At 71.5% G+C, this 57,671-nt stretch carries 51 protein-coding genes, 4 pseudogenes and 1 riboswitch (1 of these 56 running past the window's edge); of the genes and pseudogenes, 39 read left to right on the forward strand and 16 right to left on the reverse strand.

The features are described 5' to 3' along the window. Positions 1-466: 466 nt before the first annotated feature. Positions 467-994: a MarR family transcriptional regulator gene (locus tag H300_RS0118365; protein ID WP_028428594.1), complete on the reverse strand. Its 528-nt coding sequence runs from the start codon at positions 992-994 to the stop codon at positions 467-469. Between the two features lie 166 nt (positions 995-1,160). Here H300_RS0118365 and H300_RS32560 point away from each other — a divergent pair. Beyond that, positions 1,161-1,326, forward strand: a pseudogene (locus H300_RS32560) (MFS transporter); the annotation flags it as partial. Positions 1,327-1,486: 160 nt separating this feature from the next. On the opposite strand, the gene H300_RS0118375 reads toward H300_RS32560, so the two are convergent. Both H300_RS0118375 and H300_RS0118380 read right to left on the reverse strand, forming a co-directional pair. Continuing rightward, positions 1,487-3,292 carry a SpoIIE family protein phosphatase gene (locus tag H300_RS0118375; protein WP_028428596.1) on the reverse strand — a complete coding sequence of 602 codons (1,806 nt, stop codon included), beginning with the start codon at positions 3,290-3,292 and terminating at the stop codon, positions 1,487-1,489. A 222-nt stretch (positions 3,293-3,514) separates the two neighbouring features. Further along, on the reverse strand, positions 3,515-4,912 hold the full coding sequence (locus H300_RS0118380) for an NAD(P)/FAD-dependent oxidoreductase (protein ID WP_078516120.1): 1,398 nt from the start codon (positions 4,910-4,912) through the stop codon (positions 3,515-3,517). 330 nt (positions 4,913-5,242) lie between these two features. Here H300_RS0118380 and H300_RS0118385 point away from each other — a divergent pair, with 330 nt between their 5' ends. Both H300_RS0118385 and H300_RS27695 read left to right on the forward strand, forming a co-directional pair. Continuing rightward, positions 5,243-6,130: a TetR/AcrR family transcriptional regulator gene (locus tag H300_RS0118385; protein ID WP_037980947.1), complete on the forward strand. Its 888-nt coding sequence runs from the start codon at positions 5,243-5,245 to the stop codon at positions 6,128-6,130. Positions 6,131-6,289: 159 nt separating this feature from the next. Further along, positions 6,290-8,491: a sigma-70 family RNA polymerase sigma factor gene (locus H300_RS27695; RefSeq protein ID WP_078516122.1), complete on the forward strand. Its 2,202-nt coding sequence runs from the start codon at positions 6,290-6,292 to the stop codon at positions 8,489-8,491. A 252-nt stretch (positions 8,492-8,743) separates the two neighbouring features. On the opposite strand, the gene H300_RS0118395 is transcribed toward H300_RS27695, so the two are convergent. Beyond that, on the reverse strand, positions 8,744-10,852 hold the full coding sequence (locus H300_RS0118395) for an asparagine synthase-related protein (RefSeq protein WP_028428599.1): 2,109 nt from the start codon (positions 10,850-10,852) through the stop codon (positions 8,744-8,746). 676 nt (positions 10,853-11,528) lie between these two features. On the opposite strand from H300_RS0118395, the gene H300_RS0118400 reads away from it, so the two are divergent. The 6 genes from H300_RS0118400 to H300_RS0118420 all read left to right on the forward strand — a co-directional run bounded on the left by H300_RS0118400 (position 11,529) and on the right by H300_RS0118420 (position 18,256). Then, positions 11,529-12,959: an NsdA family TPR-like regulatory protein gene (locus H300_RS0118400; RefSeq protein WP_028428600.1), complete on the forward strand. Its 1,431-nt coding sequence runs from the start codon at positions 11,529-11,531 to the stop codon at positions 12,957-12,959. Between the two features lie 104 nt (positions 12,960-13,063). Then, the gene (gene lhgO, locus H300_RS0118405; protein WP_486583935.1) at positions 13,064-14,326 is read left to right on the forward strand and encodes an L-2-hydroxyglutarate oxidase; all 1,263 of its coding nucleotides are present in this window, start codon (positions 13,064-13,066) and stop codon (positions 14,324-14,326) included. 103 nt (positions 14,327-14,429) lie between these two features. Beyond that, entirely contained in the window at positions 14,430-15,185 is a 756-nt protein-coding gene (gene trmB, locus H300_RS27700; RefSeq protein ID WP_078516123.1) for a tRNA (guanosine(46)-N7)-methyltransferase TrmB, read from the forward strand. 86 nt (positions 15,186-15,271) lie between these two features. Continuing rightward, complete coding sequence (locus H300_RS27705) at positions 15,272-16,780, forward strand: PrsW family intramembrane metalloprotease (protein WP_051270175.1); 1,509 nt, start codon at positions 15,272-15,274, stop codon at positions 16,778-16,780. A 108-nt stretch (positions 16,781-16,888) separates the two neighbouring features. Continuing rightward, a complete protein-coding gene (locus H300_RS31570; protein ID WP_158678388.1) occupies positions 16,889-17,785 on the forward strand; it encodes an SRA domain-containing endonuclease in 897 nt (298 codons plus the stop codon). 45 nt (positions 17,786-17,830) lie between these two features. Further along, positions 17,831-18,256, forward strand: coding sequence for a PPOX class F420-dependent oxidoreductase (locus H300_RS0118420; RefSeq protein WP_106966876.1), 426 nt, complete (start codon positions 17,831-17,833; stop codon positions 18,254-18,256). A gap of 806 nt (positions 18,257-19,062) precedes the next feature. Here the strand turns inward: H300_RS0118420 and H300_RS0118430 are convergent. Together H300_RS0118430 and H300_RS27710 are read right to left on the reverse strand one after the other, a co-directional pair. Continuing rightward, entirely contained in the window at positions 19,063-20,097 is a 1,035-nt protein-coding gene (locus H300_RS0118430; RefSeq protein ID WP_028428603.1) for a M23 family metallopeptidase, read from the reverse strand. Between the two features lie 11 nt (positions 20,098-20,108). Further along, a riboswitch (cyclic di-AMP (ydaO/yuaA leader) is annotated at positions 20,109-20,251 on the reverse strand. Positions 20,252-20,571: 320 nt separating this feature from the next. After that, on the reverse strand, positions 20,572-21,696 hold the full coding sequence (locus H300_RS27710) for a PP2C family protein-serine/threonine phosphatase (protein ID WP_051270176.1): 1,125 nt from the start codon (positions 21,694-21,696) through the stop codon (positions 20,572-20,574). 516 nt (positions 21,697-22,212) lie between these two features. Here H300_RS27710 and H300_RS0118440 point away from each other — a divergent pair. Then, positions 22,213-22,467 (forward strand): chaplin, encoded by a 255-nt coding sequence (locus H300_RS0118440; RefSeq protein WP_028428604.1) that lies wholly within the window; start codon positions 22,213-22,215, stop codon positions 22,465-22,467. Positions 22,468-22,859: 392 nt separating this feature from the next. Here H300_RS0118440 and H300_RS27715 read toward each other — a convergent pair whose 3' ends face one another. The 7 genes from H300_RS27715 to H300_RS0118475 form a co-directional block, all read right to left on the reverse strand. Beyond that, on the reverse strand, positions 22,860-23,303 hold the full coding sequence (locus tag H300_RS27715; RefSeq protein ID WP_106966874.1) for an ATP-binding protein: 444 nt from the start codon (positions 23,301-23,303) through the stop codon (positions 22,860-22,862). A gap of 235 nt (positions 23,304-23,538) precedes the next feature. Then, entirely contained in the window at positions 23,539-24,078 is a 540-nt protein-coding gene (locus H300_RS29405) for an STAS domain-containing protein (RefSeq protein ID WP_051270177.1), read from the reverse strand. A 132-nt stretch (positions 24,079-24,210) separates the two neighbouring features. Further along, positions 24,211-24,987, reverse strand: a complete 777-nt coding sequence (locus H300_RS27725; protein ID WP_158678389.1) for a GAF and ANTAR domain-containing protein — start codon at positions 24,985-24,987, stop codon at positions 24,211-24,213. 228 nt (positions 24,988-25,215) lie between these two features. Further along, complete coding sequence (locus tag H300_RS29410) at positions 25,216-26,283, reverse strand: ANTAR domain-containing protein (RefSeq protein ID WP_486583936.1); 1,068 nt, start codon at positions 26,281-26,283, stop codon at positions 25,216-25,218. Positions 26,284-26,611: 328 nt separating this feature from the next. Continuing rightward, positions 26,612-26,836, reverse strand: coding sequence for a DUF6158 family protein (locus H300_RS0118465; RefSeq protein ID WP_028428605.1), 225 nt, complete (start codon positions 26,834-26,836; stop codon positions 26,612-26,614). A gap of 460 nt (positions 26,837-27,296) precedes the next feature. Further along, the gene (locus H300_RS0118470) at positions 27,297-27,746 is read right to left on the reverse strand and encodes an excalibur calcium-binding domain-containing protein (RefSeq protein ID WP_028428606.1); all 450 of its coding nucleotides are present in this window, start codon (positions 27,744-27,746) and stop codon (positions 27,297-27,299) included. 372 nt (positions 27,747-28,118) lie between these two features. Then, positions 28,119-28,694: a hypothetical protein gene (locus H300_RS0118475; protein WP_486583937.1), complete on the reverse strand. Its 576-nt coding sequence runs from the start codon at positions 28,692-28,694 to the stop codon at positions 28,119-28,121. A gap of 351 nt (positions 28,695-29,045) precedes the next feature. On the opposite strand from H300_RS0118475, the pseudogene H300_RS27735 reads away from it, so the two are divergent. After that, positions 29,046-29,257 (forward strand): annotated as a pseudogene (locus H300_RS27735) (nitroreductase/quinone reductase family protein); the annotation flags it as partial. A gap of 185 nt (positions 29,258-29,442) precedes the next feature. On the opposite strand, the gene H300_RS0118485 reads toward H300_RS27735, so the two are convergent. Beyond that, positions 29,443-29,856, reverse strand: coding sequence for an arsenate reductase ArsC (locus tag H300_RS0118485; protein WP_028428608.1), 414 nt, complete (start codon positions 29,854-29,856; stop codon positions 29,443-29,445). Between the two features lie 98 nt (positions 29,857-29,954). Between H300_RS0118485 and H300_RS0118490 the strand changes: the two genes are divergently transcribed. The 3 genes from H300_RS0118490 (at position 29,955) to H300_RS0118500 (ending at position 32,552) form a co-directional block, all read left to right on the forward strand. Continuing rightward, positions 29,955-30,287, forward strand: a complete 333-nt coding sequence (locus H300_RS0118490; RefSeq protein ID WP_106966877.1) for a metalloregulator ArsR/SmtB family transcription factor — start codon at positions 29,955-29,957, stop codon at positions 30,285-30,287. Continuing rightward, the gene (gene arsB, locus H300_RS0118495; RefSeq protein ID WP_028428610.1) at positions 30,284-31,393 is read left to right on the forward strand and encodes an ACR3 family arsenite efflux transporter; all 1,110 of its coding nucleotides are present in this window, start codon (positions 30,284-30,286) and stop codon (positions 31,391-31,393) included. Before H300_RS0118490 ends, arsB begins: the two co-directional genes overlap by 4 nt. 97 nt (positions 31,394-31,490) lie before the next feature. Then, positions 31,491-32,552 (forward strand): ArsO family NAD(P)H-dependent flavin-containing monooxygenase, encoded by a 1,062-nt coding sequence (locus H300_RS0118500; RefSeq protein ID WP_028428611.1) that lies wholly within the window; start codon positions 31,491-31,493, stop codon positions 32,550-32,552. Between the two features lie 517 nt (positions 32,553-33,069). Here H300_RS0118500 and H300_RS0118505 read toward each other — a convergent pair. Continuing rightward, complete coding sequence (locus H300_RS0118505) at positions 33,070-33,855, reverse strand: hypothetical protein (protein WP_028428612.1); 786 nt, start codon at positions 33,853-33,855, stop codon at positions 33,070-33,072. A gap of 499 nt (positions 33,856-34,354) precedes the next feature. Here H300_RS0118505 and H300_RS30475 point away from each other — a divergent pair, with 499 nt between their 5' ends. Both H300_RS30475 and H300_RS0118510 read left to right on the forward strand, forming a co-directional pair. Further along, the gene (locus H300_RS30475) at positions 34,355-34,474 is read left to right on the forward strand and encodes a LexA family protein (protein ID WP_078516125.1); all 120 of its coding nucleotides are present in this window, start codon (positions 34,355-34,357) and stop codon (positions 34,472-34,474) included. 124 nt (positions 34,475-34,598) lie between these two features. After that, a complete protein-coding gene (locus H300_RS0118510; RefSeq protein WP_028428613.1) occupies positions 34,599-35,522 on the forward strand; it encodes a transporter in 924 nt (307 codons plus the stop codon). Between the two features lie 94 nt (positions 35,523-35,616). Here H300_RS0118510 and H300_RS0118515 read toward each other — a convergent pair whose 3' ends face one another. Next, positions 35,617-36,366, reverse strand: a complete 750-nt coding sequence (locus H300_RS0118515; RefSeq protein ID WP_028428614.1) for a DNA-methyltransferase — start codon at positions 36,364-36,366, stop codon at positions 35,617-35,619. Between the two features lie 667 nt (positions 36,367-37,033). Between H300_RS0118515 and H300_RS27740 the strand changes: the two are divergent. From H300_RS27740 to H300_RS31185, 23 genes and pseudogenes are all read left to right on the forward strand, one after another. Beyond that, a pseudogene (locus tag H300_RS27740) lies at positions 37,034-38,120 on the forward strand (C40 family peptidase). A gap of 77 nt (positions 38,121-38,197) precedes the next feature. Beyond that, positions 38,198-38,506 (forward strand): DUF6112 family protein, encoded by a 309-nt coding sequence (locus H300_RS0118525; protein ID WP_028428615.1) that lies wholly within the window; start codon positions 38,198-38,200, stop codon positions 38,504-38,506. Continuing rightward, a complete protein-coding gene (locus H300_RS0118530) occupies positions 38,506-39,192 on the forward strand; it encodes a hypothetical protein (protein WP_028428616.1) in 687 nt (228 codons plus the stop codon). The genes H300_RS0118525 and H300_RS0118530 overlap by 1 nt, the downstream gene beginning before the upstream one ends. Positions 39,193-39,222: 30 nt before the next feature. Then, positions 39,223-40,590: an SCO6881 family protein gene (locus H300_RS0118535; protein WP_028428617.1), complete on the forward strand. Its 1,368-nt coding sequence runs from the start codon at positions 39,223-39,225 to the stop codon at positions 40,588-40,590. Between the two features lie 94 nt (positions 40,591-40,684). Continuing rightward, complete coding sequence (locus H300_RS0118540) at positions 40,685-42,157, forward strand: SCO6880 family protein (protein ID WP_028428618.1); 1,473 nt, start codon at positions 40,685-40,687, stop codon at positions 42,155-42,157. 50 nt (positions 42,158-42,207) lie between these two features. Further along, positions 42,208-42,663 carry a DUF6238 family protein gene (locus H300_RS0118545; RefSeq protein WP_028428619.1) on the forward strand — a complete coding sequence of 152 codons (456 nt, stop codon included), beginning with the start codon at positions 42,208-42,210 and terminating at the stop codon, positions 42,661-42,663. A 21-nt stretch (positions 42,664-42,684) separates the two neighbouring features. After that, positions 42,685-44,193, forward strand: coding sequence for an ATP-binding protein (locus tag H300_RS0118550; protein ID WP_028428620.1), 1,509 nt, complete (start codon positions 42,685-42,687; stop codon positions 44,191-44,193). A gap of 606 nt (positions 44,194-44,799) precedes the next feature. Beyond that, on the forward strand, positions 44,800-45,249 hold the full coding sequence (locus H300_RS29415; RefSeq protein WP_051270183.1) for a hypothetical protein: 450 nt from the start codon (positions 44,800-44,802) through the stop codon (positions 45,247-45,249). Between the two features lie 13 nt (positions 45,250-45,262). Then, positions 45,263-46,015 carry a hypothetical protein gene (locus tag H300_RS0118560; RefSeq protein WP_028428621.1) on the forward strand — a complete coding sequence of 251 codons (753 nt, stop codon included), beginning with the start codon at positions 45,263-45,265 and terminating at the stop codon, positions 46,013-46,015. A 34-nt stretch (positions 46,016-46,049) separates the two neighbouring features. Further along, on the forward strand, positions 46,050-46,547 hold the full coding sequence (locus tag H300_RS0118565) for a hypothetical protein (RefSeq protein ID WP_028428622.1): 498 nt from the start codon (positions 46,050-46,052) through the stop codon (positions 46,545-46,547). Between the two features lie 14 nt (positions 46,548-46,561). Continuing rightward, positions 46,562-47,044, forward strand: coding sequence for a hypothetical protein (locus H300_RS27750; RefSeq protein WP_051270184.1), 483 nt, complete (start codon positions 46,562-46,564; stop codon positions 47,042-47,044). Between the two features lie 83 nt (positions 47,045-47,127). After that, entirely contained in the window at positions 47,128-48,924 is a 1,797-nt protein-coding gene (locus H300_RS0118575; RefSeq protein WP_028428623.1) for a TraM recognition domain-containing protein, read from the forward strand. A gap of 90 nt (positions 48,925-49,014) precedes the next feature. Continuing rightward, positions 49,015-49,239: a hypothetical protein gene (locus tag H300_RS0118580; protein ID WP_028428624.1), complete on the forward strand. Its 225-nt coding sequence runs from the start codon at positions 49,015-49,017 to the stop codon at positions 49,237-49,239. Further along, positions 49,236-50,423 (forward strand): DnaB-like helicase N-terminal domain-containing protein, encoded by a 1,188-nt coding sequence (locus H300_RS0118585; RefSeq protein ID WP_028428625.1) that lies wholly within the window; start codon positions 49,236-49,238, stop codon positions 50,421-50,423. The genes H300_RS0118580 and H300_RS0118585 overlap by 4 nt, the downstream gene beginning before the upstream one ends. Continuing rightward, the gene (locus H300_RS31575; RefSeq protein ID WP_158678390.1) at positions 50,420-51,046 is read left to right on the forward strand and encodes a hypothetical protein; all 627 of its coding nucleotides are present in this window, start codon (positions 50,420-50,422) and stop codon (positions 51,044-51,046) included. Before H300_RS0118585 ends, H300_RS31575 begins: the two co-directional genes overlap by 4 nt. 52 nt (positions 51,047-51,098) lie before the next feature. Beyond that, a complete protein-coding gene (locus H300_RS0118590; RefSeq protein WP_028428626.1) occupies positions 51,099-51,716 on the forward strand; it encodes a hypothetical protein in 618 nt (205 codons plus the stop codon). Beyond that, positions 51,688-51,894 (forward strand): annotated as a pseudogene (locus H300_RS32565) (hypothetical protein); the annotation flags it as partial. The gene H300_RS0118590 and the pseudogene H300_RS32565, both read left to right, overlap by 29 nt. Positions 51,895-51,991: 97 nt before the next feature. After that, positions 51,992-52,732: a DNA cytosine methyltransferase gene (locus tag H300_RS32570; RefSeq protein ID WP_486583939.1), complete on the forward strand. Its 741-nt coding sequence runs from the start codon at positions 51,992-51,994 to the stop codon at positions 52,730-52,732. A gap of 222 nt (positions 52,733-52,954) precedes the next feature. Continuing rightward, positions 52,955-53,560, forward strand: a complete 606-nt coding sequence (locus tag H300_RS0118610) for a DUF4913 domain-containing protein (RefSeq protein WP_037980953.1) — start codon at positions 52,955-52,957, stop codon at positions 53,558-53,560. Further along, the gene (locus tag H300_RS0118615) at positions 53,557-54,336 is read left to right on the forward strand and encodes a hypothetical protein (protein ID WP_028428629.1); all 780 of its coding nucleotides are present in this window, start codon (positions 53,557-53,559) and stop codon (positions 54,334-54,336) included. The genes H300_RS0118610 and H300_RS0118615 overlap by 4 nt, the downstream gene beginning before the upstream one ends. Next, the gene (locus H300_RS0118620; RefSeq protein ID WP_028428630.1) at positions 54,333-54,797 is read left to right on the forward strand and encodes a hypothetical protein; all 465 of its coding nucleotides are present in this window, start codon (positions 54,333-54,335) and stop codon (positions 54,795-54,797) included. Before H300_RS0118615 ends, H300_RS0118620 begins: the two co-directional genes overlap by 4 nt. Positions 54,798-54,825: 28 nt before the next feature. Then, positions 54,826-55,749: an SPDY domain-containing protein gene (locus H300_RS0118625; protein ID WP_028428631.1), complete on the forward strand. Its 924-nt coding sequence runs from the start codon at positions 54,826-54,828 to the stop codon at positions 55,747-55,749. A 720-nt stretch (positions 55,750-56,469) separates the two neighbouring features. After that, on the forward strand, positions 56,470-57,671 hold the 5' portion of the coding sequence (locus H300_RS31185; protein WP_158678391.1) for a DUF317 domain-containing protein. Its footprint extends 877 nt past the window's final position; the window shows 1,202 of its 2,079 coding nt (coding positions 1-1,202); it begins with the start codon at positions 56,470-56,472; the stop codon falls past the right edge of the window.

Genomic DNA, 57,671 nt, shown 5'->3' on the forward strand with positions numbered 1-57,671 from the left:
CACCCACCCCCGGACGGGGTATCAACATATCTGGCGTTGACTTTTGGCACGCTGTTGAGTTCTCAAAGAACGGACGCTTCCTTCGAAACCCTCCCAGGCTCCTCCGGGCGCTTCCCTTCGGTGTGTCCCCGACTCTATCAGAGTGTTTCCCCCGACCGTTCCCGGCCGAATTTTCCACATCCAACCCTCTGTCGGAGCAGAGGCCGCCCTCGTCACACCACACATTCACCGGCGATTTCGAACCTGTGACCGTGTGGCGCGCCTTCCGGCGTGTCCACCACTTTACCGCCGATTCCCGCCGACTCAAAATCGAGCCATTCGCATATCTTCCGGGCACGCCGAAAAGACCCCGAACGGGAGACAAGCTTCAGAAATGGACGCCACCGCAAGTGGCAGAAGTGGCCGCCGACGCAGCCTCACGGCCACGCGACAACCCGAAGAACACTACGGAGCCGTAGCTCCTGTGTCAACTCCGATCCCCGGACACGGGGTCGAGGTGGGCCGCGACGCGGTCGAGCAACCTGGTGAGCAGGTCCCCCAGCAGCGCGCGGTCGTCCCCGGACAGGTCCTGGAGGAGGTACTCCTCGAAGGAGGAGGCCTGGCGCATCGCCTGCAACCACTTCTCCCGACCCTCGTCGGTGAGGCCGATGACGACGCGTACCCGGTTCTCCTCGTCGCGCTCCCGGGTGACGAGTCCGTCGGTCACCATGCGGTCGACGCGGTGGGTCATGGCGGCCGGCGTCAGGCCGAGGCGCTTGGCGATCGTCCCCGGCCAGAGCTGGTAGGGCTTGCCGGCCATGACGAGCTCCTTGAGCACCTCCCACTCGGAGCTGCTCAGGCCCAGCGTCGCCAGTTGTCGCCCGTAGGCGACGCCCATGCGCCGGTCGAGCCGGCTCAGTGCGTTGACCACCCGCTCCACCTGCGGGTCCAGGTCCCGGTACTCGCGCTGGTAGATGGCGATCTGCTCGTCCAGGGACGGCTGCCGGTTAGACATGCACGGAGTATGCCACGCCTACTCGCCGACATCGAAGACTTTCACTGCATACTCTTTAGATTCGAAGTCCTCATGTCTCAGGAGTAGCTCCGCCGGCTCCGAGCGGGGAGGGCTCGGACCGTCCCCTCCACCTCGGTCCGACTACCTCGATCCTAGGAAGGTGAGCGTGACCACCGCGACGGGCACGACGTTGCGCCGGATCCAGCTCGGCAACGCGCTGAGTGCGTTCGGCAGCGGCTTCACCGTGCCGTACCTCTTCTTCTACGTCTTCCGAGTGCGGGAACTCGGCCCGGGCACGGCGGGCGTCGTGCTCGCCGTCTTCGCCGTCGAGTCGGCGATGTTCCTGGTGCTGGGCGCCGTCCTGACCACCGTGCGGCTGCCGCGGTCGCCCGGGGTGGTCGAGCCGATACCGGCGGACTCCCGGCAGCCGACCGCCGGATGGCGCGCTCTCGTCTCCGACCGTGCCATGGTCCTGCAGGCCGCCCCGGCCCCTCAGGCCGGCTTCTTGGGGAGCGCGAACTCGCACCACACCGCTTTCCCTCCCCCCGGGGTTCGCCGGGAACCCCAGCAAGAGGCGATGGTGGCCACGATCGAGATGCCGCGCCCCGACTCGTCCACCGGCTCGGCACGGCGGCGCCGAGGCAGGTGCTCGTCGCCGTCCGTCACCTCGATGATCAGACGACGGTCGGTGCGTCGCAGTCGGAGCCGCATGGGCGGAATACCGTGCTGGAGCGAGTTGGCGACGAGTTCACTCGCCGCCAGTACACCGAGGTCGTGGAGTTCGCGAGGGAAGCGCCAGGAGGTGAGGACGCCGGAGGCGAAGGCCCGGGCGCGGGGGGCTGCTTCGACGCCGCCGAGCAGGTCCAGAGCGGCGTTGTGGAAAAGCTCGGCGTCGTGGCCGGTCCGCGCGGGATACTGCGTGACGAGGACCGCGACGTCGTCGTCGTGGGCGGCGGTGATGCCCAGCGCTCGCTGCAGCCGGTCGCAGATGATGTCCGGCGGGCCGACGGCCCCCGCGAACGCGTTCTCCAGGGTTGCCACGCCCTCGTCGATGTCGGCGTCGCGACGCTCGACGAGGCCGTCGGTGTAGAGGACGGCGGTGGCGCCCTCCCCGAACGGGATCGTCCCGGAGGTGTGCGTCCAACCGCCGGTGCCGAGCGGCGGCCCGGTGGGCTCGTCGGCGCGGTGGACCGTGCCCTCCGCGTCCCGGACCAGGATCGGGAGGTGCCCGGCGGAGGAGTAGATCAGCCTGCCCTCGTTCGGGTCGTGCACCGCGTAGACGCAGGTGGCGATCTGACTGGCGTCGATCTCCGCAGCGAGGCCGTCGAGGAGTTGCAGCACTTCGTGCGGGGGCAGATCGAGCCGAGCGTAGGCCCGAACCGCCGTGCGCAGCTGGCCCATGACGGCCGCAGCACGGAGCCCGCGGCCCATCACGTCGCCGATCACCAGCGCGGTACGGCCGGCGCCCAGGGTGATCACGTCGTACCAGTCGCCGCCCACGGCGGCCTCGGTACCGCCGGGTTGGTAGGTTGCGGCCACCCGGAGGTCATCGGGCTGCTCCAGCTCCTGCGGAAGCAGACTGCGTTGCAGGGTGACGGCGGCCTCGCGCTGGCGGGCCTCGCTGACCCGCAGCCGCTCCGCGGACTCGACCTGGTCGGTCACCTCGGCGGCGAACACGAGCACGCCCCGGCCGCCGGGGTGGGTGCCCGCTTTCGCGCGCGTCCGGCCGAAGGGCGTCCGGCCGCCGGGTTCGCCCCGGCTCTCGGCGGGGACGGCGGCGTGCGCCGCGGAAGCGCCGTCCCGCCCCGCGGCTTCCCCGCTGGGTCCCTGGACGGAGAGGTCGATGGGAGTGCAGGTGAAAGTGTAGTAGCTGTGCTTGTGGTTGCCCGGGACGCGGCGTGCCTTGACGGTGCGGGGGGTGCCGCTGCGCAGGACCTGGTCCATCAAAGGCATGAGCCCCAGCTCGACGAGTTCCGGGAGCGCGTCCCTGGCCGGGGTTCCGCCGGTGCGAGGCCCGAAGGTCCGGGCGTAGGCGTCGTTGACGTAGGCGATGCGGTGCTCGGCTCCCTGGACCACGGCGACGAGCGCGGGCACCTGGTCCAGCAGTCCGTGGACGGAGAGGCCTTCGATGCCGGGCTCCGCCACCTCGCGTTCCCGGTCGGTGCCGCGTTGCTCGGCGCGTGCGGGTGGGACCTCCCGGCCGGTGGTCGCTACGGCTTCGGCGGTCTGCTCCGCTCGCGCGGCGGCGGTACGGCGTTGCGTACCGGGCAGGCGTGCGCTCCAGCGCGTGAAGTTCACTGCGGTTCGGATCCGATTCTGCTGGGAGTCGGCGGGCAGAGCGGGGGGTTGTGCTCGTGCTGTTCCATACGCTCTCGTAGGGGGTTTCGGGTGTGGCGAGGGGTCTGCTCGGCGGGACGCTGCCGGTGGAGCACGGGGGCGGCCTCCCCGCTCCGGTGACGCACGGGTGGGGAGGACGCACCCATCGTCACATGTCCAGTGTGGCTGACGGCACTGACATCCTCAGCGCTGCTCCGGGCGCGGGACGTCGCCGACGGCGATCTCGAACTCTGCTCGGGGGTGTTCCAGGGAGCCCAGGGAGACGATCTCCCGCTTGAAGAACCCGGCGAGGGTCCATTCGGCGAGCACCCGGGCCTTGCGGTTGAAGGTCGGCACCCGGCTGAGGTGGTACAGGCGGTGCATGAGCCAGGCAGGGTAGCCCTTCAGCTTGCGTCCGTACACCCTGGCCACACCTTTGTGCAGTCCGAGCGACGCCACCGAGCCGGCGTAGGCGTGCCGGTAGGGCGTCAGCTCGCCGCCGCGCAGGGAGGTGACGAGGTTGTCGCTCAGGCGCCTGGCCTGGCGTACGGCGTGCTGGGCGTTGGGGGCGCACTCCCGGTCCGGTTCCCCGGCGCTGAGATCGGGCACCGCCGCCGCGTCCCCGCCCGCCCAGGCGCGCTCGGTGCCGGCGATCCGGAGCGTCGGCTCGCAGCGCAGGCGGCCGCGTTCGTTGCGCGGCAGGTCGCTGGCCGCGAGCACCGGGTGGGGTTTCACACCGGCGGTCCACACCAGGGTCCGGCACGGATGGCGCGAGCCGTCCCCGAGTTGCGCCACCCGGCCCTCGCACGACTCGAGCCGGGTCCCCAGCCGCACGTCGATGTTGCGACCGCGCAGTTCCCGCACCGCGTAGCGGCCCATCTCCTCACCCACTTCGGGGAGGATCCGGTCGGTGGCCTCGACAAGGATCCACTTCTGCTCCTCGGGGCGGATGTTGTGGTAGTACCGGCAGGCGTACCGGGCCATGTCCTCCAGCTCGGCGAGTGCCTCGACCCCCGCGTATCCGCCGCCCACGAAAACGAAGGTGAGGGCCGCGTCCCGGATGTCGGGGTCGCGGGTGGAGGAGGCGATGTCGAGCTGTTCGAGGACGTGGTTGCGCAGCCCGATGGCCTCCTCGACCGTCTTGAAGCCGATGCCGAAGTCGGCGAGCCCCGGCACGGGGAGGGTGCGCGACACGGAGCCGGGGGCGAGGACCAGCTCGTCGTAGGCGAGCTGGAGGGGTTCGCCGCCCTCCTGCTCGGTGGCCGGTGTCTCGACGGTGGCCACGCGTCGGGCATGGTCGATCTCCTTGGCCTCGCCGACGAGGACGCGGCACTGCGGGAGCACTCGGCGAAGCGGCACCACGACGTGCCGGGGCGAGATCGAGCCGGCGGCAGCCTCGGGCAGGAAGGGCTGGTAGGTCATGTAGGGCTCGGGCGACACGACGGTGATCTCGACGCCGCCCCGGCCTCCCTCGGCGGCTCTCAGCTCCTGCTTGAGCTTCTTCTGGAGCCGCAGGGCGGTATACATGCCCACATAGCCCCCTCCGATCACCAGCACGCGCGTCGGTTCGTTCTCCACCTTCGACCCCTGTCCGTCCGTCACCCCTCCATGACGCACCCCGCAGTGGACGTTTGTCCACAGGTCCGCAGGATCGTGTGACTGGAGGAGTGAAGCGCTCCGGATATGGCCCGATTCCGACTGGCACGGAGAAAGCCCAGGTCATGGCGGCCGAACGGGTGAACGGGAGGGTTCGAATCGGGACAGAAACCGGATGTACTCCGATCGGGGGCAGTCACGGTGAAGCCCGCCCCTTCTCTCGTGCCCGAGGCTGAACTATGTTCGTAGTCAGTCGGTCGCAGGGGGTTGCCCCAGCGGGTCCGACCCACGACGGGGAGTCTCCGGGGGGAGACGGTCATGACCGGGGGAACACGTATGCGCACTCACAGCATCAATGGCGTCCACGACCTTCAGGACACGTCGAACGGCGTCGGTTCCGTCGCGCTGGACAGCGCGGTCGGCAACGGACGAGGGGCGCCGCTTCGGGTCGACGCCCAGCGCAACCTGGAACACGTCCTGCGCGCCGCTCGCGAGGTGTTCGGGGAGCTGGGCTACGGCGCGCCCATGGAGGACGTCGCCCGGCGGGCCAAGGTCGGCGTCGGAACGGTCTATCGCCGCTTCCCGAGCAAGAACGCCCTGGTGCGTCGGATAGCGCTGGAGGAGACGGCCCGGCTGACCGAGCAGGCCCGAGCTGCTCTCACCCATGAGGACCAGCCGTGGTCGGCGCTCTGCCGGTTCCTGCGGACGTCGGTGTCCTCGGGCGCGGGCCGTCTGTTGCCACCGCGAGTGCTGCGGGCCGAGGCAGGGACCGAGGGAGCAGGGGCGGCCGAGACCGCCGACCCTCGGGTGCCGCAGCAGCGCCAGCCCGGGGAGGCCAAAGGAACCGCAGAGGAAGTTCCGTGGGCCGGGCCCGGCGCGATGGACCCGGTTTCCCACGGGGACGGACCGGTGCCGCCCCCTGCCTCGCAGTCGGGGGCGGGGCCCGAGGAGCGGAGCGCCTCGGCGCGAGAAGCCGAGGGCGGCGCTGCGGACGCCGGTGCGGCGGAGCTGCTCGACATGGTCGGGCAGCTGGTGGAGCGAGCACGGGAGTCGGGCTCCTTGCGACCGGACGTGACGGTCTCCGACGTGCTGCTGGTGATAGCCACCGCGGCTCCCTGCCTGCCGGACGCCGTCCAGCAGGCGGAGGCTTCGTCCCGGTTGCTGGACCTCCTGCTGGACGGGCTGCGGGCCCGGCCCGGCGCCGGGACACCGAGCACTCAGTAGCGCGCCGTTGACCGCTCACCCCAACGAGTGAACAGCAGGGCTCCCCAGTGCGAAACCCCCCGAAGGAGTGATTGCCGGGCAGCGGTGGGATCGGGTCGTCCACTCTGTGTCACTCTTTGGCGGTGGCTGGTTGTGACAGTGCATACAGGGGCTTCCGCTATGAGTGATGAGGGGCCGAACGTGTCGCGCGGAGATGGCGCTGGGCAGAACCGGGACGGAGCGGTGTCCCCCAAGGTCCCCGGTCAGGGGGGCCGCAACCGCGATACCTCCGCTGCCGCACGGGAGCAGGCCGAGCCACCGTCCTCCGAGGTAACGCAGTCGGTGCCGCAGCAGCGTGCCGGGAGGGGCGGTTCGACCGGCACCACCGGCCGCTCGGGGCAGAAGGACTTCGAGCCCGGAGCCTCACCGGCCCCGGATTCGGGTTCCGGGACAGTGGATCCCCGGGGTCCGGGTCCGGACCCGGAAGGCAGCGGCCCCGGGAACACCGCCCTGCCAGCCGCGGAGCCCGCGACGGCGGAGCCCGCGGCGGCCGGGCCGGCAGGTGAGTCCGCGAGAGCCAGAGCGGCAGACGCAGCGCGGGAGGCTTCGCCCGCCGACGGCCCGGGGGCGGGCGACTCCGCTGCCGGGGCGAGCGACGGACCGGGCAGCGACACCGAACTGGTGTCCCGTATCCGTAGCGGGGACACCGAGGCGTACGACGAGCTCTACCGTCGGCACGCGGAGGGTGTCCGCCGGTACGCCCGCGGCTGCTGCCGCGACGCGGACACCGCGGACGACCTCACCAACGAGGTCTTCGCCCGCACCCTCCAAGCGGTGCGCGGCGGCCGGGGTCCGGACACCGCGGTACGTGCCTACCTGCTGACCGCGGTGCGGCACGCGGCGGCGGCCTGGGGAAAGACGGCGAAGCGCGAACACCTGGTCGAGGACTTCGCGCTGTTCGCCACCTCCGCGGCCGGCTCGCAGGCCAGTGACGAGGACACCCTGGAGCTCGGCGCGGACGTCCGCGCCATGTACGAGGCCGAGCAGTCGATGGTGGTGCAGGCATTCCGCACACTGCCGGAACGCTGGCAGGCGGTCCTGTGGCACACCACAGTGGAGGACTCATCGCCGCAGGACGTGGCTCCGCTGCTGGGGCTCACCGCCAACGCCACCTCCGTGCTGGCGCACCGGGCCCGTGAGGGGCTGAAGCAGGCCTACCTGCAGGCCCACGTGAGCCTGTCGCTGACCACCGGCGGCGACTGCGCGCGCTACGCGGACCGGTTGGGTGCCTTCGCCCGCGGCGGGCTGCGCATACGGGCCGAGCGGGGGCTGCGCAAACATCTGGAGGAATGCGCGAACTGCCGCAGCGCCGCCCTGGAGGTCAGCGACGTCAACGAGCGGCTGCGGGTGCTGCTGCCGGTGGCGGTGATCGGCTGGTTCGCCGCGACGTACTCCGTCAAGACGGCCGGCATCGTGGGCGGTGTCGGTGCCGCGTCGGCGGGGGGCTCGGCGGCCGCGGCGGCCGGCGGCAAGGCCGGAGCGGGCGGAGCCGCCTCGGAGGGCTTCGGCGCCCCCGCGAAGGCCGGCATCGCGGCGAGTGCGGTGACCGCTGCGGCCGCCGCGGTGGCCCTGATCCTCGCGCTCACGGGCAGTACGGACCACAGTGAGCCCCCGCCCCCGCAGGCCCAGCCGTCCACCGCGGTCGAGCCCTCGCCCTCCCCACCGGAGGAGCCCGAGCCGCCGGCCGCCCCGGCGCCCGCTCCTCCCTCGCAATCGGCCCCGCCGGTCGAGGAACCGCCCGCCGAGCCGGAGCCGACCCCCACGCCCCCGCCCTCCAGCCCACCGGAACGGCGGGAACCGCCGCCGAGCCCGACGCCCGCTCCTTCCGAACCGTCCTCGCCCCCTCCGAGTCCCCCGTCCTCCCCGCCCGCTCCAGCACCTCCGGTCCCGGAGGTGTACCAGGTCAGCCGACTCGCCTACGACCTGCTCGGAGCGGACGACGAACCGGCGGTGCGGATCGGCGAGAGCTCCTGGATGTGGCAGCGCTCCGGTCTGCGCATCGGCGGCACCCGCTACGGCCACGGTGTGACGGTGCAGGCGTCCTCCTCCCTGGTGATCGACCTCAACCGCGCGTGCGAGTCGTACGAGGCGGTCGCCGGGGTCGACGACCTGACGGCGGGGCTGGGCGCGGTGCGCTTCTCGGTGCTCGGGGACGGCCGGGAGCTGTGGCGTTCGCCCGTCGCCCGCGGCGGAGAACGGGCGCTGCCCGTGAGCGTTCCGCTGGCCGGGGTGCGGACGATGCGTCTGGTGGTCGAGCCGAGCACGCCGTTCGGCGACGTGGCTCTGGGCGACTGGGCCGAGTCAGTCATCCGCTGCCGCTGACCGACCCCCGCGCGATGCGCAGCGACCACCGGTGACGCATCACGCGGACCCGGCCTCCACCTCATCCGTCCCGGACACACCCCGTCCCTCCCACGCACACCCCATCCATCCCGGACACCTCCTCAGCACCACGCGCCTCCTCCCATGCGCCTCCGGACACCACGCACGCCTGCGGTCGGCCCCCGGAACGGCACCGGAACGCACCGGGAGTCCTCAGGGGTCCTCGGCGCGGCAGAGAGGCACCGCAGCCGATCAGAGGGCCTGGCGAGGCGGAACCCCCGCGGCGACCGCCCGCTGACGGGGTGCGGAGGAGCCCGTCCAGCAGGTGCCCCGACGCACCATCAGCCGGCGCAGCCAGAGCTCCATCGAGACCAGTTCCGCGATGCCGTCCAGCGGCAGCGGCTCGCCCTCGGCGGCCGCCCGGAGGGCCTTGCGGACGACGCGGGCCTCGATGAGCCCCGCGTCCGCGAGCAGCGGGGCGTCGAAGAGAGCGAGGAGTTCGTCGAGTGCGTTGCGCAGCCCGGCGCGGACGGCGGCGAGTTGGGCCGCATGGGAGGTGGCGCCCCAGCCCGGTGGCAGCTCGTGGATCCCGGCCCCGTCCAGGACGGTCCTCAGCACCGCGGCCCGGGCCCCCGGCTGGACGCGCAGCGCTTCGGGGAGTTCGAGCGCGGCCCGGACCACCTGGTTGTCCAGGAAGGGTGCGTGCAGGCGCTGGTGGGGGATACCCGCGGCCTGTTCCAGCACCCGGTAGTCGGCGGCCTGCCGGGCCAGAGCGTTCCGGGCCCGGCGGACGCCCGGACGGGTGCTGAGGCCGTTGTCGCCGCGCATGGCCGCGGCCTCCAGCCGAACCGATACTTCAGCGAGGGTCTCGCCGGTCAGCCAGCGGGCGGCGGGGCCCGGTCGGCACCAGGTGAGGGCGGCCAGCGAGGCGGGCAGGGCGCGCTCGGACGCGTCCTCGGGGCCGGCGGCGACCGCGGCGTCCCGCATCCGGCGGGCGGCGAGGCTGACGCCCTCGCGATAGGAGGTCCGGGCGAGGCGGCGGGCCGCACGGTAGACCGTCCAGGGGACGAGCATCGCGCGGCCCCGGGCGCCGTCGGCCAGGGCGAGGGCGGCGGTGGGTCTGACGATCTGGCGCCGGCGGCGGTCCATCAGCAGGTCGGCGAGCCGGGCCGGGTGGGCGTCCAGCACCTGGCGGGCACCGAAACCGATGAGGTGGTCGGCGCTGCCTGCCGACAGGCGGCGACGGTGCCGCTCGGCGAGGACGAGGGAGGGCCCCGGTTCGTCGGTGAGAGTGATGTTCTCCAGGTCCGCGTAGGGCAGCGCCTCCTCTCCGGCCGCGACGACGACATGGTGCAGCCGCGGGTCGGCGGCGACCGCGTGCGCGCGTTCGAGTTCGGCCTGCCGCGCCGCGTCGCCGTTGCCGGTCAGGTCGTTGAAGGTGACGGCGAGCAGTCGCTGTCCGGCGCTCGTCCCGGAGGCTCCGAAGACGGTCCCGGGGACGCCGGGCAGACCGGCTGCGAGGAGGGCGAGGGTGGAGGAGGCGGAGCCGCCGGACAGGTCGGCGCCGATGCCGGGGGAGGGCCTGCCGCGCCGGGCGGCGGGACCCACGCCGGGAATCGGGCCGGGGTCAAGGGTGTCGGTGGCCGGTCCGTCGCCGTTCTCGTCGGGAACGTGCCGGGGGGCGGAAAGCCGGACCCGGACCGCTTCGACGAGGGCGTCCCGCACACCGGCGGCAGCTTTGTCCGCCTCGACCGGGGGTGCGGCGACCACGGTGGGGACGGCGGGCTCGTAGCTGGCGATCTCCCGGGCCCCGCCCTCGCGCAGGATGAGCGCGTGTCCGGGCGGCACCCTTCGGACGCCCGCGTAGGGGGTTCCGTCGCCGGTGGCCTCCGGGGCGTCCGGAGCGGCGAGGAGTGCGGCGAGGTGGGGAACGTCGAGCTGCGCCTCGATCAGGTCGGCGAGCGGCAGCGCCGCGGTGGCGTAGGCGGTGCCGCCGGCCCAGGGGGTGTGGAAGACGGGACGGGCGCCGGCGAGGTCGGTGGTGACGACCACCCGGCGGCCGATCCGGGCGACGGCGGTGTAGGAGCCGGGCCATGCGGTGAGGTGACGGATGGCGCCGCCGCGGGCGGCGAAGAGCCCGACGCGCAGTTGCTCGTCCCGTGCCCCGCAGCAGCCGAAGACCGCGAGTCTGGTGCCCGGTTCGGCCTCGATGACACGGACCTCGTCCGCGCGCCAGTCGCCCACCGCCCACAGGGGGTCGGGGTCGCCCCAGAGTTGCTGGGCGCCGACGGGGTGCAGGTTCCGTCCGGAGACCTGAGCGTTTCCCGCGGCGGTGCTGCTCCAGCCCACCAGCCACCGCATCGATGCCGCCTCCGCCCGTCGCTCCTCGCCCGCACCTGCTGTGCCGCGTGCCGTTCCGGTGCTCTTCGGGCCAATGCTGCCACGAGACGGTGGTGAGGGCGGCGCGAAGGGGGCGCACGAATGCGCGTGTTCGGCAGCAGGGTGGGTGAAGGGGCTCGGAACCAAACAGCGAGATTCGGCCAACCTGGTTGCTTTGCCACGCTGTCGGGGGCAGTGAGTCGGTCAGCCACACGCCGGTTCGGAACCGGTCGGAGCCGGACGGCGTGCGGGGTGACGCAGGGTGCACGACGGTCCGGGAGGCGCTGCCGCCTCCCGGACCGGGCCGCCGTCCGCGGGGAATGCAACGGCGGTATTCCCCCAGCCCACTGGTTCCACCACAGCGGGCCGACCCACGCACTCGGTATGCAACCGCGCGGACGCCTCCTCGCACAGAGCGCACGGACGGGCGCACGACCACACGACGGGGGCACAGTTTCCAGCCGCCGAACGTCGGCTACGCGCCCCGGACGGCGCGTCGGTCCGCTCCGGGGGCGCGCACACGGGCAGAGACGAATCCCGCCATCCGGCAAGCCTCCCCTTAACGGTAGGGATGCGGCGAACTACGCTGGGTTCACGAATGCCCCGAGCATGTTCCACCGTGCTGCCGGGCAGCCGTCGGTGTGTGTCAGGGGTGCGCATGTCCAGGGAGCCACGCGGAGCGAACGAGAAGCTCGGAACTGTTCTCGCACTAGCCGGGATCAGCAACGCCGGCCTTGCCAGGAGGGTCAACGACCTGGGGGCCCAGCGTGGATTGACACTGCGCTACGACAAGACCTCGGTGGCCCGGTGGGTCTCCAAGGGCATGGTCCCGCAGGGTGCGGCACCGCATCTCATCGCCGCGGCCATCGGCAGCAAGCTGGGCCGGCCGGTGCCGCTGTACGAGATCGGGCTCGCGGACGCCGACCCGGCGCCCGAGATCGGCCTGATCTTTCCGCGTGACGTCGGTTCGGCGGTGAAGGCGGCAACGGACCTCTACCGGCTGGATCTCGCCGGTCGCCGCGGGAACGGAAGCATCTGGCAGTCGCTGGCCGGATCCTTCGCCGTGAGCGCATATGCAACTCCGGCGTCCCGCTGGCTGATATCCCCGGCCGACAGCTCGGTGGCGCGGGACGCCGGCGCGGCTGCCGCGGCCGGTGAGGCCGCGCAACCGATGCGGGTGGGCCACAGCGACGTGTCCAAGCTGCGCGAGGCCGCGGCCGAGGCACGCCGCTGGGACTCCAAGTACGGGGGCGGGGACTGGCGTTCGTCGATGGTGCCGGAGTGCCTGCGGGTCGACGCGGCGCCGCTGCTGCTGGGCGCGTACTCCGACGAGGTCGGCCGTGCGCTGTTCGGGGCGACGGCCGAACTGACCAGGCTGGCCGGGTGGATGGCGTTCGACACCGGGCAGCAGGAGGCGGCGCAGCGCTATTACATCCAGGCGCTGCGGCTGGCCAGGGCCGCCGCGGACGTACCGCTCGGCGGATACGTCCTGGCATCGATGTCACTGCAGGCGACCTACCGCGGCTTCTCCGACGAGGGGGTCGACCTCGCGCAGGCGGCACTGGAACGCAACCGGAGCGTGGCCACCGCCCGGGTCATGAGCTTCTTCCACCTCGTGGAAGCCCGCGCCCACGCCAAGGCGAACGACCCGGCGGCCTGCGGTACGGCGCTGGCCGCGGCGGAGGGCTGGCTGGAACGATCCAGGAAGGGCGATCCGGACCCGAGCTGGCTCGACTTCTACTCGTACGAGCGGCTCGCCGCGGACGCCGCAGAGTGCTACCGGGACCTCAAGGCGCCGCGGCAGGTACGGCGGTTCACCCAGCAGGCGCTGTCCCGGCCGACGGAGGAGTTCGTGCGCTCGCACGGTCTGCGTCTGGTGGTCTCGGCCGTGGCGGAGCTGGAGTCCGGCAACCTGGACGCGGCCTGCGCCGCCGGAGTACTGGCCGTCGAGGTGGCCGGCCGGATCTCCTCGGTGCGCACCACCGAGTACGTGCGGGACCTGCTCCACCGGCTGGAGCCGTACGGGGACGAGCCGCAGGTCGCGGAGTTGCGCGAAAAGGCACGTCCACTGCTGGTCACCCCCGCCTGAACCACCGCACGCCCCGGCACACCGCTGCGGACCGACGGCGCGCCCGAGTCCCCGCGGGCAGCCCGGCTGCTCGTCCTGTCGGTGGCGGCACCCATCATGGTTCCGTGGTGTCGGTGAGGGAGAGCGGACAGGGCCGCCGCGGCGGCCGGAGGTACGACTGCGACGTACTGGTGGTCGGCGGCGGGATCGTCGGGCTGTCCACCGCGTACGCACTGACCAGGGTCAGGCCGGGCGCCCGGGTCACGGTGCTGGAGAAGGAGGACGCGCTCTCCCGCCACCAGACGGGCCGGAACAGCGGCGTCGTCCACAGCGGCATCTACTACCGTCCGGGCTCGCTCAAGGCGCGCTTCGCGGTGCAGGGCGCGGCGGAGCTGATGGCCTTCTGCGCCGAGCAGGGGCTTCCGCACCGGCTGACCGGCAAGCTCGTCGTCGCCACCGAGCGCCGCGAGCTCCCCCGGCTGCATGCGCTGGCCCAGCGCGGTCGGCGCAACGGCATCCCGGTCCGGGAGCTGGGGCCGTGCCAGATCAGCGCACACGAGCCGGCCGTCCGCGCTCTGGCCGCCGTCCGGGTCGGCACCACGGGGGTCTGCGACTACCCGGCCGTCGCGGCCCGTATGGCGGAACTCGCCTGCGACGCCGGGGCCCGGATGCGGCTGGGCTCCCGGGTGGAGGTGATCGACCGCCGGGAGGGGGTGGGCGTCGCGGTGCGCACCTCGGACGGCACCGTGCTGCGCGGCCGTGCGCTGGTGAACTGCGCCGGGCTGCACAGCGACCGCATCGCCGACCTGGCCGGGGATCCGCCGCCCGCGCGGATCATCCCGTTCCGCGGCGAGTACTGCACCCTGTCCGCGGAGCGTTCCCCGCTCGTGCGCGGTCTGGTGTACCCGGTCCCCGACCCCGCCTTCCCGTTCCTCGGTGTGCATCTGACCCGCGGCTTGGACGACGAGGTCCACATCGGTCCCAGCGCCGTACCGGCCCTCGCCCGCGAGGGGTACCGCCGCGGGCTTCCCGGCCGGGGCGAACTGGCCGACCTGGCCGGCACACTGCGCTGGCCCGGAGCGTGGCGGACGGCGGCCGGGAACTGGCGGTACGGCGCCGGGGAGCTGCACCGCTCGTTCTCCCGCCGCGCCTTCGCGGCAGCCGTCCGGCGGCTGCTGCCGGAGGTCGAGGAGGAGGACCTCCGGCCGGCTCCGGCGGGCGTCCGGGCGCAGGCGGTGCTGCGGGACGGCACCCTCGTGGACGACTTCCTGATCACCGAGGCCCCGCACACCGTCCACGTGCTCAACGCGCCCTCGCCCGCGGCGACCGCGTCTCTGCCGATCGGACGGGAGGTCGCCCGGCGGGTGGTCGCCGGGCTCGACCTCTGAGCGGGGCGCTCCGGGGCCGCCCCTGCGGATTCGAGCAGCCGACGGGACGGCATAAACTGGCCGCACTGTGTCCGAGAAGAAACCCGCACCCGAGAGAACCCCGATGTTCGCCCCCGGCACCGGGCCGACCGCTGATCCCGCCGGTGCGCACCACCACCGCCGGATCCGGAGCTTCCAGCCCCGACGAAGCCGCGTCACGCACGCCCAGCGCCAGGCGATCCATCGGCACTGGCCGAGCTGGGGGCTCGACGTGGACGGCACGCACGTGCTGGACCCCGACTCCCTCTTCGACCCGCTTCCGGTCGGCGCGCCGATCGTGCTGGAGGTCGGCTTCGGCATGGGCGAGGCGACCGCCACGATGGCCGCAGCCGAGCCCGGCACAGGCATCCTGGCCGTCGACGTGCACACCCCCGGCCAGGGGAACCTGCTGCGGCTGGCCCACCGGGACGGGCTGACCAACGTCCGGGTGGCGAACGGCGACGCGATGATCCTGCTGCGCGAGATGCTGCCCCCGTCCTGCCTCGACGGGGTGCGGGTCTTCTTCCCCGACCCGTGGCCGAAGACCCGGCACCACAAGCGCCGGATCATCCAGCCGGAGTTCCTCGACATCGCCGCACCAAGGCTGAAGCCCGGGGCGTTGCTGCACTGTGCGACCGACTGGGAGCCGTATGCCGAGCACATGCGGGAGGTCCTCACCGCGCACCGCGCGTTCGAGAACACCCAGCCGGACGGCGGCTTCACCCCTCGGCCCGGCTTCCGCCCCCGGACCCGCTTCGAGGGCCAGGGACTCGACAAGGGCCACCGGGTCCGCGACCTGATCTTCCGCCGCCGACCGACCGACCCGCCCGCGGACGGCTGACCTCCGCCGGACGGCTGAGCCCCGCCGGGCCGACGGCTGTGCCACAGGCCCGGCGGGCGCGGCCGGAAAGCCCTTAGGGTCTACAGGTGTCCCCCAACGACCTGCCGGGACCCGCCCGCGAGCAAGCCGGGGGTGCCGGGCAGATATCCGAGCACTCCGACGGGCAGCCCGACCGGTCCCGGCAGCACTTCCCGGCCACGCCGACGGCGCACGGTGAGTGGCGCCACGCGCCGAAGCGCGCGCCGTGGTGGCGCAGCCGCGCACTCCGCGCCTGCGTGCTCGCGCTGCTGTTCGCGGTGTGCGGGCTGACCATTCTGGCGATCGTCCGCAGCGAGACGGGTTCCGAGGGCTTCGTCATCGGGCTGGTCCTGTCCGTCCTGCCCGTTCCGCTCCTCATCGCGGTACTGCGCTGGGTGGACAGCGCGGAGCCCACTCCGTGGCGCGTCCTGGCCTTCGCCTTCGCCTGGGGCGCCTGCACGGCGACCCTGGTCGCCATCGTGGCCAACACCTTCGCCACCGAGTGGCTGGCCGCCTCGGTGATCGCCGACGGCGATGTCGGCCTGGTGGGCGCCACCGTGGTCGCCCCCGTGGTCGAGGAGCTCGCCAAGGCGGCGGCGATGCTGCTGCTGTTCCGCTACCGGCACCGGGCGTTCGAGGGGGTGGTGGCCGGGATCGTCCTCGCCGGGGTGATCGCCACCGGGTTCGCCTTCACCGAGAACATCCTCTACCTGGGCACCGCCTACGACGAGGACCAGACGCTCGACCCGTCCGGCTTCGCCAGCACGACCGTGACGACCTTCGTCATCCGCATCGTGATGTCGCCCTTCGCGCACCCGCTCTTCACCGTGATGACCGGGATCGCCTTCGGGGTGGCGGCCACCCTCCCCCGGCACCGCCGGGTCCTGCGCGCGGGCCTCCCCCTGCTCGGCCTGCTCACCTCGATCGCCCTGCATGCCCTCTGGAACGGCTCCGCCTCCCTGGGCGGTCTGCTCTTCCTGGCCGTCTACGCGCTGTTCATGCTGCCCGTCCTGGCCACACTCGTCTGGCTGGCGGTGTGGTCCCGGCAACGCGACCTGCGCACCGTCCGTGCCGTGCTCCCCGCCTACGCCGCCCAGGGCTGGATGGCCCCCACCGAGCCCCTCGTCCTGGGGTCCATGCGGGCCCGTGCGACGGCCCGCGACCTCGCCCGGCGCGCGCACGGCAGCAGGGGCACACGTCAGGCCTCCGAGTACCACGCGGCCGCGACCTCGCTCGCACTCCTGCGCGCCCGCGCCGAACGCGGCACCCCGGGGTCCGACTTCGCCGCCCGCGAGCAGGAGCTCCTCCGCCACCTCCTGGACCGCCGCCCGATCGCCGGTCCGGCCACCGCCGCCGCCGTCACCTGCCTCCCGCTGCCGGCCCAGTGGATCGCCCAGCACGGCCGCCCGCTCCCACCACCGGCCCCCTTCGCCGCTCCACTCTCCGCACCCCCCGGCCCGGGCCGCCTGCCGTGCCCCCGCACCGGCCCCGCCGACGCCACTCCCGTGGCACCACCCCCTCCGCCGCCCGGCCCCCACTCGCCCGGGGAGCCGTGGAGATGCTCCGGAGACGCCTGAACCGCAAGCGCGGCAGGCCACGGTCACCCACGACAGGCCGCGCTCCTATCGATGTGCCCACACATTGCGTACCCTTCCGTGCACACCGGTTCAAACGGAGGGGGACTCGTGGACGAATTCTTGAGTGGAATCCCAGTTCGAAGGTCACGCATTCACGACAAGCTGGGCGGAAATCGACAGTCGGGTATTTCCCCTAACAATACCACGGGGAAAATCTTCCTCTTCAGCACCCCCCACAAAGGTCGCGTCAACGGATACACAGACGGATGGGGGCCTGACGGGTTTTATTATTACAGCGGCGAAGGACGACAGGGTGACCAAGGAATAAAGAAAGGAAATAGATCCGTACTTCACCACGCGGAAGAGGGCGTGACACTACACCTCTTCAAATCTGTGGAAAGTGGCGTGGTGCAGCATGTCGGGGAGTTCGCCGTACACAAGAGCGCCCCGTACTACTGGACCGATGCCCTAGACATGGACGGGGAAATGCGGAGTATGATCGTATTCCGCCTCGTCCCCGTCCACGAGACCCTTCCACGTGAACCCCCTTCAGCGCAGCCACCCAGCACTAAGCCCAAAGTAACAGATGTCCCCGTGGAGCAGAACAAGACCGAATTTGCACATTCTTACAGGCAGACGCAAGGGCACACTACGAGAAGGCGCGAAGCCGAACTTGTCGTGCACTACCGACGACACCTTGAAGGATTGGGGCACGAGGTAACGCGCAAGAAGATTCTACCGGCGGGAGAAATCGTTCCTCTTTACACTGACCTACACGATGTCACCGCAAATGTACTGATCGAGGCAAAAGGAAGCACCAACCGAGAATCTGTAAGAACGGCCATCGGGCAACTCTTCGATTACCGTCGTTATATAGCTTCCGACCCTACGCTCTCGTTGCTGCTGCCGGAACGTCCGCGTCCCGACTTGCTAGACCTGTGCGCCTCAGTCGATACCACTGTGGTGTGGCGCTCAGGGCAAGGATTTGACCGGGCGACCGCATAGCATGCTTCTCCTCTTTCCGTTGAGATGACGTGGGAGGTCATCGGTATGTCGGAGAAAGCCCTGCTGGCTCTCCTGCCTCAGCACGCCCTCGGTGTGCTCGCCACCTTGCGGAGCTGCGGCCGGCCGCAGCTGTCGAACATCAACTACGCCTACTCGGCTTCCGAACAGTGCGTCAGGATCTCCACCACCGCGGACCGGGCCAAGCTGAAGAACCTGAGGCGCGACCCGCGGGCGAGTCTGCACGTGACGGCCGCTGACGGATGGGCCTGGACGGTCGTCGAGGGCACTGCCGAGGTGACGGCACCCGCAGCAGGCCCGGACGACGACGTCACCGAGGAGTTGGTGGCGGTCTACCGGGCCCTCCGGGGGGAGCACCCGGACTGGGACGAGTACCGTGCGGCCATGGTCGCCGACCGCCGCCTGGTGGTACGTCTCCCGGTGGGGCGGGTGTATGGACAACCGCGCCGATGATGCCCGCCCCCGCGGACCGGTCGCTGAGGAAGCTCGGGGTTCGGGGTGGTGCCGCTCTCGGCGGCGGCCGGTCCCGGGCAGCAGGAATCGTGGGAGGACGGAGACGCGCTCGCCTGTGTGACCACGCACGGCGTGCTGGCCTGTGTGGACGGGACGCCGCGGCGGGCGGCTCCACAGCGCGGGTTGCTCTCCGGGCTGCTCTCCGGGCTGCTGGCCGAGTCTCCGCGACCGCGCCGGCTACTCGGGCGCAGTCCGGAGAGCTTGCTGGCCCGGGTGCCGGGGGGGGGATCTGGAGCCGGCGAGGCGTGGCACGGGGGAGTTCGGTGCGGCGGGGGATACGGCCGGAGGCCGCTTTCGACCGGTTCCTCGTCGCCGGGTGACGCCCCGCCGTCCCGGTTGCACCGAGGCGGCCACGCCCTGCCGGGCATGGGGCGGCGTACCGGGCGGGCGGGCCGGCCGGCCCGCCCGTCCGGCGGTTGCCGGCGGACGCGGGCGGCCGGGGGTCCGACGGCCCCGGTGTCGGGGGGGGGTGCACCGGGGCCGTCGGAGCGGTACGCCGCCGCCCCTCCCCTCCTGTGCCGGAGCGGAAGCTCCGGCTGGTGCGGGGCGGCGACGGGGTTCGGGCGGCCCGCGAACGGGCGTGCAGGGTGGACGCGTGCGCGGCGTCGCGGTCGCGGGTGGCCGCCGTCCCGGACGAGGCTCCGGCAGACGGGGGCGCCGGCCGCTGACGGGCCGTCAGCCCCCGCCCCGGCGCCGTACGGACGGGGCGGTCACGGCGGTCACCGCTGCGGCGGTCGCGCCGCGGGTCAGACGGAGAGTCCCTTCCCGCGGAGCCAGGCGAGCGGGTCGACGGCGTCCCCACCGCCGGGCCGGACCTCCACGTGCAGGTGCGGACCGGAGGAGTTGCCGGTGGAGCCCACGCGGCCGATGACGTCGCCTGTGGTGACGCTGCCGCTGGTCTTGGTCATGGAGGAGAGGTGGCAGTACCAGATCTCGGTGCCGTCCGAGAGCTCCAGGACGATGCGGTACCCGTAGGAACCGGCCCAGCCGGCTTCCTTGATGGTGCCGCTGTGCACTGCCTTGACGGGCGTGCCGTTCGGGGCGGCGAAGTCCTGGCCGGTGTGGTTGCTGGACCACATCGAACCGGCCTCGCCGTATCCGGAGGTGAGCTGGTACGACGCGAGCGGGAGGCTGAAGCTGGCGGCGAGCTTGCGGAGGCGTTCCTCCTCCGCCTTCCGCTTCTGCTCCTCCTCCGCCTTGCGCTTCTCCTCCTCCTCCGCCTTGCGCTCCGCTTCGGCCGTCGCGGCAGCCTCGTCGGCGGCCTTGCTCGCGGCTGCCGCGGACGCCGCGTCGCGAACCTGCTGGTCGGCGGCCTCCTGCTGCTGGTCGGCCTGCTGGAGGATGCGGGCCCGGAGCGCCTCGCCCGCGTCGGTCTGCCCGGCGTCGGTGGCGGTGGCGGTCAGGCCGGCCTGGGTGAGCGGCGCGGCGACGGTGGTCGTCCCGACGTCCTCGGTGTCGGAGACGAGCCCGCCCACGCCCGGGAGATCGGCGGCGTCGGGGAGGCTGTCGGTGAAGGTGGAGAGGTCCGGCATCGAGACCGGGGACTTGGGCTTGTCCTGGGCGGTCGCCATGCCGCCCGCACCGATGGCGGCGACCATGCCGACGCCGAGGACGGTGCCGCTGCGGGCCATCCCGCGCTGCTTGGCGACGCGGTGCCGACCACGGACGGGGCGGATGGACTCTTCGGTGGGATTCCACTCGTCCCAGGTGTCGCCGACGGAGGGACCGTAGGCCGCGATATCGACCGGCGGTGCCTCGGTGGCAGGCCTGCTTGACGCCACGGGGGCGCTCTCCTTTCCTTCCTTCTGGCCTACCGGGTTAGCTGACGGGTTCGGAGCAGGAAGGTCTCCTACCGGTGGCATCGTGACGATGCCGACGGATTCACCCCAAAGTAATGGTTCCCCGGTTCCTTTGGTGCAGTGGTGATGACTGGTGACGCACTGTCTGGATTCGGCCAAGGCGCACGGTGCCGTCTCTTGCGACGGCAGTGACGACCGCGCTGCGTTATCGAACGTTAATAGACCCGGGTCCCAGATTCCAAGTCTTCGCGGAAACAAGACTGTCAAACGGCAGAACATTCAGTGATCTTCAGCCGTCAATCGGTCATAACGGGCGGGTCGACGTAACGCACGCGGAGGAGATCTTCGCCAAGTCGTTATGCGGAGGGGTCAAGATCCCTCACCCGGAGTGACCGGAAGGTGGGTTCACGACGGGTGGATGACGGGCGGGACGCGGCAGCCCGGACGGCTGGCCGGTCAGCGGTGGCGGACGACGGCGAGCAGCGCCATGTCGTCGTCGGCCCGGCCGCCCGTGTGGGCGGCGACGTCGGTCACGAGTTCCTCCAGCAGTGCCTGGGGCCGGTGCGTGTGCCACGCCTCCGCACGGATGCGGGGCACGAGCTGGTAAAAGGCGCCCGCGGCGTCCCGGGCCTCGCTGAGCCCGTCGGTGTGCAGGAGCAGGGTGGAGCCGACGGGGAAGTCGAACACCTCCGGCCCACGCGACCGGCCGAGCCGTTCCGGGACCAGGCACGCGAGCCCGAGCGGCAGTGCCGGCTCGTCCGGGTCGAGCACGCGGACCTCGCCGTCCGCGCACAGGAGCACCGGTGGAGGATGTCCCCGGTTCACGACCCGCAGCACGCCCCCCGAGGTGATCTCTGCCAGTACGGCGGTGGCGAACCCCTCGAAGGACTCCGGGCCCGGTTCGCCCGGGTCGCGCCGGCGCTCCTCCTCGCGCACGAGCGCCCGGTCCAGCCGGTCCGCGACCCCTCCGAGTTCGCTCTCCTGCTCGGCGGCCTCCCGGAACGCGCCGATCACCACGCCCACCGCCTCCACCGCGCCCAGCCCCTTGCCCCGGACGTCGCCCAGGATCAGCCGGGCTCCAAACGGTGTCTGCTGGGCGGCGTAGAGGTCGCCGCCGATGCGGGCGTCGGCGTGCGCGGCCTGGTAGCGGGCCGCGATCTCCAACCGGTCCATCCGTTCCGGCGGTGCCGGCAGGACGGCCAGTTGGGCCACCTCGGCGACCCCCCGGGCGGAGGCCAACTGCTCGGTGCCGCGCCGCAGCACCCGGTTGATGCCCAGGGCGATCGCGGCGACGGTCGTCATCGTGACGGCCTGGCTGATGTCGCGCGCCCAGCCACCGTCGTCCTGGCCGACGATCAGCAGCATCAGGACCAGCGTCGCCGTCAACCCGGTCAGTGCGGTGCCGCGGCGGGAGTACAGCGGTGCGGCGATCAGGGGGGCGGCGGTGAAGAGGGCGGTGAAGGTGACCTCGGGCGGTGTGGCCAGCTGGATGACAGCCCCGAGGACGATCAGGGCAGCGGGCAGGGATCGCGCGGCGCGGCCGGTGTCCGTGTGCGCCGCATGGCGCCCTGAACTGTGCACACCTCCAAGCTTCGGCCCGGCCCCGGCGGTCGGCTACTCGGCACTGTCCATTCGCGGCCCGGCGGCAGCTCGCGGGTGCGGCGCAGGCCGGTCGACGGGAACGGCACAGTCGGGCGCCGGGGTGGCTCAGGTGGGCGCCGGCGGCAGGGCGGCGGGCCCCCGGTGCAGGAGGGGGCGCCGGGTCGGCGGCCTGGTGCGCGACTACCGGTGGGGGCCCGGCCCCTCGTCGTCCACCCCCGCGCTGTCCCATGCCCGGCACTGGCCCACACCGGGGGTGCCGCCCACTCCCGGGGACCGCCTCAGTCCCGGCGCTGCCCTGCGCCCAGGGCCGTCAAGACGTCAATCAGCCGCACGCACGGTCCTTCGTGCAGGTGAAACATCGGTGCAGGACCCGTCCCGGAGGCTTCAACCGCCGAAGTTCAACGGGGGGCCGGGTTTCTCCGGCCCCCCGGAACGGCCGTCCTGCTCCGGCTGGACAGCCGTGCCCCGGGTTCCCCTGACGAAAAGGATCGACTGATGATGCGTACGGCCAAGACCGTCGCCCTGGCCGCGGCCACCGGTATCGCCCTGATGAGCGGCGGCGCCGCCGCCGCCGACAGCGGCGCCCAGGGTGCGGCCATCGGCTCGCCCGGCGTGCTCTCCGGCAACCTGGTCCAGGTGCCGGTGCATGTGCCCGTGAACGCCTGCGGCAACAGCGTGAACGTGATCGGGCTGCTCAACCCGGCCATCGGCAACACCTGCGCGAACGTCGGCGGCCACCAGGGCTGGTGACTCGCGTCCCCGCGGCCCGGGCAGCCGGGCGCCGTCCCCCCGGGCGGCGACGGCGGCACGCGTCCGCAGCTGAGCGGGTGACGGGCCGGTCCCGCTGAGGCGGGGCAGCCCGACGGCGGGTCCGGCCCGGCCGGTGCAGGTCACCGCGCCGGGCCGGACCTGTGTCCGGGGCCGGGGAGTGCTGCCGGTAGCCGCCCCCGCCTCGGCCCCCGGCCACGACTTGGTGGTGCGCCCGCCGGGGCGCGGGGCGAGGGTACGGGGATACGGGACGACGGGGTACCAGGCGGCCCGCTCACTGTCGGCCGGGGGCCGCGTACCTCATGCAGACCCACCTGGAGCGGGCACGCGGCGGGAGCGGGCACGCGGCGGGCGGCGCTGCCGGCCCGGCCCGGTCAGTAGTGGAGCGCGGCGTGCACGTGCTTGCCGCCGGGGCCGGACTCGGTCACCACCGAGCGGCACAGGGCGTGCACGATCTCCAGCCCGTGCCCTCCGACACGCTGGGCGTCCGGCCGCAGCCGCAGCGGCAGCTCGGGGTTGGCGTCCCATACGGAGACCTGCACGAGCCGCTCGATGCGGTCCAGCATCAGCGTGAGCAGGGAGCGGCCGGAGGCGTACTTGCCCGCGTTGGTCACAAGCTCGCTGACCACGAGCCGCACGTCGTCACTGGGCCCGGTCGGAACGTCGGTGCCGAGTTCGGCGGCGGCGTCCTCCAGGAAGTCCGCGGCGAACTGCCGAGCTCGCACTCCGCTTTCGGAGCTCCCGTCGACGACGAGCTCCCGCCGGAGGCAGGAGGCCCCGTTCGGCTCGGTTCCCGGGGACGGAGTCGTAATGATCATGGCTTGCCTTTCCCGTGCGAGTGCAGCGGTAACGACCCGTATACCCGATACGCCACACCTGACTCTGCGTGCCCGTGATCGATTCGGAGTCCCGCATCCACGCTGTTCGGAGAGCTCCCCGGGCGCAGCCGATCCGTTGAGCCACCGGCTGCGAACCCCCCGCACCCCACCGGTGGCGGGCGTCGTATGCGCGTTTCCGTCCCTGGGCAGCAGCCGAAGAAGACGGCCGCATCTCTTACCCCGACCGGGACGGCATGGGGGCCGCCCCGGTCGAGGAACCCGCGCCGGCGCTGCGCAGCGCCTCGGCGACCGACGGGTACGGCGGCGGGAAATCCGGGGGCGCGGCGAGGGCCAGCAGGCGTCGCACTGCCGGGGAGGGCGCGGCGAGCCGCACCCGGCGCCGGGGGGCGTCGCACGGCAGGACCGCGCGCAGCAGCCCTGAGTCGCAGAAGCCGACCCGGGAAGCGTCGATCACGACCGTGGTGGCGGGGCCGCTGGCGCCGGTGGCCACTGCGGAGCGCACCCACGAGGCGGTGAAGAAGTCGATGTCCCCGGCGAGTGTCACCACGCAGCAGCCCTCCGTCCAGCGGGCGCCGCGAACCACCTGGTCGGGCGGTTCACCGCCGCCGCTCCGGGAGGCGAGGACGGGCGGCAGCGGCAGCAGTATCGGCGGGCTGCCCGCCGCGGGACGCGTGCCCGCCGCGCGTTGCACGCCTGCTGTGCGCTGCGTGTGCCGGGTGTCGACCGTGCGGGTGGGGTGCTCCTCGTTGCTCATATCCGGCTCCAACGATCACATGCGTGCGCACAGCACTGCCGAGTGATCCGGATCACTCGATTTCGGCCCCCTGCCACCGGTTCGCGCCGGCGAGGATCACCCGAGTGGCCCTTTCCCGTCCGACCGGGCCGGTCAGCGGGGCGCGTCGGGCACGGCATCTCGGGGCGTGATCGGGGTGAGCCGCGGACCGGCGCCGCTCAGGCCCAGGACGATGCCGCCGGCGACCTCGTGCAGCTTCACGTTGCGCTTCTGCGAGAGCCGGCGCAGCACCTCGAAGGCATGGTCGGCCGTGCAGCGCTGCTGCGCCATGACGATGCCGAGAGCCTGGTCGATGACGGACCGGCGGGCCACTGCCGCCTGCACGTCCTCACCGAACTCGACGTGCCCGGCGATCCGGAGCGCCACCCCGAGCGCTCCGGAGGCGTGGTCGGCGAAGGCGCGCGCCTCGCTCCGGAGCCCGGCGTCGAAGGTGCGGGCCGCGGTGGAGTAGAGGTTCAGCGAGCCCACCGCGGAGTCCCGGCCGAGCGGGGTGAGCGGGAGCGAGTGGACGCTGCGCACGCCCTCGGCCAGGCTGGCCGCCGCGTAGTCGCCCCAGCGGGTCTCCTTGGTCATGTCCGGGACGAGTTGGGGCCTGCCGGTGCGCAGGCAGTCCAGGCACGGACCACGGTCCCGCTCATACTGGGCCCGGTCGAAGCGACCCACGCGTGCGTCGCTCGCCGCGGCGGTGACGGGTCGTCCGGCCCGCTGGATGGTGATGCCGCAGGAGACCTCCGGCGGGAACGCGGCACTCGTGATCCTGACCATCTCGTCGAGGAACTCCTCGAGGCGCTCCACTCCGACCAGCAGGGCGTGCAGCTGGCGGAGGGCGCTGTCCGCCACCGGGCCGCCGCCTCCGGCTGTCGCTGTCATACGTGCCTCCTCGGTGCCGATGGTGGCAGAGCGCGGCACGTCAGCGCGGCGCTCAACGGACTCCTGCACGCTCGGGAGGAGTGCTTCGCGGTGGTCGTGTGGGGACGCCGGACCGGCCGGGGCGGCACACAACCGCGCTGCGGGCCGCCACCGGATCGTGCGGGTGCCCTCGGCCCCGAGCACCGAAACGGCGGCCCGCCCTGCCGCCCGGGCACGGAGGACTCGCGGCTACGGGAGAAGATCACCGAACAGCTTGGCCGGCAGGCCCTCGGCGGGGATGAACCGCACCTCGCGGTCCTGCTGGTCGGCCCGGTCCTTGAACCGCTGCAGCTCCGCCAGCCCGACCGAACTGACGTAGGTGACCTCGGACAGGTCCACCACCAGGACCCGCCCGCCCCCGCTGACGGAGAGCAGCCCGCTCAGTGCCGACGCGAGGGTCGGGGCACCGGTCAGGTCGATGGGTCCGTGCACGCTCAGCACCGCCTCGCCCGCGGCCGTCCGGGCGTCCACCCGGAGGCTCTGGCCGCGGGTGGAGGCGGGCGGTACGGGTCGGAGTGCGGTCGTCGTTCCGGTCCGCCCCCCGGCGCGGGGCGCGTCGTCGCTCCCCACGAGGCTGCCCGGGGCGTCCGCCGTACGGGCGCCCGCGTGCGCGTCGGAGGCGGCGCCGGTGGCGCTGCGCACGGTGGCGTCGCTGATCGCCGCCGCGTCGCTGATCGCGGCGTCCAGTGCGTCCGTCGTCTCACGCGGCAGCATGATGCCGTGCCGGGTGCTCTGCACTATGCGCTCCGCGAGGGTGCGGAGCTTGGTGTTGGAGTGCTGCGAGAACCAGCGCAGCAGGCTCAGCGCCGTGTCGTCGTCGAGACCGTGCACCAGCATCAGGGCGCCGACCGCCTGGTCGATGATGGAGTGCGACTCCACGGCCGCCTCGATGTCCTGGCGGGCGCGCAGCGAGGCCGCACGGTGCAGGGGCAGGGTGATGTCCGCGCAGTATCCGCGGAGCTCGGGGGGCTCCCCCGGTTCGGAGGACCGCTCCACCAGCGTGAGGACGGTACGGTCCCGGTCGGCGGCGGCGATGCGGTGGAGCAGGGTCCGCGGCTCGCCGTCCTCCTTCAGGGTGTCGGCGAACAGGGCGAGCAGCTGCTCCTGGTCCTCCGCACTGAGATGGCGAGTCACCAGGGCGGTCGTCGGTTCCACCTGTCCTGGTCTCAGTCCGAACAGACGGAACATGGCGTCCGACCATGTCCAGCTGTCATGGGCCAGTCGGTATGTGAACCGGCCGACGCTTGCGTTGCTCAAGTGATTCCTCGGAGTCGGTGCTCCGCAGCCTCGGGGGCGTTCCGAGGGGAGCGCCGACCGGACCGCGCAGCGCGCTGCTGACGAGGGTCCGGACATGACGTCGTCCCTCCGCCACTGCAAGCCGACGGGGGAAACCGTCCGGAAAAGTCCGAACCCTGCCGCGAGCTGACTGCCCAACTCGAGGTCGTGATCCTGATGTTACCAACGCCGGGCACGAAATTTCGCCGTGCTGCTGATCACACTGCCGCCGGGACGGCGGCGCCGCACCGGCACGCGCGCCGGGCGGTTTGCCGCTCCGCCCCCGGTCCGTGAGGCCCGGGGTGCCGCGTCACGCCTCTCGTTCGCGGGCGCCCTCCCGGGTGCGTCCGGCCGTCACCGTACGTCGGGGATTGCGGCTCAGGTACTCGGCCTCCAACTCCTTCGTCCGGCTGGTGTGCATGCTGAGCGCGCTGTCCGACGCGTGGAGCAGGGTCTCGTGGCGGGTGCGGTGGACGGTCTCCAGCTCCCGGAGCAGCTCCGCGTCGGAGAGCCGGTGCGGATCGATACCGGTCATGGGCTTCGACCTCCCTCGTTCGAGTGGTGCCGGGCCGGGCGGCCGCCCGGCCCGGCACCAGGTGGGGTGGGGCTGTACGGGCGACGCGGCGGCGGGCGCCTTTGGGCGTGCGGTTGCCGGGTACCCGGCAACCGCACGCCCAAAGTCCCCACCTCCCCCTTCACCGGGCGAACGGCGGCGGGGCGACCGCGGACGGTGTGAGACCGGGTGGTCCTCCTCACACCACGTCTCCGAGATCCCCCGGAACATTCGGCGGGGGTCCGCCGTTGGAAGGGGTGTGGGTACGGAGGGACAGTGTCCCCGGGCCTCACCTCACGCCCATGGGGAAGATCGTTCGGCTGAAGCCCCATGGAGCCTTTCGCCGAGAGGCGACCACCCTCCGTCCCCCTCTGTACGCCCCGGCTGGTCTCCCCCGTCCAGCCGGGGCTTCTCTGTGCCCGGAACTCCGCGCCCGGTTCGATCAGCGGGTGGCGCGGCGCCTGCGTGCGAGGACGACCAGTCCACCACCGGCCAGAAGCACCGCGGCGGCGCCTCCGGCGAGGTAGCCAGTGGTGCTGTCGCCGCCGGTCTCGGCCAGCTCGGTGTCCTTGGCCCCGCCGTCCGAGCTGCCGGCCGTGCCTTCGGCCGCGTCGTCGGAACCCGTGTCCGCGCCGTCGTCGGCGCCGTCCTTCCCGTCCTCGGCGGGAACGAAGTCCGCAGGCGGCTGGTCGCAGCCCACGCCGTCCCGGTCGCGGTCGAGCGCGGGCTTGTAGTGGGCGTCACCCTCGGGGATGTTCGCGTGACCGTTCTCGTACGCCTCGGTGCAGTTGGTGAAGGGGTGGTTCCCGTCGTGCGCCTGGGCGCCGGCGGGCAGCACGGCGAGGGCGAGCGCGGCGACCGCCACGGCGGCGGGCTTGCGGAACGTGTTCACGGGGCGCCTTTCGATATCCGTGCGCATGGTTCCCCCATGGCACGGCCGGATCTGGAGGTGATGACGCTAGCGACAGGCCACCGGCGGGGTAACCGTATTGGCGCGCACGGTGACATGACCGTGACGTGACCCCGCGGTAACCCTCCGCTTGTGCGTTCGGAGCTGGTACACGCGTTCCCCGCCGCGCCGCCGCGGGGACAGGTCGTCCGGACGCCGGTGGTCACACGCCGCCCGGTTCCGCGCCGAGGCGGCGGACGCGACCCGACCACGCGGAAGCGGCCTGACGCGGGGAGAGGGCGACGTGACCTGGTGGCGACGCGGACGGGCGAGGGGCCCCGCGGACGGGGTCCCCGCCCGCGGGGCTCCTTGTGGTCAGTAGTTGCCGTTCGCGATCATGTCGCCGTCCTCGCCGTACACCGTCACAAGCCCGTTGTCCGACTCGTAGCAGGAGGCGAAGGCGCTGGCGATCAACTTCGCCTCGCCGCCGTCCGGGCCCGCGATGCCACCCGTGAAGTCGGTGAAGACCTCGGCACTGTCGAGGATGTCGTTCCGGCGGTCGACGCCGTCGACCTTGGTCACATGCTCGACGGCGCTCTTCTCCGCCTCGGAGCCGGAATCGGCGACGCAGTCCTTGAACTGATCGGCGGCCGACTGCTCCGGTTCCCCGTCGGTCGCCTCCCTCTCCGCCGCCTCACCCTCGGCTGCCTCACCCTCGGCTGCCTCGTCCCTGGCGGGCCGGTTCTCCTTCGCGGCGGAGTCCCGCGCGCCGCTGGAACCGGCGCCGGAGTCCTCTCCGCTGCCGGCGACCGCGGCGATGACGACGGCGAGGAGGACAAAGGCGACGACGAGCCCGAGGCAGCCGAAACCGATGATCTTTCCGGTGTTCTTCTTCGGCGGTGGAGGGAACGGCCGGCCGTAGGGCTGCTGGGGCTGCTGGGGGTAGGTCACTGGGCTTCCTTGCCTTGTTCGGATTGGATACTCAGACACACCGCGTACGCACGAGGTTGCCCACTGTGCGAGGACTGTCACTCGAAAGAGGCGATGCCCCGCGGCCCCGGGAGCTCGGCCGACGACGAGGGCGTCCGGTCCACGGCTCACGGAGCGGGCGACGCCGGAAGAGCCGTGGGGCTCGGTGCGCAGCGAACCGGTCGGCAGTCGGCCCGGACCCGCCGCTCGGGCCGGTCGCCGGGCGGCAGGCGGGCAGCGGCGGGTGACAGGCAGCGGCGGGTGACAGGAATGCGGCGCCCGGCGCATGAGTTGTCGCCCGGAGGGCTCATCGACCGCGTGGAGAGGGAGGGCATGCCGCTCAAGGACGCATACGAACCGAGCACGATGCAGAGGGTGCGCGACCAGGTGGAGCTGCACGAGAGCTCCGGCGGCACCCAGGGGACCGCCCTGGCCGAGATGGTCGACCAGGACGACCAGAAGCGCCGGGATCTGCCCGTCGTGGTCCTGACCACAGTGGGCGCCAAGTCGGGCAGATCCGCAAGCCGCCGCTGATGCACGTGGAACCGGCCGCCGAGGAGCGCTGAGGCTCACCCCGCACCCTGCCCGCCCCGCAGGGCGGTCCGTCCCGCGGGGACCTACCCGCCCCGTACCTCCGGGCTCCCGGGGCGCCCCGGGGCACGGGGACCCGGCCCGGGCGGGACGGCTCCGCGGAGCAGTTCCGGAAGGGACCCCTGGGAGGGATCGGCGCTCAGTTGCCGCCCTCCGGGGCGATCTCGGCGATCAGCCCTTCGACACGGGCCCTGATCTCGTCGCGGATGGGACGTACGGCCTCGACGCCCTGACCCGCCGGGTCCTCCAGCTTCCAGTCCAGGTAGCGCTTGCCGGGGAACACGGGGCAGGCGTCCCCGCAGCCCATCGTGACGCACACGTCGGAGGCCCGGACCGTGTCCGCGGTGAGCACCTTCGGAGTCTCTGCGGTGATGTCGATGCCGACCTCCCGCATCGCCTCGACCGCGGCGGGGTTGACGGAGCCGGCGGGGGCCGATCCCGCGGAACGCACCTCGACGCGGTCGCCCGCGAGGTGGCTGAGCCAGGCGGCGGCCATCTGGGACCGTCCCGCGTTGTGCACGCAGACGAACAGCACGGAAGGCTTCTCAGCCATGCGGACCTCTCCTCACAGGGACGGCATCCGGCATCCGGAGGCCGAACATCAGCAACCACTGGAGTCAGCGGGGAATGATGTGAGAGTATCAGCGCATGATGACGTCAGCCAAACCTGAAGCGACGCCGGAGGGCGCGGAGCTGATCCGGGTGATCGCCGACCCGATCCGGCTCCGCATCGTGACGCTGCTGTCCCGCGAGACCCTGTGCACCACCCACCTGGTGGAGGAGACCGGAGCCCGGCAGACGAACCTCTCCAACCACCTGCGGGTACTGCGCGAAGCAGGCGTGGTGGAGACCGAGCCCTGCGGCCGCTTCACCTACTACCGGTTGCGGCCCGACGTCCTCACGGTGCTCGCCGGCTCCCTCGCGGAACTCGCCGAGACCGCGCGTACCACTCTCGAGATCGACCGGAAGAGGCCCTGTCCGTGACCGACACCCGGAACCCGACCACCCCCACGACCACCGACGACGAGGGCGGGATCGTCGCGCAGCTCTCCACCCTCGACCGCTTCCTCGCGGTGTGGATCCTGATCGCCATGGCGGTCGGCCTCGGCCTCGGACGGCTCGTCCCCGGGCTGGACGGCGTCCTCAGCAGGCTGGAGATCGGCGGTATCTCGCTGCCCATCGCCCTCGGCCTGCTGATCATGATGTACCCGGTCCTGGCCAAGGTCCGCTACGACAAGCTCGACACCGTCACCGGAGACCGCAGGCTGCTGGTCTCGTCACTCGTCATCAACTGGGTCGCCGGGCCCGCCGTGATGTTCGCACTCGCCTGGATCTTCCTGCCGGACCTGCCGGAGTACCGCACCGGGCTGATCATCGTCGGGCTCGCCCGCTGCATCGCCATGGTGATCATCTGGAACGACCTGGCCTGCGGCGACCGCGAGGCCGCCGCCGTCCTCGTGGCGCTCAACTCGGTCTTCCAGGTCTTCGCCTTCGGCCTGCTCGGCTGGTTCTACCTCTACCTGCTTCCCGGCTGGCTCGGACTCGGGGGCGGCGAGACGCTGGACATCTCGATGTGGAAGATCGCGCTGAACGTCGTCATCTTCCTCGGCGTCCCCCTCGTCGCGGGCTACCTCACCCGGCGGCTCGGCGAGAAGCGCATGGGCCGCGAGCGGTACGAGCAGAGGTTCCTGCCGAGGATCGGGCCGTGGGCCCTGTACGGGCTGCTCTTCACGATCGTGCTCCTCTTCGCCCTGCAGGGGAACACGATCACCTCGCAGCCCTGGGACGTCGCCCGCATCGCCCTGCCGCTGCTCGTGTACTTCGCCCTGATGTGGGTCGGCAGCTTCGTCCTCGGCAAGGCCATCGGCCTGGCCTACGACCGCACCGCGACCCTCGCGTTCACCGCCGCCGGCAACAACTTCGAGCTCGCCATCGCCGTCGCCATCGCCACCTTCGGCGTGACGAGCGGCCAGGCGCTCTCCGGCGTCGTCGGCCCGCTCATCGAGGTCCCCGTCCTGATCGCCCTTGTGTACGTCTCCCTCGCCTGGCGCCGCCGGTTCGGCGCCCAGGCGCTGACCACGCAGACGTGAGCGACCGGCGTCCCGTGCCCCGCACCGCGCCCCGCGCCCGCGGGAGCCACCGCGCAGCGGGGCCCGGAGCGGGCTCGGGGCCGGGGGCTGGAGCGGCGTGAGCACGGTGCACGACGTGGTGGTGATCGGCGGCGGCCAGGCAGGGCTCGCCGCCGGTTACCACCTGCGCCGCCGCGGCCTGGACTTCGTTCTCCTGGACGCCGAGGGCACCCCGGGCGGCGCCTGGCAGCACATGTGGGACTCGCTGCACCTCTTCTCGCCCGCCGAGCACTCCTCGCTGCCGGGCCGCCCGATGCCGCAGCAGCCCGGCGAGCCGTATCCGGCCGCCGCGCACGCCGTGGACTACCTCACCGACTACGAGCGGCGCTACGACCTGCCCGTGCACCGGCCCGTGCGAGTCCGCGGCGTGCACCGGGACGGCGCACTGCTGCGGGTGGAGAGCACGTCCGGCACCTGGCGCGCACGGACCGTCGTCAGTGCGACGGGCACCTGGCGGCGTCCCTTCGTTCCCGCCGTGCCCGGTCGGGACGTCTTCACCGGACGCCAACTCCACACCGTGGGCTACCGCTCCCCCGACGACTTCAGCGGCCGGCACGTCCTCGTGGTCGGGGGCGGCAACTCCGGTGCGCAGATCGCCGCCGATCTGGCCGCCCGCGAGGACATCGGGCACACCTGGGTCACGCGCCGCCCACCGCGCTACCTGCCCGACGACATCGACGGCCGCGCCCTGTTCGACACGGCCACGGCCCGCCGCCGCGCCCTGGAAGCCGGCCGTCCCGATCCCGGGGGCGCGGCCTCGCTCGGCGACATCGTCGCAGTCCCTCCCGTCCGCGAGGCGCGCGACCGCGGACTCCTCGTCGCCGCGCCCCCGTTCGCGCGCCTGAACGCCGACGGCGCGCTCTGGCCCGACGAGTCGCGCCAGGACGCCGACGCCGTCATCTGGGCCACCGGTTTCCGCCCGGCTCTCGCCCACCTCGCCCCACTCGCGCTCCGCGACGAGCACGGGCGCATCCCCACTCGCGGCACCCGCGCCCGCGACGAACCACGCCTGCACCTGCTCGGCTACGGCGACTGGACCGGCCCGGCCTCCGCCACCCTCATCGGAGTCGGCCGCCCCGCCCGCGAAGCAGCGCAGGAGATCTCCCGCCTCCCGTGCTGACCTGCCGGTGGTTCATCTTCCGCGCAGCGCGCCGAGGTTCGGGACGACGGTCGCCCGGCAGGACGACGGCACGCCTTCGGCGGTGCCTCCACCGCTGCGGCTGCCCCAAGGCGCCTGACCCGCCGACGGGCCCGGTCTTCCACGTCTCGTGGCGGGCCGGGCGGGGGCCGGCGCCGTTCGGCCGCCCCGGAACGGTGAAAGCCCCGGCTCAGATGTTGCTGAGCTGGGGCTTACCGGTAGGCCGTGTGGGACTCGAACCCACAACCAATGGATTAAAAGTCCTGGAGGGGGCCGTCCGGACGAGTCCGGGCGGTCCTTCTCTGTCCGGTATTGCCTGTTCATGTGTGGTGTGGCGCATCAGGCAGTCCGTGGCGTGACGGGCTGTGCGGGACCGTCCGCTCACGCATCGCTCACGCATCCAGCGGCATCGGTGGCCGGTGCCCCACCACCTGAAAGTGCCTGCCCGCCCTCCCCCGCTCCTGCGCTGAGCACCCTCGGCGCCATCTGCTGCGGGGCGTCAGTAGCGCCTGTCGTGCAAGAGAGAAGCCGCGTCCTGAGCTTTCGCCGCCGCCGTCGAGATCTCCTGGCCAGCCTGGTTGAGAATGTTCACCGCATCGGATAGCCCCCTGAGATCATCGGCGGCATGCAAAAGCGTTGAGGCTGTGTCCGGGAGCGTCCTGAGAGACTGGGCTGCTTGAAGCAGCCCAGGCGCGGTGTCCGGGAGGTGACCCAGATCACGCGATGCGCTGCTGAGCATGCGCACGTCGTCCTCGGAGATTCCAAACCCATGGATCCTCGGGTCGGAGATCCCTCTGGTGACGCTCTTCAGAAGGTCCGCCAGTTCGGGGGCCGTCTTGGCGAATTCATCCAGGGCAGGTTCCAGACGCTCGAACAGCTCTTCCTGGGCTCCCTGGATCATCTTTGCGAGTTTGTCCTCGGTGAGGTCGGTCAGCCCTGCAAGCGCATCAACGCCGTCAGACTCCCGAGCGTCCTTCCAGGCTTCGAGTATCTCGACCGGAAACTCTTCGCTTCGCGGCCCGTCCACCAACTTGTGATGCGGAGTGCACAGCAGAATCAGATTGCCGAAGCTGTTTCGCTCTCGGAGGTCGAGGTCCTCCTCAGACCTTGGTCCGTTGTCCTCGAACGCCCTCATGTGGGCAATCTCCAGGTTGAGGAACGGCTCGTCGTCGATCATCCGAAGGATCGGGACGTTGCACTCGGGGTAGTAGCAGCCCCCTCGCGCGAGCGTAGTCAGGGCGGCGATGGTGGCGTTGCTGTAAGAGCGACGGGGCTTGGAGGTCACGCTAAACTCCCTCGGGTAGGCGGGACACTCATCAAGCTAACGTGCAGCACTGACAACGCCGCCCCTGAAGTGCGTTGATACGAAGCCCTGCTGAGCGAATATTGGCCATCGGCATCTATTGCTCCAGTCGGCGTTGGCGACCAGGACTGGAACAGCGAGCGAACTCGTCCAAAGGCCGACAGCGCTCAGGCCGCGTGGGGCGTTGTCCCAGCCCACCAAGTCGAAGAGACAGGAGGCCGGCGCGGTCATGTTGGCCGGTTCAGGTCGGCGCGTGTGGGGAGCCACCACTCGAGGTTGTTGCCATAGTCGCCGGAGAAGATCCTGCGGATCTCGTCGGTGGCGAGGGGCTGCGTGATGCTTTCGATGCCCGGTGCGGCGACGCGGGGCGCAGGGTCTGTGCCGCGAACGCGTCCAAGGGGCGCTGAGAGCGTGCCCTCGCCCCTCGGGGAGTCCCAGATGGAGGCGGGTAGGCGATCAGAGCGGAACGATCCAGCCGTCGATGAGGGAGTTGGCGGACGCCGTGGGTCTGTCGAGCACTTCGACGGTCGCGTATCACCTGAAACGGATTCGGGAGCGTGGCCTGCCGGTAGAGACCCGGGGCAGAGCGACAGGCCGGTGACCGCCTTGCGCCGGACCGACCATGCAAGGGCCATCTCATCAGTCTGGTCGCGTGCCGGGGGAATAAAAGGGAAGCCGTGTCGATTCTCGCCCTGCAGTGATCGTGCTGGAGCGGGGAGGAGCGCATGGGCGACCTGAAGGTCTTCCGGGTCAGAGGTGACCGGGCGACGGAGATACCGGGGGCCTCGGTGGCCGTAGAGCGGTATCTGCAGTCGCTGATCGAGGCCAACATGGAGGCGATGCTCGGCATTCGTTTCCTGGCCTCGGAGTACCGGACGGGTCGGCGCCACCGGGGTCGGGTGGACTCGCTCGGGCTGGACGAGAGCGGCACTCCGGTGGTCATCGAGTACAAGCGGTCGCGGGATCAGAACGTAATCAACCAGGCGCTCTCCTACCTGGTGTGGCTGCGGGACCACCACCATGAGTTCGAGCGGCTCGTCGCAGACCGGCTCGGTGCGGAGGCGGCCGGGGCGGTGGATTGGAGCAACCCGCGAGTGGTGTGTGTGGCCGGGGAGTTCACGTACCACGACACGGTGGCGGTGGAGGAGATCGGTCGTCGGATCGACTTGGTCTCCTACCGGATCTTCGACGACGTGCTCACGCTGCAGCTGATCGCCTCGGTCGCAGGATCCGGATGGCCTTCCTCGCGCGCCAATGCACCGATCGCTTCGAGCAAGGCGGAGCCGGTGCCGGAGGTGAGCGTGCAGCAGCAGCGGCTGGAGGGTGCTCCGGCGAAGGTGAAGGAGTTGTTCGGCGCGGTCGATGAGCGTCTGCTGTTGCCAGAGGGGGCGTGGATGGAGCCGCAGCAGCACTACCTGACCTACCGGCGGTTGCAGAAGTTCGCCTCCTTGCGGGTGCTGCCGCGCAAGGAGGTCGTGGCGATGAACCTGAAGCTGGATCCGGCGACCGTGGAGCTGGAGGAGGGCTTCACTCGCGACGTGACCAAGATTGGCTGCCTCGGCATCTCGGGCGTCGAGGTGAGCCTGTGCTCACGGGCCGATCTGGAGCGGGCCGAGCACTTGATCCAGCGGAGCATCGCGGCCTCCTGACCATGCCGCAATGAGGTGCGGTCGCAGGCCGGTATCGGCTCTGCGACCGCACCTTCGCACGTTCTGTCTTCCTCCCCGTTCTCTCGGCCGGGGATCACTCCTCGGGTCCGGCGAGGCCAAAGTCGTCCTGGGTCAGCTCGTCGGCCATGCGCTGCTCGGCGATGTCTGCGTAATGGTCGGACAGTTCGATACCGACGAACTGCCGGCCTTCTCGCAGGGCAGCGACTCCGGTCGAGCCGGATCCGGTGAAGGGGTCCAGGACGGTGCCGGCGGCAGGGCAGATCTTCACCAGCTCCTGCATCACCTCGACCGGCTTCTGCGTGATGTGCACCCGTCCCTTGCGGGGCTGGCTGGCCTGATAGAGGCCGGGGAGGTAGACGGGGTTGCGGTTGGCGTCGACCGGCCCCTTGGTGCCCCAGACGATGTACTCGCAGGACTGCTTGAGCCGTCCCTTCTGCGGGCGGGAGACCGGCTTGTGCCACGAGGCGATCCCCCGCCACGTCCACCCTGCGGCCTGAAGGGCATCGGTGGTGGTGGGCAGTTGGCGCCAGTCGGTGAAGACCAGCGCGGCGCCGGACTCGACGGTTGCCCGGTATGCCTCGGTCAGCAACAGCGACAGCCAGTACCCGTAACTGCGCTGGTCGCGGTTCTCGCCCGGGAAGTCGGCGAGCTGGTGCTCGGCGTCCACGGTGGTGTACTTCGCCTTCGCGGTGCGACCGGTGCGCTCAGAGCTGGTGCGTCCGCCGGAGTTGTAGGGCGGGTCGGTGATCAGGGCGTCGACGCTGGCGTCGGGGACGTCGGACAGCGCGCTCAGCGCGTCGCCTCGATGCAGGGTGTAAGGCATAACGGGGTTCTCTCTCAGGAAGTGGTGCACGCACGCCCGGCCCGGCAGGGGGCGGGTGCGCGGCAGGGGAATGCCCGGCGAATTGCCACGGGCGCTTCTGGGGGCTGGGTCCGATGCGCGCTGAAGAGTAGTGCGGGATTCCGGCCGCACCAAGCCAGAAGCGGTGCCCGTATCGCCGCCTGGAGCGGCTTGTTTGGTGCGGCCGGAATTCGTCTCTACAGTCTCGGCAGGCTCATCGGGAACGGCCCGTTTCCGCTCTCGTTGAGCTGTGCTGATGCGTGTTGCGCCGTCCAACGGGCGGGTCGATTCAGCACGCTGTCGAACGTCTCCTGACCGGAGAAAGGCGTCTGCGGAATGTGGTGCGTGAGATTACCAGCGCGGCTTGCTGCCGCTCTTCACTGAAGCGGCCCGGAGGCCAGGGTGGGCCTACCCCGGCCTCCGGACCCGCCGCCCCCAGCAAGAAGATTTCGGATTCTTGACCGGCGCAGTGCCGGTGGCCTTTCAACGAGAGCACCCGCACCACGCCACCTACACACAAGGAGTTGCCCATGCGGCACCCACTGAAATGCCCGGCACCACGACCGGACGGTCGGCTCGCGCCCCATCGGGCCGGTCCGCGCTCGTGAACAAGACCCTGGTGACCGTTGGCGCGGTCGTGACCGCGCCGATGCTGCTGATCGCTCCTCTGGCGATGGCGATGGCCGGTGCGCACGGCGCTCAAACGGCCTGTAAAAGACGCCGGAGGCGCTGACGTTGACGCTGCGGCGGTCAGCAAGCAGGTCCGCTCGATCCTCGACGGCGGCAAGGCCGGCCCGGTCGACGTGGCCGGGCTCGATGCACCCAAGGAGCAGGTCCCGAGCGCCAAGACGATCCAGGCCACCGGCGTCGCGCTCAAGGTCCCGCCCCGAGGACAGGTGGTCGCGCTGGCCACAGCCCTACAGGAGTCGGGTCTGCGGAACCTCAGCTACGGCGACCGGGACAGCCTCGGCCTCTTCCAACAACGGCCGAGCCAAGGCTGGGGGACCGCCCAACAGGTCCGCGATCCCGTGCATGCCTCGACCTCCTTCTACACACACCTGAAGAAGGTCTCGGGCTGGCAGTCCATGACCGTCGCCCAGGCCGCCCAAGCGGTCCAGGCAAGTGGATTCCCCGATGCGTACGCGAAGTGGGAGCCGCTGGCCGCCGCGCTGCAGAAGGCCCTCGCCGAAACCCTCAAGGGCGAAGGCGGTTCGAGCAACGGCACGGACAAGGGCGACAAGGCCGATGGCTCTGCCGGAGGCGAGTGCGGCGACGAGGATGGCTCGTCGTTCGGTCCGATTCCGAAGGGGTCCGTCCCAGAGGGCTACGAGATCCCGGCGTCCGCGCCCAAGCCGGTTCGTGAGGCGATCCGGTGGGGCCTGGGTCAGCTCGGGACGCCGTACCAGTGGGGCGGGTCGTGCACGGACGCGCACGGCGAGGACCCGATGGGCCGGTGCGACTGCTCCTCGCTGATGCAGGCGTCCTACAAGGCCGGCGGTATCAAGCTCTCCCGTACCACGTACACGCAGGTGAAGGAGGGCGAAGCGGTCAGCCCAAAGCGGGTGAAGGCCGGGGATCTGCTCTTCACTCGCGGCACGGCCGCCCGCCCGGAGCATGTCGGCATGTACATCGGGCATGGCCTGATCCTCCAGGCGCCGCGCACTGGTGACGTCACCAAGATCACCCGGCTTGCCGACTGGCGTCCCTCGATCCTCGCCGCACGTCGCATCGCCTGACGCGCTCTCCCCCTCCCTCATTTCCCTCTCGCACGACCTCCGGGCTTTCGCATGCCTGGAGGTGAACAGGAGTTCCCTTGAAATTCGCGCAGCATCTCCAGCACCTGGCCTACGACCCCGGCATCTCGCCCCAGGGCGGCGGCCTGCCGGGCATCGACGTGCTGAAGAAGGTGGTCGGTTCGATCAACCTCTTCGGGATCATCGCCACGGTCGGAGCCCTGGCTCTCTCAGCGGTGATCTGGGCCTGGGGCCACCACAGCGGAGGTCACCAGGCCGAGCAGAATGGCAAGAAGGGCACCACCATCGCGGCCGGCGTCGCCTTGCTCCTTGGCGCGGCGAACGGGATCGTCGCCTTCTTCTCCGCGATGGGAACGCAGGTCCGCTGATGCCCACGCTGAAGAAGCGATCCGCCTCCTCTCAGGACTCCTCCGTCGCGCCCTCGTCTGTGCTCCGGCGCTCGGCGATGATCGGGACCATCCTGGCGGCGCTGCTGGCCGCCACAGGTCTCCTCGCCTACCTGACCCGGTCCGAGGCTCCGCAACCGCGAGCGGACGCCCCCTCAAAGCCCACCGCTTCTCCGCACTCCACCGCGCCGCGGCCGGGCACGGACGAGGCCGTCGTCGCGCCGCCGCACACGGGCGATCCGGTGACGTTCGCGAAGGCCGCAACCAAGGCGCTGTGGACGTATGACACCCAGCGCTTCAGCCGGACCGAACACCTGGCCGGGCTCAAGCGGTGGATGACCGGCGAGAAGAAGTACGCCGAGTGGAAGTCTGTGACCGGCGAAGTGCCCGGCAAGGCGCTGTGGTCGCGGATGCACGACAACCACCAGCACGCCACCGCCAAGGTGAACGAGGGCCACTTCCCCCAAGCGTTCAAGACCGCCATGTCCCAGGACCCCGGCGGCATCACGCAGGCATACGTCTACGCCGTCACCGTCACCGGCAAGCAGTCCCTGGCCTGGAAGGGCTCGGGCGCCGGAGCCGAACCCCGCTCGACCACGCTCGCCGTCCAGTGCCGTCCCGATCACGACTGCGCCTTGTCCGGCGTGCTGCCGGAGGTCGCCCCATGAGCCGTGCTGCGACGATGAAGGAGGTGTCCGATGGGTGCCTGTGACCTTCCGCTGATGAATTCGGTGTGCGGCGCCGTGGGCGGTGTGGCCGGGGAGACCGGTGAGGCGATCACGGACGGCATCGGTGCGTGGATCGCCAAGTCCATGGGCGAGGTCGCCCAGTCTGCCGCCGACCTGGCGTCCCGGGCGGTGAACGAGACCACCGCAGTCGACCTGAACGCCGAGTGGTTCCGGCACAACTACGAGCTGATCCTGCCCATCGGGCTCGTGCTCACCGTGGGGACGTTCTGTCTCCAGCTCACCCGCGCCGCTTGGCGCCGGGACGAGCGGGCGCTGGCGCAGGCGGCGTTCGGGACGATGATCGGCGTCTTCTTCGCCTTCGCCGCCATCGCCTGCACCACCGTCGCGCTCACCGTGGTCGACGCCCTGTCCGCCGGACTGTTCAAGGCGGCGAACTCCTCGGTCGACGATGCGATCCGCCGCGTGATCAAGGTGAACGAGTTGGGGGCGATGTACGGCCTGGGCTGGGGCGTGCCCGCGATCGTCGCCCTCGGCTGCGCGGTCGGCGCGTTCTTGTACTGGGCCGTGATGGTCGCCCGCAAGGTCGGCATCCTGGTGCTCGTCACGCTCGCGGTCTTCGCAGGCGCGGGCGGGGGCTGGGAGGTCGCCAAGCGCTGGCGCAGGGGCTGGATCGAGGCCACCTCCACGCTCATCGTCAGCAAGCTGTTGATGACGATCGTCTTCCTTCTCGGCGTCTCCGCGATGGGCGAGCCCGACTCCGACGGCGGCATGGCGGCCCTCTCGGACGCCATGTCGGGCCTGGTCATCATGGTCCTCGTCCTGCTGTGCCCGTACGCAACCTACAAGTTCGTGCACTGGGCGGCCGACGGCGGCGGTCACGATGACCTGCATCGCACCGGGGTTGCCGGAGTCGGTACGGCTGCCGGGGCGGCGAAGAGCGCGGGCCAGTTGGCGATGCAGGCCAAGACCGGCGGCATGGCGCCGCAGGGGCCTTCGAAGGTCCCGGGCCAGGGTGCCGGCGGTGTCGCCTCGGGCATCGACCCGAGCGGCGGTGCCGGCGACGGCCAGGGAAAGCCGAAGCAGACCAACTTCCGCTTCGGCGAGGACCCGGGCGCCTCCGGTGACAAGGGCCGCGCGCTCATCCGCCACCCTCAGACCGACGGCGACCAGGGCCAGCCCCTCATCCGGCGCCCAGGTCAGGAATCCGGTGCACGCTCCAGCAATGGTGGCCAGGGCTCCTCCCACCGGTCGACGGGGAGTATGCGCCAGCCGTCTTCGGCGAGCGGACCACCGCAATCGAGCGGTCCGCCTCCGCAGGGCGGTGCCACGCCGCAGCGGTGGGTCTACCCCGGCCCGCCCGGTGATTCGGGCTCCTAGAGCCCTCGCCTGACGGGGGCGGGACCGGCCCACCCGGCTGCTCGCCCCCGTCCCCACTCTCTCTCCATCCTCTGCTTTCAAGGACGGCTCTGCCATGTTCTCCGAGACCTCTTCTTCCGACGGTCCGGCCACCGTGAAGTTCCCCCACCGCACCCGCCGGGGCGTGTTGATGGGCCTGTCCGTACCGCAGGTGCTCGGCGTCGCGACCACCGGTCTGCTACTGCTCACGGTGCTCCTCACCTCCGGCGTCCTCGGCGCGCTGAAGCTCATGCCGCTGTGGGCCCTGCTGCTGGCGGGCGTCTTCGTACGGCACCGTGGACGCTCGTTGGCCGACTGGGCACCTATCGCCCTCCGGTACGCACTGCGCCGTGCGAACGGCCAGCTGGTGTGGCTGACCCGGCCCACCACCCGGCCCCGCCGGGAGGGTCTGCTGCACCTGCCCGGTACGGCCGCCTCGCTCCGCGTCGCCACGGCGCCGAACGGGCACTTCGGCGCGGTCCACGATCCGCACGCGGGCACGCTGACCGCGGTGGTCCGTGTCTCGGCCCGCGCGTTCGCGCTGCTGGACCCGGCCGCCCAGTCTGCCAACGTGACCGGCTGGGGCCGCACGCTTGCCGCGCTCGCCCGCACCGGGCACGTCGCCCGCGTCCAGGTACTGGAGCGCACCGTCCCCGACAGCGGGGACGCGCTCAACCGGTACTGGGCCGAGCACGGCGCCGCTGACACCCCGCTGGCCGGGGCCGTCTACCGGGACCTGCTGGAGGCCGCCGGACCGGCCGCCGCGCCGCACGAGGCGTACGTCGCCCTGGCTCTCGATATGAAGGCCGCCCGACGGTTGATCAATCAAGGCGGGGGCGGGCTCACCGGCGCCTTCACCGTGCTGGCACAGCTCACCTCCACCTTCGACCAGTCCGCCCGCAACGCCAGTCTCGCCCCGGGCGGCTGGCTGTCCGCCAACGAGGTCGCAGCGGTGATCCGGACCTCCTACGACCCCGCCTCCTCCGCCGCGCTCGACCAGTGGTCCCAGACCGGACGCCCGCAGGCCGACCCCGCCGCCGCCGGACCCGTGGTCCTGGTGGAGAAGGCCGAACGCGTCCAGACCGACACCGCGCACCACGCGACGTACTGGATCGAGAACTGGCCCCGCACCGAAACCTCGCCAGGCTTCTTGCACCAGCTCCTGTTCACCTCCGGGGTACGCCGTACCCTCTCGATCACCTACACCCCCAAGGGGCTGGACTCCGCACTCAAGGACGTGCAGCGCAAGAAGGCCAGCGTGATCGCGGACGCCGCCGAGCGGGCCCGCAAGGGCCAGGTCGACTCGGAAGTCGACGCCATCGAGTACGCCGACGTCAAGGAACGCGAACGCCAGCTCATCGCCGGACACGCCGACGTGGCCGTCACCGGGCTCCTCACCGTCAGTGCCGAGTCCGAGGACGACCTCAACTCCGCCTGCGCCGCGATTGAGACCGCCGCCGTGTCGACCATGACCGACCTGCGCCGACTGACCTGGCAGCAGGCCGAAGCCTTCACCCGTTCGGCCCTCCCTCTCGCCCTCGCGGCATAGCCAGCACTGTCGGCCACCCTCGTTCCGCGCTCAACCGAAGGCCCCTCCCCATGCCGACCGACCCCCTGCCCGGCCTGGCTTCGGACTTCGTGCCGTTCGCCACCGCCGCGCTCGACTTCCACCGGGCGATCAACCTCCCCGATGCCCCCATCGCCGCCTCCCGAGCCGAACTGGACTCGCTGCACGCCCACCTGGTCGCCCTCTACGGGCTCCTCGACGCGCACACCAGCAGCACCTCCCCCGTGGCCGGCGTCGAAAGTGACCACCTGCGCGCATGCCGGATCCGGCTGTGGCAGGCCGCCGACCACCTCCACGCCGCCTTCCACACAGCACCCCACCCGGGCGCCGGACGCGTACCTGCCCGCGAGGCGTGCCAGGCCCGGCTCCCCGAGGGTGCGCCCGAACTCACGGTGTGCCAGCGCCATCTGGCCGCCTCAGCGCGAGTGCGCCGGGATCACACGCCCACCGATCTGCGCGACCCCTTCACCGGCCTCACCCGCCACTGACCACCAGGAGCACCACCGAGCATGCCCCTCTCGATACGCCCGCGCGTCACCGCGAGCCCGCTGTTCGTCCCCGCCAAGAGCGACCGCGCTACCTCGCGTGCCGCGCGGGCTCATCTGGCCACCGCCCGCGACCAGGCCCGGGACGCCAACCGCCCCGAGGCCCGCGCCGCCGCCTCCGGTCTCGACCCCGAGCTGCGGGCCACCTACCCGGCGGCTGGACGCCCCGGCCGGGCCTCCGCCCGCTGCGGCAGCCTGAAACTCCCCGCCCACCGCATGACAACCGCGACGGCCTCGGGCGCCTACCCGTTCCTGGCCGAAGGCGGCCTCGGTGCCCAAGGCATGTACATCGGGCGCGACGTCCACGCGGAGGCGGCGTTCTGCTACGACCCGTTCTCGCTCTACGGGCGCCTCGACGGGTTCACCAATCCGAATATCCTCCTCGCCGGGGTCATCGGGATGGGCAAGTCCGCCGTGGCCAAGTCCCTCGCGGTCCGCGCCGTGGCCTTCGGCTACAAGATCTACGTCCCCTGCGACCCGAAGGGTGAGTGGACCGTGGTCGCCCGGGAGCTGGGGGGCCAGACCATCGCGCTGGGTCCTGGGCTGCCCGGTCGTCTCAACCCGCTGGACGCCCCCGCGCGGCCGAGCGGGGTCAGCGAGGAGGACTGGCGCGGTGAGGTCCGCAAGCGGCGCCTGCTCCTCCTCGGATCGTTGGCGAAGACGGTGCTGCGTCGCGAGCTGCACCCGATGGAGCACACCGCGCTCGACGTCGCGCTCGACGAGGTCGTCGCGCACGCCGAGGCCGACGGCAACACTCCGCTGCTGGGGCAGATCGCGCACGTCCTCGGCTCACCGGAACAGCTCGACGCCGCACTCGGCGAACCCTCCGGCCGCCTCGGAGCCGGCGCAGAGGACCTCGCCCACGCCCTCCGCCGGATGGTCCACGGGGACCTGGCCGGGATGTTCGACGCGGAGTCGACCGTCGTCTTCGACCCGAGCGCTCCCATGCTGTCCATCGACCTCTCCCGCCTGGGAGGCGCGGGCGACGACACCGCGCTCGTGCTGGCCATGACCTGCGCGTCCGCGTGGATGGAGTCCGCCCTCGCCGACCCTGATGCCGGTCGGCGGTGGGTGATCTACGACGAAGCCTGGCGCGTCATGCGGCACGTCGCCCTGCTGGAGCGCATGCAGTCCCAGTGGAAGCTGAGCCGAGGGCTCGGCATCGCGAACCTCATGGTCATCCACCGCCTGTCCGACCTGCTCACCGCAGGCGACGCAGGCTCCCGGGGACGTGCCCTGGCCGAGGGCCTGCTCACCGACTGCTCCACCCGCATCATCTACCGCCAAGAAGCAGACCAACTCGCTGCCGCCTCCTCCCTGCTCGGGCTCACAGGCGTCGAGGCCCAGGCCGTCTCCGCCCTCACCAAGGGACGCGGCCTGTGGAAAGTCGCAGGCCGCTCCTTCATCACCCAGCATCTGCTCCACCCCCGCGAGCGCGAGTTGTTCGATACCGACGCCCGAATGAGCGGCTGACCAGCCACAACACCAAGGCGAGCGGCGTCGAATACCGGATTCGGCGCTGCCCGCCCGGGTCTTGCGAAGGGGCACACGATGCCCCTCGACCCAACGACCGGCGAGGCCCCCTCGCCGCGATCCCCGAGGCAGCCGAACGCGGGCGCAAGGCCCTGGAGGACTGGGATGCCGTCTCCGACAGCCTCTGCGAGGCCAACCACGGACCTCTGGATGAGCGGTACGACACCCGCCAGCACCAGCCCTCCACGGCCACCCCATGAACGCTGAGTTCCGGCACAGGTCAGAGATCGCGCAACGCCGAGGGCTGGCATTACGCGCTCACCTTCGCAGACAACGCCGACGTCCTGGTCGAGATCGAACAGGCAACCCGCGCGCGTGCAGGCGCCGGTCGCGGTCGGACGGCTCAGGCCGAGGCCGCTCGCGCCCGCTCCACCACCACAGCCGCACCCACCGTTTCACCGACCACGCCCGGCCCTTCGACGCCCGCGCCGTCCGTTCCCGAGAGGACGCACCGGCCGCGCTAGCGGAAATCTTCGGCACCGCCAAACCCAGCCTGCGAGCGCATCCTCACCACCCGTACGTCCCCGACTCTGCGAGGTGCAGCTCGTGGCGGAAACTCCGCACATTACCATCGGCCACCACCCCGATGCCGGCGTCGTGGCCGCCCCCTCTCACGCTCACCACGTCACCGACCACCTGCTGCGCAGGGTCGGCTTCGAGCCCCTCTCCGACAGCCGTCTCTATGGGCTGACGGAGCCTGGTCGCGATCCAGTACGCCGCACCCAACTGGCGGTCCAGTCACTGCGGGCCGCGCGCCGGGACGTCCATGCCGATGCCGCCTACGACCTCCACCCAGGTGAGCATCCGCTGCCGCCCGGCGGGCCGCGAAAGGAGGCGCCCCTCACGGCGGCCTCCGCCCAGCAGCGACGAGCCAACGCCGCGACCGCCGTCTCGCCCGCGCGCACGGGCACCACCGCCGCGCAGGTCGACCCGCCGGTCGAGAGCACACACCGCACCGCACCGGCTGTGGCGCGGCAGTCCACGCATCATCGCTAGGAGGAACGTTCCTGTGTCTCTGGAACTTGAGCCCGATGTGGCCTTCGGGGCCACCCCCGAGTTCGGTATCGCGGCTGCCGTCGCCGATGATCGGCCCTTCCTCGACGAGGTGCTGCGCAAGCACCATTTCGAGTACGACGCGAGGTTGGATGTGTATCTGCTGCCGGACGGAACCCCGCACCACACGGCAGTGCAGAACGTGGCCGCTGCCACGCGCGAGGTCCAAGAGGCGGGACTGTCGGTCGCCGCTGACCCCCGCGCCGTGGTCCCAGCGGACGGGAAGCCCGCATCCCGTCCTGGTCAGTCGCCGGTCGTGCTGGAGGACGAGGCTCACGAGTTGCGCGAGGCCGCTGGGATCTCGGAAGTCATCCGGGGCGCGATGGACGAGGGCATCGGCGCGGTCGAAGAGCTGGACGACCTCGTCGACACCGCCACGAAATGGTGCGACCGCCTCGACTCCGCCCAGGGCCGGGACATGGCCCTGCACCTGCGCAGTATGAAGCACCTGGTCACCTCCCTCAACGGCCACGTCATGAGCGCCGTGATGGAGCTGGAGGACATGAGCCGGGGCATTTTCAGGAACGCCCCCGCCACCTCCGACGTACCGCCTCGCGAAGGGCGCAAGGAGCTGCCAGAGCACCACGCGGCCCGCTACCGCGCAGCCACAGCCTCCTCGCCCCAGCGTCCCGGTCTCACCCGGCAGTCGGCGCTCCCACAGCCAGCTCCTCCGGCCCAGCCACCACCTGGCAACCGCCACACCCGCTGAACACACCCCGTTCGATCTGTAAGGAACCTGCTCCATGCCCGTGAAGACCATCTGGCCCATTGACCACGCCTGCGGCCACACCAGCGACGTCGACCTGTCCGAGCGCCCCGCCGACCGGCGTGCCGGCTACGCCCGCTGGCTCGCCTCCCGTGACTGCTCCGAGTGCTGGCGAGCCTCCAAGAACCAGGGCTCGGAGTCGAAGGCCGAGTGGCTGGCGAACAAGCGCGCCGAGGAAGCGGTCGAGGCCGAATCGTGGGCCGAGCAGTACCGGATGCCGCCGCTGGATGGCAGCGAGCGCGCGGTCGGCTGGGCATCCCGCTGCCGCCACCAGCTCGTGACCGCCGCCTTCACCGCGCTGGTCGCCGAAGGCGAGATGGACGAGAGCGAGTGGCAGGCCATTGAGCAGTCCGTACGGCCGCTGACCCGGGCCGGGTGGTGGATCGACAACCGCGAAGCCGAACCCACGGATCTGCCCGAGCTGCTGGAGGCCGCCAGCGAGGCCGACCGCCCCAGCGAGAACCCCCACTTTTAACCCCGGAGAGACCCGTGCCACTCGACCCCCGCGCGACGCGTACGCCCACCGATACGGAGGGCAAGCGCACCTACGGTCACCAAATCCTCCATCTCACCGACCGGCTGACCGGCGCCGAGACCTATGACCAGGCCGCCGAGGCAACCGAGCACGTGCTGGACGAAGCCGACGGCATGCTCGCACGGCTCGGCCAGTTCTTCGAGGCCGCCACCGAAGAAGCCCGGTCCTCCGGGGTCGACGAGGGCTTCGAGCTGGCCTGCCGGTTCGAGGACGCCGCCGCCACGCTCGCCGATCTCAGCGACGAGCTGCACGGGGCCAGCGTCCAGATGCGGGCGCTCGGACCGCCACCGGAGCCGCGCTGGCAGGCCCAGGTCGCCCACTACTACGCCACCGCCCCGCAACACCCCGGCCCTGCGCGCCCGACCTCCGCCGCGTCCGGGCCACCCGCTGCGCCGGTCCGTCCCGAGCACGCCGCGCAGCCGCGCCACCACCGCTAGGAGCCCTCTCCCGTGACCGCCTCCAGAGCCTCTCTGTTCCTCCGCGCCTTCCCCTCCGCTCCCGCACGTTCCTGGATCTCGTCTTGTCTGATGCGCGTACCAGGACGCCCTCGACCACCACCGGTACGGACGTCCTGCTCTATCTCCTGCTCGGCCTCGCCGCCCTTGGCATCGGCGGCGGCAGCCTGGCCTGGCTGTTCGGCAACCTCGCCAACTCGGTCTTCGGCACCGGCCCGTGGGCCCCGCTCGAACCGGTCCAGGCCCTCTTCCACCCCGAGGACCTGTGGCCCGATCTCGACCGGCCCGCCCTGCTCACTGGTTGCTACGCCATCCCCGCTGTGCTCCTGCTCACGGCCGCCGCCGGTGGCGCGAAGCTGTGGCTGCGCTTCCGTACCAACAAGCAGGGCCTCGCCGACCACCGCGATCTGGGTGACCTGTTGCCGAAGAAGGCCACCGTCAAGGCCACCGGCCTGCGCCCCAGCCTTACCGGCACCAAGCCGGCGGACATCGCCCCCGACGACCGTGGGGTGCTGCTCGGTTCGCTGAAGCCCGGCTCGGCGGAGGTCCGCTCCTCCTGGGAGGACGTCCTCCTGGCCATCATGGCGCCCCGTTCCGGCAAGACCTCCGGCCTGGCCATACCCGCGATACTCCGCGCACCCGGCGCGGTGCTGCTGACGTCCAACAAGGCGGCGAACGATGCCTTCACCGCGACGCTCGACGAGCGCGCCCGGACCGGGACGGTGTGGACGCTGGATCCGCAGCAGATCGCGCATGCCGAGCAGACCATGTGGTGGGACGTCCTCTCCGACGCCCACGACCTGACCGGCGCACGGCGCCTGGCGCAGCACTTCGTCACCGCCTCGATCGACGAATCCAGCGCCGGGGACTTCTGGTCGACGGCCGCCGCCAACACCCTCACCGCGCTCTTCCTCGCGGCAGCGCGGGGTGGACGGCCGGTGACCGAGGTGACCGCCTGGCTCGCCTCCCCTGCCGACCGCACCCCGATCGATCTGCTCACCGATGCCGGTCTCGACGCCGTCGCCGCCCAGCTGCAGGGCACCGTCGCCGGAGCCGTGGAGACGCGCGACGGCATCTTCGAGAACGCACGCCAGTACGCGAGCTGCCTGCTCGATCCGCGCATCGCCGCCTGGGTCACCCCACCCCAAGGCAGCTCGAAGCTGCGGGAGTTCAAGCCGGAGGATTTCTCCTCCAGCCGCGACACGCTCTATCTGCTCTCCAAGGATGGCGGCGGCAGCGCGTCGGCGATCATCGCAGCGGCTGCTGACGCGGTGATGCGGGCGGCCGTCATCCAGGCCGAACGCGACGGCGGACGCCTCGACCCGCCTCTCCTGAGCGTCTTGGACGAGGCCGCGAACGTGTGCAAGATCCAAGACCTGCCCGACCTCTACTCCCACCTGGGCTCTCGCGGGGTCATCCCGATCACGATCCTCCAGTCCTACCGGCAGGGCCAGCGGGTGTGGGGCGAGATCGGGATGGACGCCCTGTGGTCGGCGGCGACGATCAAGCTGATCGGCTCCGGCATCGATGACGCCGACTTCGCCGACAAGCTCTCCCGCCTCGCGGGCGACCACGACGTGCAGACCCTCTCGGTCTCCAACAGCGACTCCGGCCACTCCTCCTCGGTCTCCATGCGGCAAGAACGCGTGCTGCCGCCGGACAAGATCCGGGCCCTGCCCAAGGGCAGTGCGCTGTTGCTGGCGACCGGGGTGCGCCCGGCGCTGCTGGATCTCAAGCCCTGGTACCGCGAGGCGGACGCCGACCGCCTCGGTGCCGCCTCGAAGCAGGCCACCGCCGCCATCACTACGCGCGCGCTGGCCAAGGACCGGCCCGGCCGCGATCAGTACGGACCGGCCGCATGACCGCGTTCCCCCTCAGCAGCGCCCCGATGAGACGCACGGGCCCCGTCACGCCGCCCGTCCACCTGCTCTCCCCTCCCGTCGAGGTGCCCGATGACCGAACCCTCCTGGGACAACATCCGTCCTTCCGAGCAGCTGGCCGACACTCCCGCAGTCCGCCGGGACGGACGCTGGTGGCTGGTCGCCCCCAGCGGCGCCATCCCCCTCGACACGCCGACGCTGGCCCGTGAACTCGACTCCCTAGCAGCTGACTTGGACACCGCGAATCGGGCCGTAGCCCATCTCGGGCCCGACGAGTCCGAAGTGGGGCGGGGGTGACACCGCTGATGCAAGCGGAGCAGGCCGTCCTGGGCGCGGTGCTGCTGGAGCCGCGCCAGCTCGGTCGGCTGGCCGGATGGCTGCGTCCCGAGCACTTCTACCGGCCCGCGCACTCCGCGCTCTACGCCGCGATGCTCACACTCCGCACCGGCGATCACCCGACGACGAAACTCGCGCCCGACGCACAGGTCCCCCTTGCCTGGCTCAACGACATCCGCGAGGAGGCGAGTACACGTACACGTGGCGTCACCACCGCCTACGTCCACTCCCTGGCCGCTGCCTGTCCGCGCCCCGCGCACGCCCCGGTCTACGGACGGATGGTGCTGGAGGGCGCCATCCACCGCAGCGCCACCCAGCACGCCCACCGCCTGCACCAGGCCGCCCGCACCGACGCCGCCCGCGGCAACAGCGTGGACGAGACCCTGCACCGCGCGCGAGTTCTGCACGATGTACTCGCCGACCTCGGCCGACGCTGGGGCTTCGAACCCCGGCCCGTGGAACCCCACACCGCCGTCCCCGGACCGACAGCCACAGCTCCGGCGGGGCAGGTTGCCGAACGGGTGCTGGCCGCCGAGGAGTTCCTCCTCGGCGCGCTCACCGCCCACCCCGAGCAGCTCTCGCAGATGGCCGACCGGCTACATTCCGGCGACTTCGCCGACGCCGGCTACCGGCAGATCTACCGGGCCCTCGGAGCGCTGCGGCACCGTGGCGAGCCGGTGGACGAGCTGACGGTGCTCTGGGAATGCCAGCGCCGAGGCGCCCTCACCGACGGCTCCCTCGATGCCGAACGCGTGCGCCGGGTCTGCCACGTTCCCGTCGCGGGATCGGCCGACTACTTCGGCGAGCAGGTCCTCGACTCCTCGCTTCTGCGTACCGCCGCGACCTCCGCACGGCAGGTCCGCGCCCTGGCCGACGACACCTCCCTCGCGCCCGGCCAGCTCATCAGCCATGCCCTGCATGCCCTCGTCCCGCTCGACGAGGTCCGTCGTCGCCGGGCCGCCAGCGATGCCGGCCCGGAGTCAGAGGAGGCGACCGGGCAGCCGTCGGGTCTGCCGCCTCCGGCCCGTGCCGCCGCCGCACGGGCGCGGAGCACCGTGCCGCGCGCCGAGAACACGGCGCCTGCGAACGCGGCTGCGCCCTCTCCCACCCGCCCTGCCCGCCATTCCCGAAGGAGTTCTCCGTGACAGACGCATCCCAGCGCAACCAGTCCGAGCAGGCCCAGCTCGTGCTCGTGGCCGAAGGAATGGAACAGCTCCGCGCCGGCCTCACCGCGGCCGCCTCTCCCACAGATCAGCCGGACCTGATCGGGCCCTCCAAACAACTGACCTCCCTCACCGGTCTCGTGCGGGACCTGTCCGACGAAGTCCTCTTCCGCTCCGTCGAGGCGGTGCCCCGCGCAGACCATGGTCAGGTCGTGAGCGCTTACACCGACGCAGCCGGGCACGTGGGAGAGGCGGTGTCCCACTACATCGCCGCCTACTCCGAACTTGGCTATCAACACCGCTACGGAGGCCGCGTCGGTCCGGACCTGAATGACGCACGTAAGTATTCGTTCGCCTCCTTGCAAGACAGCCACCAGTGGGCCTGCGACCGCCTCGGCGACGGGGCCAAGCGCGCGCGGGCGGTCGCCAAGGACCTCGGCACCACTCCTCCTCTGGCCAGGGCCGCCCCCACTCGAACGACACAGCAAGTCATTGCCCACACTCGCGCACCAGCTTCCGCTCCCGCACCACCCCACTCCGCCCCCGCACAAGGAACGAGGCGAACGCCGCGACCCCGTCACTCTCCAGGCATCCGCACGCCATGAGAGAACCGCCAGCTCCCCGCCCCTTCCTCAACGCGCCCGCAGGAGTTGCTCCATGAACGACCACGACCATCAGGCGGAGACCGAGCGGCAGCACATGATGCGCCGGGCCGAAGAACTGAGCCGTAAGCGCGCCACGTTCCACCTTCCCCAGACCCTGAACGATCTTCCCGACCTGACCCGTGCCTCTACTCATCTGGCCGACCTCGCCTCCCTCGCGCAGGACCTCTCGGCGGCAGTGCACGTCCGCTCCGCGGACGGGCAGCCCGACCCCGGCCTCGACGCCGTCGTCGGCGCCTGGGCCAGGGCAGCCGGACACCTCAGCGAAGCCGTGGGTCATTACGGAGCCGCCTACCGTCAGCTCGGCTTCCTGCGCGCCCCCTCCCGCACCCGCGAACACGCGGCACTGCTCGATAGGCAGCATGGGGCGTTCACTCTCGCCCATCAGCACATCGCCGACACGTGCGACGGCCTCTCCTCCGCGCGCGCGTCCATGACGAACGGCGCCGCTTTCCTGAAGGACGCGGAAGCATCGTCCGTCTCCCGGGCAGCCCGCGCCCGGTCCGCGCAAGCCGACCACGCTCGCGACCAGGCGGGGGCCGAAGCGGAAGCACCTGCCGAGGCTCCTGCCCAGCAGCACTCGCATGTACCCGGGCCCGTACGTGGGCGATGACCCGGCGTCCGGCAACTCCGGGCTGCTGCTCGGGAGCCTGTGCTCCGGCTACGGTGGCCTGGACCTAGGCGTCCAGGCCGCCGTCGGCGGCACCCTCGCCTGGCACGCCGAGACCGACCCCGGCGCCGCCCGCGTCCTCGCCCGCCACTGGCCCCACGTGCCCAACCTCGGCGACATCACCACCACCAACTGGGTCGATGTGCCAAAGGTTTGCGTCCTGACCGCCGGATTCCCCTGTCAAAGACGTCTCGATCGCCGGACCCCGTACCGGCCTGCTGGAAGGAAACCGCTCCGGCCTATGGCACCACGTGGTGCACGCCATCGACGCCCTCGACCCCTGCCTGGTGGTGATCGAAAACGTACGAGGACTCCTCACCTCACCCGCCGCTACCGCTGGCGACCTGGAACCGTGCCCGTGGTGTCTGGGAGAGGGCACAGGACGGCCTGCTGTGCGGGCACTCGGTGCCGTACTCGGATCCCTGGCCGACCTCGGGCGTGATGCGCGCTGGTGCGTGCTACGCGCCTCCGACGTCGGCGCCCCGCACCGAAGGGAACGGCTCTTCCTGGTCGCCTGGCGACGAGAGTCCGTTGCTGAAGACGCCGACCAGCAACATCGCTTCCAACGGTGGCAGCCAGCACCCGGCGAAACGGAAGGAAGGGGGGCACGGCCCGAACCTCGCGGACGAGGTCGAGTGGCTGCTGCCGGCCCCGAAGGCATCCGACGGCATCAAGGGCTCGCCCCGCCAGCGCCTCGGCAACGGCGACCTGACGCTCTCCTCGGCGGCAGCACAACTGAGCAGCCGAGCGACCGCAGCCCGTCTTCCGGCGGACCCGCCCCCACCCTCTTCGATCCCTCGGCGCTTTCGAAGAAGGCCCCCGGGAATGGGGGCGGTACAGCGACGCCATCACCCGATGGGAGAGCCTCACCCGACCGGCACCGCCTCCGACGGACGACGCGGGGCGCCTCTCGCCACGGTTCGTGGAATGGATGCAGGGCCTTGATGACGGCTGGGTGACCGCCACTCCAGGACTGGGGCGTCCCGCACAACTTACGGCGTTGGGCAACGGTGTTGTGCCGCATCAGGCCATCCAGGCGGTGCGGCTCCTCACGCCGCCCACGTCCATCTGCCGCCATCACCGGGGTGCCTGAGCCGCCCCTTCTACACCTGGTTTCCCGGCCGGGCCAAACCCTCGTTTCTCCGGATGCTCGACTCTCCAACACCCGAGCGACGAAGGGGATGTCGATGCCGGAGTCCGCCGAGGAGCACGAGCCGGTACGGATACCGGACCACAACCTGGACGATCTCGTCTCCACGGTCAGTGGCCTGGTCGCCGAGACCCGCAAGCAGGGCGAGACCCTCGCCCGTCTCGCCGACGAGCAGCCGTCGCCGGCGGCCGACGAGGCGGAAAGGCCCGGCCGGGGAGCCGCTACAACTCCCATCAGTGGGAGCGGCCCGGCCGAGGGGTCTTCCGTGTTCATCCTGGCGATGGCTGGCCAGGCGTACGCCGAGGAGCTGGCGGCGCTGAAGGTGTGGGTGGAGGATCTGCTTTTGCCGGTCTACGGGCGGGAGATCACCTCCACCCGCCCCTGGTGTCCGCAGTGGACCAAGCACCCCGAGGCCGTGGGCCGGCTGCACGCGCTGTGGCTGGCCTGGCAGCAGTTCACGGACACCGAGGCCGGGCTCGCCGGGCCGTCCCTGTGGCACCGCGACCACCTCGACCCCGGGCTGATGCAACTACGTGCGCCGGACGGCCCGTTCAGCGCGTGCACCACCAGTCCGTCCCGGCCCAACCACCGGCTACTGGCCTCCCCAGACCCGTCGGCGTACGAGGTGGCGGCATGACGGGCCCGGACTACCGCCTCGACGGCTTCGAGCCCGCCTCCGGCGCCGTCGTGGGCGATTTCCTGAGCGCGACGCAGGGGGACGACATGTACACGGAGCTGGCCGCGCACCACACCGCCGACGACAGCTACCTGCTGTTCTACGACCGTGCCGCGATCTGGGAAGACGTCCCCGGCTCGGCCGAGTACGTCGGTATACACATTCAGCGCGACTCTGCCGAGGGCACCTTCAGCTTCGAATACGCCCGGCAGCCGACCGTGCCGTTCACGCAGAACTGGCTTGGCAACCGTGGCTGCCCGCCCGAGGCGATCGAGCTGAAAGTGCCCGGCCCGCGCCCGGCCGATGCGATCACTTCCCAGGTGGAGGACCGGCTGCGCGCCAACCCCGGCGGCCGGTACACGCTGCTGGAGGACTACACGCACAACCCTGGCAATTTCCGGGAAGGCGTCGAGGTCAGCGCGCTCGTCCACGACACCCACCCCGGCTCGGCCGAGCGGCCCTACCGGCTCTTCCTGGAAGAGACGTCACCGTCCTTCGACACGTACACGGTGCGCGAGGGGGCGTTCAACAGCGCCGAGGCGGCCGGCGCGTGGCTGCGGGACCGGGACACACCGCTTCCCCTGGCCCCGGCGCCCGCGAGCGACACTGTCGACCGGCGTGCCACTGCCGCGCTCGCCCGAACGGCGACCGACGCCACGGCCAGCACACAGCCGCCCCTGCCGGGGATCACTGCGGTGCCCGGCACGGTTCATGCCCGTTCCAGGGGGCTCTCGTGAGCGCCCGCTACACCTTCGCCGCGCACCCCGAAGCTCTGGCCGATCTGCGCGATGTGCCGGAGAAGATCCGGGACCTGGCGCTGCTCGAACTCCAGCACCTGGTGCACGGCAACGAGCGCGGCGCCGCGCTCCAGCGGGAGCTGGCGGGCTGCCACAAGGTCTACGTCGACCCGCAGACCCGGTGGCGGATGGTCATCCAGTACCGCGACGCCCCGGCCTCCTCGCAGCACAAACGGGAGATCTACCTGCTGTCCGTCGGCGAACGGCAGGACCACGCCGCCTACAACGCCGCAGCGCGGCGTCTGGCGCGCGAGCACCAGCACACGGATTCCGGCCCGCATGCCCGACGGGCCCACGCCGCCCGCGCCCGATCCGCCCACACTCTCGGCGGCTGGACCGAACCTGCCGCACCGGCACCGGATTCCTCAGCTCCGCAGCAGCGTCCGCGGCGCATACGCTGACCAACTTCGTTGAAAGGGTATGTCTTTCATGTCCGACGAGCCAGAGGACGAGCGCGGGCGGGAGTACCGGGTCACTCCGCGCTACCTCGCCGGGTCTCCTGGCGACGGTGATGCGGGGTTCGCTCCCGTCACCCACTGGCCGCACCACTCCTTCGACGACGGCCCGTGCCAGCTGATGGTCACCAGCCCGGACCACAGGATCAAGATCAGGTGGTTCGGGGACGACTTCGACCTGTGGAAGATCACCGCTTCCGAGGACGCCACCTCCCCGCCCAAGTGGCAGGCCACCTTCAATCACACTGTTCCGCCGGAGGTCGTCGCGGGTCTCACCTCGGCTCTCGCCCACGACTGGGATCCCGACAGCGACCGCTTCCTCGCCGAGCCCTCGATGTACTGGGCCGACGAGGTCCACCCCCTCCTCGATGCCGGCTGGGAGGACCGTTTCGAGCCCCGGCACGCAACGGTGGACATCACCTCCCCCGACCGGCGGGCCGGAGCCTGGATCGACACCCGCAGTTACGGCCCTGACGACGAGACGGTGGTGCTGTGGTCGGGGCCTCCGGGATGGGCCACCCGCGCGGAGGCGACCTTCACCTCCGACACCCCGGACCACCTGATCGCCGCCACCGCCGCCGCGCTGAGCGACCCCGCACCCGTCGTGCGCGAGCGGCACATGATCCACCGGGACGTCGAGCACCTCGTCCGCCTGGAACCGGTCACCGCCCGCGCCCAGCCGCGTACGGGCGCTCCCACCCCGCTGGATGCCAAGCATGCGGCTGTCTCCGCCGCCCTCCACCGCGCCGCACACAGCGACCCCGGCGCCAGGCGTGCCCAGGCCGCGCGTATCCGCACGACGCACCCCCGGCCCCGGTCGAGCGCGGCAGCCGCCGCCCCGGGGGTCCGCGCCGACGCCTTCGCCGCCGCGCGTCCGGCTTCCCGCCCGCGGCGCTGAACTCACTTCGGAGAACACCATGCACGCCCCCACTCCCGACAGCACCCCCGCGAACCGGATCCACCACGCGTTGGTGTGCTCGCGCCGTTGTGGACCTCCTGGATGCTGGAGACCCTTCGCGAACGCGGGCCGCTGCGTGCCCCTCAGCTCAGGTCTGCCATGCCGTGGTTGAACACGGCCACGCTTCACCAGGTCCGCTGCGCATGCGCACAAGCGAACTGCTAGCCACATTTGAACGCGGCTGCTACGCGGCTTCGGCTCCGGGCCAGGACGCTCGCCCCGTCCACCGCGCCCTGACGCCTGGCACGCTCGGCACTTCGAGGTGGGCGCCACCGCCTGGAGGCGGCTCGACCGGGTCGAGGACTCGCTGGCCCGGCTGCGCGGCATGGGCACCGTCTACATGCTCACCACGCTGGAAGAGCACAGACCTCTGCAGCCGGGCGAGCTGCGCGAGGGCACGGGGCTGGGACCGGGTCCTTCACTACCGCTTCCCAGCAGCTCCTCGATGGCGGCCTCGTCACACGTCTCGGATTCGACCAGCGCTTCGCCTACTCCGTGGCTCCCGCCCCGCGAGGACTTGCACCGGCGTACGCGGAGCTGCACGAATTCGGCCACCGCAACCGTCAGGCAGGCCAACGAGCCCCCTCCGACTGCCCGCAGCGGCGTCCGCCCTGGCCCCCTCCGGTCGGACGCGGGCGCCCGTGCTCCCCCGGATACCCGATGCCGCACCGCACCATCGTCAGCGAGGACGTGCTCGTCGCACCCCGCTACCTCGCCGGGACCACCGGCCCCGACCCCGCCGCGCCCCTCCTGGACGCCGCCACAGGTTGGAGCCACAAACTCGTCGGCCCCGACTCGTACTACGCCAGCTCCTGTCAACGTCTCCGCGTCACACGGCGGGACGACGGGTGGACCTTCACCTACGCCTACGACCCGCTCGGCATACCGGACTGGTCCGCGCACTTCGACCGCGCCACCCCCGACGAAGTCCTCGCCGCCTTCACCGAGCGGCTCATCGACGGCCTGGACAGCTACTTCGCCGACTATCTGTCCGGCGGGCCGCTCCACACCAGGCAGACCCCCGCCATCGTATTCGCCGAGCAAGGCTGGGAGCCCGTGCGCGGCACCCGGCCCTGGCGCACCCTCGCCCCCGACGAGCGCGCCGCCTTCCACATTCGCACCGGCTACGTCGATGACCCCGAGGAGTTGCGTCATCGGGGCGCCGCCACCTGGAAGATCACCGCCGGCCCCGACCCGGTCTGCCGGCCGACCTGGGCGGCGCACTTCACCGGCCATACCCCTCAGCCGCTGATGACCGCCGCCGCCCTGGCCGTGGCCGACCCCGAGCCCGTTACGCGCCCGACGCATCGCGTCCCCGAGGGCCATCGCGGTCTCGTCGCCCTGCGCCCCACAGCGCCCTCCGCACGCGCAGCGGCGGCCCAGATCCGTGGCCGCTTCTCCGAAGCCACGCAGCCCACCCGCGAAAATCCTCCGCCGCCCTCGGCCGCGCCCACGTACTTGCGAACAGCCCGAACGCGCCGAGACCAACCCGATCGCCCTGAAGAGGAGTTACTCCATGCCCGAACCCGGCCCTCGACACCGCCCTCCGCTTCTCGCCCGTCTACCTCGCAGGGAAAAAGCTCCCCCGAGCCCGCGCTCCGTCCTCTCCTGGAGGCGGGCTTCGGACACGAGTACGACGCTCGGCAACGCCCACCTCGCCTCTCCCGAAGAACGTCACCAGGTCGGTTACATGTCGCGCGGGCTCACCCAGGTCCGGTTGCGAATCAGCGAACGGCCCGACCGCTACACCCCACCCATCTGACAGACCGCGTTTACCGACAACGCGCCGCCCGAGATCGTCGCGGCCCTCACCACCGCCCTCGCCCAGGACGAGAGCCCGTGGCCGGGAGGGCGGCGACACC

Source organism: Streptomyces sp. TAA040 (assembly GCF_000424845.1).

Coding starts and splice junctions, on each gene's coding strand:
- H300_RS0118485 (WP_028428608.1), bottom strand. CDS start 29,856: ATGGCTGAGAAGCCTTCCGTGCTGTTCGTCTGCGTGCACAACGCGGGA.
- H300_RS29405 (WP_051270177.1), bottom strand. CDS start 24,078: ATGAGCAACGAGGAGCACCCCACCCGCACGGTCGACACCCGGCACACG.
- H300_RS0118535 (WP_028428617.1), top strand. CDS start 39,223: ATGGGTGCCTGTGACCTTCCGCTGATGAATTCGGTGTGCGGCGCCGTG.
- H300_RS0118545 (WP_028428619.1), top strand. CDS start 42,208: ATGCCGACCGACCCCCTGCCCGGCCTGGCTTCGGACTTCGTGCCGTTC.
- H300_RS27725 (WP_158678389.1), bottom strand. CDS start 24,987: ATGACAGCGACAGCCGGAGGCGGCGGCCCGGTGGCGGACAGCGCCCTC.
- H300_RS0118385 (WP_037980947.1), top strand. CDS start 5,243: ATGCGCACTCACAGCATCAATGGCGTCCACGACCTTCAGGACACGTCG.
- H300_RS0118440 (WP_028428604.1), top strand. CDS start 22,213: ATGATGCGTACGGCCAAGACCGTCGCCCTGGCCGCGGCCACCGGTATC.
- H300_RS30475 (WP_078516125.1), top strand. CDS start 34,355: ATGAGGGAGTTGGCGGACGCCGTGGGTCTGTCGAGCACTTCGACGGTC.
- H300_RS0118615 (WP_028428629.1), top strand. CDS start 53,557: ATGACGGGCCCGGACTACCGCCTCGACGGCTTCGAGCCCGCCTCCGGC.
- H300_RS0118590 (WP_028428626.1), top strand. CDS start 51,099: ATGAACGACCACGACCATCAGGCGGAGACCGAGCGGCAGCACATGATG.
- H300_RS27695 (WP_078516122.1), top strand. CDS start 6,290: ATGAGTGATGAGGGGCCGAACGTGTCGCGCGGAGATGGCGCTGGGCAG.
- H300_RS0118400 (WP_028428600.1), top strand. CDS start 11,529: ATGTCCAGGGAGCCACGCGGAGCGAACGAGAAGCTCGGAACTGTTCTC.
- H300_RS27715 (WP_106966874.1), bottom strand. CDS start 23,303: ATGATCATTACGACTCCGTCCCCGGGAACCGAGCCGAACGGGGCCTCC.
- H300_RS0118550 (WP_028428620.1), top strand. CDS start 42,685: ATGCCCCTCTCGATACGCCCGCGCGTCACCGCGAGCCCGCTGTTCGTC.
- trmB (WP_078516123.1), top strand. CDS start 14,430: ATGTTCGCCCCCGGCACCGGGCCGACCGCTGATCCCGCCGGTGCGCAC.
- H300_RS0118610 (WP_037980953.1), top strand. CDS start 52,955: ATGTCGATGCCGGAGTCCGCCGAGGAGCACGAGCCGGTACGGATACCG.
- H300_RS0118490 (WP_106966877.1), top strand. CDS start 29,955: ATGACGTCAGCCAAACCTGAAGCGACGCCGGAGGGCGCGGAGCTGATC.
- H300_RS0118395 (WP_028428599.1), bottom strand. CDS start 10,852: ATGCGGTGGCTGGTGGGCTGGAGCAGCACCGCCGCGGGAAACGCTCAG.
- H300_RS0118420 (WP_106966876.1), top strand. CDS start 17,831: ATGTCGGAGAAAGCCCTGCTGGCTCTCCTGCCTCAGCACGCCCTCGGT.
- H300_RS0118565 (WP_028428622.1), top strand. CDS start 46,050: ATGCCCGTGAAGACCATCTGGCCCATTGACCACGCCTGCGGCCACACC.
- H300_RS0118625 (WP_028428631.1), top strand. CDS start 54,826: ATGTCCGACGAGCCAGAGGACGAGCGCGGGCGGGAGTACCGGGTCACT.
- H300_RS0118580 (WP_028428624.1), top strand. CDS start 49,015: ATGACCGAACCCTCCTGGGACAACATCCGTCCTTCCGAGCAGCTGGCC.
- H300_RS0118515 (WP_028428614.1), bottom strand. CDS start 36,366: ATGCCTTACACCCTGCATCGAGGCGACGCGCTGAGCGCGCTGTCCGAC.
- H300_RS0118510 (WP_028428613.1), top strand. CDS start 34,599: ATGGGCGACCTGAAGGTCTTCCGGGTCAGAGGTGACCGGGCGACGGAG.
- H300_RS0118540 (WP_028428618.1), top strand. CDS start 40,685: ATGTTCTCCGAGACCTCTTCTTCCGACGGTCCGGCCACCGTGAAGTTC.
- H300_RS0118465 (WP_028428605.1), bottom strand. CDS start 26,836: ATGACCGGTATCGATCCGCACCGGCTCTCCGACGCGGAGCTGCTCCGG.
- H300_RS0118365 (WP_028428594.1), bottom strand. CDS start 994: ATGTCTAACCGGCAGCCGTCCCTGGACGAGCAGATCGCCATCTACCAG.
- H300_RS0118530 (WP_028428616.1), top strand. CDS start 38,506: ATGCCCACGCTGAAGAAGCGATCCGCCTCCTCTCAGGACTCCTCCGTC.